This is a genomic window from Stenotrophomonas sp. MMGLT7, assembly GCF_021168555.1.
Taxonomy (GTDB): Bacteria; Pseudomonadota; Gammaproteobacteria; order Xanthomonadales; family Xanthomonadaceae; genus MMGLT7.
Genome location: NZ_JAJOZS010000003.1, coordinates 343,240 through 400,910 on the forward strand (window position 1 = coordinate 343,240; position 57,671 = coordinate 400,910).

The following is a 57,671-nucleotide window of genomic DNA, read 5'->3' on the forward strand; positions in this document are numbered from 1 at the left end:
AACCAGCTGCGGCTGCGCGCGTCCCACACGCACAGGTGGTGGCGCGCATGGCCGGGCGTGTCGATGCACAGCAGCTCGCGTCCGGCCAGCGACACGACATGCTCGTCCTCGGCCACCACCACCAGCTCGGCCGGCACCGGCACGATCGGTCCGTAGCTGCGGGCGATCTCCTCTTCGCCGTACACCGCGGTGGCGCCGGCGATCAGCGCGGTGGGGTCGATCATGTGCCGCGCGCCGCGCGGATGCACCAGCAGCCGGGCATTGGGCAGCTCGCGCATCAGCATGCCGGCGCCGCCGGCATGGTCCAGGTGCACGTGGGTCAGGATCAGCCAGTCGACGTCGGCGGGCGCCAGCCCGGCTTCGGCCAGCGCCGCCAGCAATGCCGGCACCGACAGGCTGGTGCCGCAATCGACGAAGGCGCCGCGCCCGCGTTCGATCAGCAGATAGGCCGCGTCGAAACGCGCGCGCTGGAACCGGGTATCGATGGTGCGGATGTCGTCGCGAATGGTCACAGCTCCTCCCTATATGCCCGGCCCAGCCTAGGCGGCGATGCCACTGCAGGCGATGCGGCTTTGGTCGAGGCCGCGCAGTCCCACTCACGCCAGCCCCCAGGATGAACAAAGCGAAGCCCCATTCATCTTCGGGCAATGCGTTGGTGGCCAGCATGGCTCCGCCTTTCTACGCAGGAGATCCCGCATGCGCAATGACCGCAATCACCGTGTCGCCACCGCCGTGCTGGCGGCGGCCCTGGCCTCGGCCTTCTGCCTGCCCGCCCTGGCCCAGCAGGCCGCCGGATCCGCCGCCGGCGGCGCGTCCCAGGGCCAGCCGCTGACCCAGGCGCAGGTGAAGCAGCTGCTGGAATCCAGGGGCTACACCGACCTGGACGACATCGACTTCAAGAAGGGCCTGTGGCGCACCGAGGCCACCAGCGCGGACGGCAGGCACGTCGGCGTGCAGGTCAATCCCGCCAACGGCGAGATCATCACCGACAGGGCCGTGTCCGAGGTCGGCAAGAACGACATCCGTGCGCGGCTCGCCACCGCCGGCTACAGCAAGGTCAACGACGTGGACCTCGACGACGGCGTCTGGAAGGCCGAGGCCAGGAACCCGCAGGGCCGCAAGGTGAAGGTCCGCCTGAGCCCGAAGGACGGCAGCATCATCGCGGTCGAAGACGACTGACGCACGAGAGCCCGGGCCATCCGGCCGCGGGCGATTGACGGCGGCGGCATGCCCGTGCCGCCGCCTGCACGTCAGCCCGGACCTGCCGCCGCCTCGCGCAGGGTGCGCAGCGCAGCCAGCACGTCCTCGGCCGGCGCCTGCAGGGCGACGTCCGGCAGCCGCAGCGCATCGCCCGTATCGGCCAGCTTCAGCGTGCGGACGCGGCGTCCGGCGTCCTTCGGCGAATCGAAGCCAACGCTCTGCAGCAGTACCGCACCCTCGGCGTCCACCAGCTTGAAGTAGAAGCGATCGTCCTGCCGGTACTGCTTGAAGCTGGGCAACGCCGCCTTGGCCGCGCCCCTGCTCGCGCCGGCCGGCGCCGACGCGCCCAGATCGCGCAGTCCCACCGCATGGCGCAGTTCGGCCAGCAGCGGCGTGGCGTACTTCTCGCGCAGCCGGCGGCCGCCCTCGCGCAGGATCTGCTCGATGTCGTCGGGCCGCGCGATCAGCGCCTGGTAGCGCTCGCGCAGCGGCGCGATCTCGCTGTCGATGCGCTCGAACAGCTTCTGCTTGGCCTCGCCCCAGCCGATGCCGTCGGCGAAGGCCTGGGCGAACTCGGCCGTCTCCTGCCCGCTGGCGAAGGCCTGGTACAGCTGGAACAGCGCCGAACCCTCGGTGTCCTTCGGCTCGCCGGGGGCGCGCGAATCGGTGAGGATCGAGAACACCAGCTTCTTCAGCTCCTCGCGCGGCACGAACAGCGGGATCGTGTTGCCGTAGCTCTTGCTCATCTTGCGCCCGTCCAGCCCCGGCAGCGTGGCGACGTTCTCGTCCACCAGCGCCTCGGGCAGGGTGAAGAACTCGCGGCCGTAGACATGGTTGAAGCGCTGGCCGAAATCGCGCGCCATCTCGATGTGCTGGATCTGGTCGCGCCCCACCGGCACCTTGTGGGCGTTGAAGATGAGGATGTCGGCCGCCATCAGCACCGGGTACATGAACAGCCCGGCAGTGACGCCGGCATCGTCGTCCTCGCCCTCGGCGCGGTTCCTGTCCACCGCCGCCTTGTAGGCGTGCGCGCGGTTGAGGATGCCCTTGCCGGCCACGCAGGTCAGCAGCCACATCAGCTCGGTGGTCTCGGGCACGTCGCTCTGGCGGTAGAACCACACCTTGTCCGGGTCCAGGCCGGCGGCCAGCCAGGTCGCGGCGATCTCCAGGGTGGAACGCTGGGTCTTCTCCGGGTCCTGCGCCTTGATCAGGCTGTGCAGGTTGGCGAGGAAATAGAAGCTCTCCACGTCCGCGGCGCGACTGGCGGCGATGGCCGGGCGGATCGCGCCGACATAGTTGCCCAGGTGGGGGGTTCCGGAGGTGGTGATGCCGGTGAGGACGCGGGTGGTCATGCTGGAGTGCTTGGAGTGGGGCCGATCCGCAAGTTTAACTGTTGCCTGCGCACTGCATCCGGCATCCGGCCGGCGCCGGATCGAGGGGATGACCGTCTTCCCGCTTTCCACGGCCCAAGTGGCAACGCTCTGGCCGGGGAGGCCTGTACTCGTCGCCACCGCGACGACGGGAAGCCAGCGGCTTCCCTCTCCTGCAATCAGCTACGAAAGCTACCGGCGATACCATTCTTGACGGGCGAGGACAGGGGTTTCATCTTCGCGCATTCCCCGTCCCAGGAAGTCACGTCATGCGCCGTCCAAGGCCTGCAACGCCGGTTCCCGGCGCGCCCGAACGCCTCCGGAAATCGGATCGGGGTTTGGGCGCAGGCACGCGCGTTGGATGGCGGACTTGCTCGTCAAACCTTCAAGGTGGCCGAAGGCAACGCCGAACTTTCCTCGCCATCCTCGCGAGCGGAAGGCGTACTTCTCAGCCTCCGAAGCCCTGGCTGCCTCTCGCCCCAGCCGAATCAGCCGAACGGCTGGTCCATTCAGGCACGCCTGGGCGAATCACAACAACGTCCACGTCATCCCGCTTGCGCGGGAGCGACGATCGGCCCCTCCCGCGCCCCGCAGCCGCCACACGTCCTCCGGAGTACGGCGGACGTGCGGCACCACGCCCTACGTAGCGGCTCGCCGGATACAACCCGACGCGGTACGCCGACGCGGTACGACCTGTACCTTACTCGTTCGCCTCGCGCCGCAGCGCGTCCTCGAAGTCGCGCACCTCGCGCTCGGCACGGTCGCGACCCCAGCCGTAGCGTTCCTGCAGCTTGCCGGACAGGTACTCGGCGTTGCCTTCGGCCACCTTGAAGTCGTCGTCGGTCAGGTCGCCCCACTTGGCCTGGATCTGTCCCTTCAGCTGCGACCACTTGCCGGAAATGATGTCTTTGTTCATGGGTTTCCTCCTCGTTGGGCGGCTTGCTTGCCGCGCGCCACAAGGATCGGCCAGGCGCCATTCGCAGGCGGTCAAACCATGTGCAGGCCTGCATCACGCCGATGAACGCTTGTGGCCGCCGCACATCGCGAAGGCCGCGTTCGCTGCGGATGAAATACGTCCGCCCCCCCTGGAAAACCGCAGCCCGGGTAAGCGCAGCGCACCCGGGGCGTTGACCCTCCCGGGTGCGCTCCGCCTACCCGGGCTACCCGGCCAAAGCCTCCCCTGTCCGGACCGGAGCATCTCCCCCAGGCAGACATGGCAGCCAGGCGCGCCCACAAAAGACGAACGGACCGTCACCGGTCCGTTCGCCTGCATATCGAATCGCCGCGCCGCGGCGATCAGATCAATTGCGGCGGTCGGCCGCGCCTTCCACCTTCTCGCCCGCCTTCTGCACATCCTTGCCGGCGCCGGCCACGGTGTTGCATGCCGAAAGCATGCCGGCCGAGAACATCGCCAACACCATCAGAACAATTACACGCTTCATAGTCTTCTCCTCTTCTTTGCATGCGGCTTGGCCGCGATCATTACATCCAGCGCCGCGGCTCAGCAGCGGCCGTCGCTGCAGTCATGGGCCTTGTCTTCGACCTTCTCGCCGGCCTTCTGCATGTCCTTGCCGGCACCGGATACCGTATTGCATCCTGCCAGCAGGCCCGCGGAAAACAGTGCCAGCATGGCCAGGGGAATCGCTCGCTTCATTGACTACCTCGTCGGGCTGGGGAGCCGGGCGAACGGACCTTCCGTCCACCCAGGCTCGTGGGTGGAGTGAATCTGACGGTCGCCCCGTCGATTTCACGTGAACGGATCGCGCTGCGATTCAGCAAGCCTCAGTCGCGCATCAGCGTGGACTTGCCGAACAGGCTCTCGACCAGGTCCACCGCCAGCTCCGCCGTGGCATTGCGCTCGTCCAGCACCGGGTTGAGTTCGACGATGTCCAGCGAGCCCATGCGGCCGCTGTCGGCGATCATCTCCATCACCAGCTGCGCCTCGCGGTAGTTCACGCCGCCGGGCACGGTGGTGCCCACGCCCGGCGCGATGCCGGGGTCGAGGAAATCGACGTCGAAGCTGACATGCAGGTGCGTGTCCTGGTCCACGCCGTCGAGCGCCTGCTCCATCGTGCGCTTCATGCCCATCTCGTCGGTGAAGCGCATGTCGTACACGTCCACGCGGTGCTGCTTGATGAGCCGCTTCTCTTCGGGATCGACCGAGCGGATGCCGATCTGCCGCACCTGCGACGGCACGATCGCCGGCGCGTCGCCTCCCAGGTGGGTGAGCGCATGCGGACCCAGTCCGCACAGGCAGGCCACCGGCATGCCATGCACGTTGCCCGAGGGCGTGACCTGGCTGGTGTTGAAGTCCGAATGCGCATCCAGCCACAGGACCCGCAGCTTGCGGCCGTTCTCGCGGCAATGCCGCGCCACCGCGGTGATCGAGCCGATGCCCAGGCAATGGTCGCCGCCCAGCATCACCGGCATGCGGCCCTCGCGCAGCTCGGCCAGGCTGGCGTGCATCAACGCGCGGTTCCACGCCACCACCTCGTCCAGGTGGCGGTAGCCCCCGACCGGCGGCTGCCATGGATTGCGCGGGCCTTCGAGGTTGCCGACATCGCGCACCTGCACGCCATGCGACTGCAGCGCTTCGCCCAGGCCGGCGATGCGCAGGGCCTCCGGCCCCATCCGCGCGCCGCGATGGCCGGCACCGACATCGGTGGGCACGCCGATCAACGACACCGGGGAAAAGATGCGGCTCACCGGAAACTCCTCGCAAATCGGACCAGTGTAGTCACGCATGCGCGGCCGCTCCCGCGGCAACGCAACAGCCCCGTGGGCGTCGCCGCCACCGGCAGGCCAGCACGGTACCGCCCGCGAGCGATGCCGGCGTCGCTCGCACGGCATGCCGCAGTACCCGAAGATGTCCCCCGCGGACGCCGCACCCTCGGCGTCCTCCGTCACATTGCCGGGTTCAGGCCGGCGCCACCGGCGTCAACGGCAGGACCGGGCCGCCTTCACCCCAGAACGCGACCAGCCGGCGCACGCCCTCGGACTCGGCAAACCGCGCCTGCATCCCGGACTTCACCTGCAACCAGCGCGCGGTGCCCAGTTCGAGCAGCGTCTCGGAACCGGCCTTCTTGCTGGCCATGTGCCACTGCGAGAAGTAGCGGCGCGGTACCGGCCCGTTGAACACCTCGGACACGATCGCATGCTTGGACGAATGCTTGATCCGCTCGTAGATGCGCTCCACGCCCGCGGCCGGACCTTCGAAGTACTGGAAGAACTGCTGCCCGTCGTACAACAGCGCGCCGGTGACGCCCTGCATGGCGTTGTGCGCGTTGGCCTCGATCACCAGCCGGTCGACCTCGGCCACCGTCATCGGCCGGCGTACTCGGCTCAGATAGGCGACCGCAAAAAGCTCCTCATGCGCGTCATCGCGCGAATCCGCATCCGTCAATGCCGCATCCTCTGGCCAGGGGCAACGAGCCTACCACCGTCGCGGCTGACCGGCAGCCACCAGCCGACTGCGGTTTTGCCCGTACGCTGGTACCGGCGCGGTTGCCTGCAGGGCCCGCGAAGTTTAAGTCGGCGGGGCAAGGCGACTTCCCGACTCAAATCGGCAATGCAACCTATGATCCAAGAAGTTTCGCTCAAGGAAACCCTCCTGCCCAATGAGCGGTCACGCCAGACCAGAACGAAATAGAGGGTTGCTACATGCGCTGCATACTGCCCCTCATCCGTGATTATCGTGACGGCGTTAAAAACGGATCATGGTCATCCTCATGGCCGGCTCATGAGGCAAATCTGCGGACGGCCTCGACCGTCCGGACGTGCGTATGCGAAGCCGGCCCGGACAGGTTCCCTTGTAGGAAAATTTCCAATGAAGCGAAGTTGTGATGCCGTTCGCGTCATGACGAAGAGTCATCTACATAGTCTCCGATAGCCTGGCTCGCAGGCTACGAGGAGAGAGACAATGAGGCAGATGATCAAGAGGATGGTGGCTGGCGCCATTTTGGCAGCATCGGTACTAGGAGGCGTAGCGTCGGCGGCGCCAACATGCAAGGCTGCCTGTTACCAGGCATACCTGAGATGTATTGCAGCCGGGGACGAAGCTGCGTTTTGCGAGCAGGAGCGCCAGAGTTGCCTTGAGTTAATGTGCGGCGGCACACCCAATTGATTTTCAGATTCAAGAAGCCCTGCGCGCGGGGCTTCTCACTATACATTCTACCATCTGTAATTCCGGCTACTCCATTTTGTGCCCGGCAGAGTGGATTCAAGGGAATGGGATAGAGCAACCAGAAAAGCCAAAGTGCCTTATGCCGGACAATTTCAGTAAACCCTGGAGCGCTCTTGGATGCCTGGGAACGAGTTGATGTTGCGCCCATCCTATCCAAATAGACAATACGACTATTTGCCTTCAAAGGCAGATAACGAATGTGGGCAAGAATAGTTTCTCCGAATATTTCCCCATAAGAGGCACGCCTGCGCTGGAACTAAACAATTCGTAGAGTTTCCATGTATTCCGCAGACCTACCCCAGACCAAAATTACTGCGGCGGACATTGAGACCGGCCCACGACGAGCCTTGCGGGCGTCTCGCGCGCATGGGAGCGCGCGGCCGGCCATAGCGGATTAGAAGTTCATTCGATAGAGTCATACTGCTCCGGCCATGGAGCAAGGAAGGTCTCCTGAACCCATTGGCCCAACGTCGTGTCGAAATACTTCCGCGTGCATAGCTGCCATTGCGAGTTGTATCCGACGCATGAAGTGGAGCCCCCCACCTGCGCTTTTGCCTGTGGCGAAGAAATAGCAGTGCCAGCAACAGCGACTAATCCGATGAGAAACCCAAGGGCAACCTGGCTCATCCTCATTTCACTCTCCTTGACTGGGGAATGCCGGCGCGGCTTGCTCAAGGCCCGTGGGTTGAGCGGCTGATAGCCCGCGTCGGCAAAGTCAGAATGCCTTGATAGATGGCCCTGGCTATAGGTAATCCGGCCGCTGCACCGTCAGAATTGTCCGAATATGGGATCTCGCCTCTGTGTCCTCCCAGCGACTAGCTTATATGGTCGGCAAGATCGGTAAGGAACTTGGGGGCACCAGCCATTGGGGGCATCTCCTTGGCACAGCCCAGCAACCTGGGGGCATGCCCCCTAATGTGCCCCCATGCCCTCGGATTCAAGCGGACGCTACGGGACGCAATCGGACAAGCGAAAGCATAAAAGCACTTGCTTTTCGGAGAGTTCCGGACGTTCCAGGACGCATCCGGACCGGAAGATGGTGCCGCTTATCCGAATCGAACGGATGACCTACTGTTTACAAGACAGTTGCTCTACCGACTGAGCTAAAGCGGCGTTGTGTGGGCCCCGTACCGTGGGTCCGGCACGGACGGGCATTCTAGCGTAGCGAGGCGCAGTCCAGCGATTGCTGGCGGCTGGCGCCGCTTTGGCGGCGGATCGCGGCCGGCTGTGCATCGGTGGCCAGGCGTACGTCCAGCCACCATTGCGCGCCGCCGGACGATGCCACCAGTTGCGCCGGGAACCCCGCCGCGACCAGCTCGGCCTGGCGGCGCTCGGCACCTTCGCGGTTGCGGTACTGGCCCAGGGCGACGGCGTTGGCTTCCTCGCCCTGGCCGAGGACGTAGTAGTCGCTGAAGCCGGCGGCGGCCACCCGCGCGGCCAGGGCGCGGGCAGTGTCGCGATCGCGGCTCGGAGGCAGCAACACGCGGTAGCTGCTGCCGCCGGCACCGGCGATCTCGCGCACGCGGGCCTGGACGATGTCCGCGCCGGCGCGCTGGCGCGCGGCGTCGGCGTCGGCGCGGTCGGGGAACGCGCCCAGGCTCAGGCAGCGAGGCGCGGATGCGGCGGGCTCGGGCGCCGGCGTTGCCGAGGGCGGCGTCGGCGCGGCCGCGGCCACCCGCGGCGGTTGCGCCGGCACCGGCGCGGGAGCCGGCGGCGCGTCGTCGATGCCGGCCGAACCGGGCACCAGCTCGAGCCCGGCCACGCCGCCGGGCATCGCCAACGGCGGCGGTGCGGGCTCGTCCTTGCGCGCCGCCCACCACAGCGCGATGCCGAGGTTGAGGACGACCAGGATGACGATGAGTGCGCGCACGGCCATGGCCGATTCTAGAACACGCGAACTAGGACGGCCGCAACGGGTCGCCGCCCGCGGCGCGTGTCGCCGCGCTCATCGGCGAGGCTGCGGGTGCGCCTGCGCGGCGAAGACGGCCAGGCCGTCGAGCACCAGCGACGGCCGGTGCCTGGCCATCGGCAGTTCCGGCAACAGTGCCGGCGCGCCACCGCCATGCAGCAGCAGTGCGGGCGGCCTGTGCATCCGCTCCCCGGCCAGGCGCAGGCTGCGTTCGATCAGCGCGATCGCCGCGCCATCGCAGCCGGAAGCCAGCGCGTCGGCGGTGTCGCAGGCGAACTCCGCGTAGCGACCGCCGTCGGCCGGCAGCTGCGAGGCACGCGCGTGCAGCGCCTCGCGCATGGTGGTCGGCGAGGCGGCGATGCGCCCGCCCAGATGGTTGCCTGCGGCATCGAGGAGATCGATGGTCAACGCCGTGCCCACGCCCGCCACCAGCACGTCGCCGCCCTGCACGCGGGCGGCCAGCAGCGCGAGGAAACGGTCCACGCCGAAGCGCGCCGGTTGCGCGTAGGCGATGCGCACGCCGGCGAACTCGGCCTGGGTGGCGACGAGCCGCAGCATGGCGAAGCGCGTTCGCAACGCCGCCATCACCGCATCGGTCAGCGCCGGCGAGGCGACGCTGGCCACGTAGGCGACGTCGCCGCGCGGCAGCGCATCCAACGCCACCGCGTCCATCGCCTCGGCGCCGTGCGGCATCGCCTGCACGTCGCCGGCCAGGCCGTCGCGCAAGGGCGCGAACTTGAAACGGGAGTTCCCCAGGTCGAACAACCAATCGCTCATGCCGCCCTCACGCTGACCTCGCCGGCATGGAACAGCCGCACGTCATCTTCCATCCGCACACGCAGGGCGCCGTCCTCCGCCAGCCCGGCGGCGATGCCGTCGTGCACCAGGTCGCCCTGCAGGACCCGCACCGGCCTGCCGGCCAGCGCGTCCAGCCCGGCGTAGCGCGCCAGGAACGGCGCCAGCCCCTGCGCATCGAACAGCTCCAGCGCCGGCAGCAGGCCGGCAAGGATGGCGGCGGCGACGGCATTGCGCGAGACCGCCCCAGCCGACAGGCTGTCCAGGTCGGTCCACGGCTGGTCGATGTGCGCGGCGAAGGCCGCCGGCATATGCACGTTGACGCCGATGCCGATGACCGCACGCGCGCTGCCGGCGAACTCGCCGCCGCCTTCCACCAGCAGTCCGCCCAGCTTGCGGCCGCCGACCACCAGGTCGTTGGGCCACTTCAGTCCCACCTGGTCGAAACCCTCGGCCCGCAGCGCCTCGGCCACCGCAACGCCGGCCACCAGGCTGAGCCCGCCCAGCCGCGCCAGCCCGCCGGAGAACTGCCGCGACAGCGACAGGTACAGGTGCGCGGCCAACGGCGAACTCCAGTGCCGCCCGCGCCGGCCGCGGCCGGCGGTCTGGCGCTCGGCCAGCAGCACCGCGGCGCCGTGCGCGGGCGCGGGACGGCGCAGCAGCTCGGAGTTGGTCGACTCCAGGCTCCAGGCCACCTCCAGCCCGGCCAGCAGCGGCGCGGCGCGGGCCGGCAGCGCGGCGAGGATGCGGTCGGCCTCCAGCAGTTCCAGCGCGCGCTCCAGGCTGTAGCCGTCGCCGGCACGGCCGTCTATCGCCACGCCCGCCGCGCGCAGGCCCTGGATCCGCTTCCACACCGCGGCACGGGTGAGCCCGAACTCGCGCGCCAGCGCGTCACCGGACAGGCGGCCGGTGCTCAGTTTCGCCAGCAGGGCGCGCTCGTCCAAGGTGGTTTCCAGATCGACAAGCCGGCAATTATGGCCGACCCCGCCGGCGGCGCCCAGCGCGGCGGCTGCCTGCGGCGAAACCCGAGGCAGGAAACTCGGGTTAGAATCGGGCCGATACCGTCCTTGCACCGAGTGATGCCGACGATGCGCCGTTACGCTCATTGCATGATCCTGTTGCTGCTTCCCGCTGCCGCGTGGGCGTCCAACGACCCGGTCGCGGGCCGCGGTGCCTGCGTCTACAGCGACACGGGCGACGCGCACGACGGCGCCGCCGGCAGCCAGGCGGCCCCGGCACGGACGCCACCGGCGGCGAAGAGCCCGGCGGTCACCTCCGGCGGCGGCGGCGATGGCGACCCGCTGGTCCAACGCATGCGCATGCCCAGATGGCACAGCTTCCTGCCGGGCATGTTCCGCTGATCCAGCGCCTGCTCGGCTGGCTGCACCGGCCGGTCGCACCGATCGAGGAAGGCACCTGGCAGCAGCTGCGCGGCCGCTGCGCCTGGATCGCCGCGCTGGAGCCCGGGCGCGAGCGGCGCCTGCGCGAACTGGCCGCGCTGTTCCTGCACCAGAAGACCATCTCCCCGGTAGCCGGCCTGCAGCTGACGGATGACGACTGCGCCCTGCTGGCCGCGCTGTGCTGCCTGCCGCTGCTGGAATTCGGGGCCGGCGGGCTGCGCGGCTGGTCGCAGCTGATCGTGTACCCGGACGCGTTCCGGGTGCGCCGCAGCCATGTGGACGCGGCCGGCGTGCTGCACGAGTTCGACGACGAACTGATCGGCGAGTCGTGGGACAGCGGCCCGCTGATCCTGTCCTGGGCCGACGTGCAGGCCGACCTGGACGAGCCCGACGCCGGCTACTGCGTGCCGGTGCACGAGATGGCGCACAAGCTGGACGCGCTCGATGGCGTCCTGGACGGCACCCCGCCGCTGCCGCGTGCCTGGCAGCAGCAATGGGCGGCCGATTTCCAGCGCGCCTACGACGCGCTGTGCCGCAAGGTGGATACCGGCCGCTACCGCGGCCAGCTCGATCCATATGCCGCCGAGGCGCCGGAGGAATTCTTCGCGGTCGCCAGCGAGTACCACTTCTCCGCGCCGCAGCTGCTGCGGCAGGAACTGCCCGAGGTCGCCGCGCACCTGCAGCGTCTCTACGGCCCGCCGCCACTCGCCGGGTGAGACCAAACGGGCGGCGGCCGGCCGCGCCCCCGGCAGGCCTGCCCGGGCAACCATCTTTTCAGGCACCGGCGACTTTCCATCGAGGGTCATAGGATGGGCCTTCCCACCGCGGCGAAGCCTAACGGGTCACGGCAGCACCCAAGCACATCAGGACCGGGTCGCGTATCGCCGGTCGCGCGCGTGCCGTGTGGCGGGCCAAGGCCCGCCCTACGCCATCTCCAGGATCAGAAAATGGGGCCTCGGCCGAGCGCGGCGGAGTCTGCCGTGAGCGCCAACGCGACAGGGTCATGGACCAGCGGCATGCAAGCACGATGATCGGGCCCGCGTTGCGTATCGCCGGCTGTGCGAGCGGCGGGCCAGAGCCCGTCCCATGCCGTCCCCCGGCCACTGCGGCTGCCCTCGGGGCCGATCGGCAAGTCCCTTCAGTCCAGCATCCGCTCGCCGTCCTCGTCGTCGGCGTCGATGGCGGCGTAGCTGCGGCTGCCGTCCAGCGCGGCCGACATCGGCATGCCGTCGGGCGCCTCGGGGCCGCGCAGGGTCGCCGGCAGGGCGACGTTCGACGGCACCGGCCGGGCGCTGGCGGCGGCGACCGCGGGGTCGGTGGTGCCGACGTGGGTGGTCACCTCGCGCAGCCAGGGCACGTCCTGCACGCTCCATTGGCTCTGGCTGGCGGCGCCGGCCAGCACGGTGATGCCCACCAGCAGCGCGATCAGCGCGGTACGCAGCAGCGCCTCGGACAGACGCCGCCAGCCGGCATGGCGGGCGGTACGCGCGGGCGGGTTGTGGGCCGGGTCGTGCATGGCGTCGTCTTCGCTGCTGGTCGCATCGTGTGCGTGGACAGAGTATCCGCATCCATCATGGCAATTGCTTGAACGCCGGCCAAGCGCCGCGAGCGAGCGACGCGTGCGTTCATTGCCGGTACGGGCTGCAGACCCGTGCAGCCCTACAGTCCAGGCGGCAGGGTCGCCTCGAACCGCGCCCCGCCCAGCTCCTGCGAGCGCCCCACCTGCAGCTCGCCGCGATAGCCCTTCACCAGGTCCTGCACGATCGACAGGCCGATGCCGTGGCCCTGCACGCGCTCGTCGCCGCGCACGCCGCGCTGCAGCACCTTGGCCACGTCCTCGGGCGCGATGCCGGGGCCGTCGTCCTCGACCACCAGCTCCAGGCCGTCGCGGCGGTTGCCGCCGGCCGCGCGGATCCGCGCGGTCAGCAGCACGCGATGGCGCGCCCACTTGAAGGCGTTCTCCAGCAGGTTGCCGAGCAGTTCCTGCAGGTCGCCCGGCTCGCCGTGGAAGCGCGCGGCCGGATCGATGTCGAACTCGCACAGCACGCCCTTGGCCGAGTACACCTTCTCCAGCCCGCGCACGATCTCCTCGGCGCTGGGCTCGATCGGCACCGGCGCGGAGAACAGCTTGTGGCCGCTGGAGGCCGCGCGCGCGAGCTGGTAGGACACCAGGTCGTTCATCCGCCGCAGCTGCAGGTCCATGTCCTTGCGCAGTTCGTCGCCGCTGGCGCCGCTGTCCAGCTGGGTGCGCAGCACCGCCAGCGGCGTCTTCAGGCTGTGCGCCAGGTCGGCCAGGGTGTTGCGCTGGCGCTCGAGGTTCTCGCGCTCGCTCTCGATGAAGGCGTTGATGCTGTCGGTCAGCGGCTCCAGCTCGCGCGGATGGCGCTCGCTCATGCGCACCGCCTCGCCGCGCTGCACGCGGGTCAGCTCGTTGATCACCCGCCGCAGCGGCCGCAGGCTCCATTGCAGGATGAACGCCTGCAGCACCAGCAGCAGCACGCCCGCGCTGCCCAGGTAGAACCACACCGCGCCGCGGAACACGCGCAGCTGCGCACCGAGCGAACGCGCGTCCTCCATCACGTAGATGGTGTACGGCAGCTCGTCGTCGCCGCTGCCGCTCCAGATCAGGCCCAGCCCGTAGCGGTATACCGCGCCGCGGCTGCCGTCGATCTGGGTGATCTCCAGCGGACCGCTGAACGACTCCTGCCGCGGCTGCAGTATGCCGCCGGGCGGCGGCAGCACCGGGCCCTCGGCCGACATCGACGTCCAATGCTCCTGCGGCCACACCACCTCGGCATAGAGGCCGCCACCGGGCACGTCGAAGCGCGGATCAGGCGGCAGCTCGCGGATGTACAGCGAGCCATCGCGAACGAACTCGATGCTGTTGGCGTAGGCGGTGGCGTAGTTCTTCAGGCGTTCGCGCAGGTTCTGCTGCGCGGTGTCGGCGAAGGCGACGTCCAGCGCGTAGCCGGCCAGCGCCAGGAAGGCGACCAGGCTGAGGCTGGCCGCAAGCAGTTGCCGCGCCTTGAGAGAACGCGGCCGCCAGGGCTTGAAGAACCAGAACCGGCCGGCAGCCACCCGCTATCGTCCCCGCCGCCCGCTCAGCCCTCGGTCCGCGGGATCGCGAAACGGTAGCCGCGGCCGCGCACGGTCTCGATCGGCTTGAGCTCGCCGTCCGGGTCCAGCTTCTTGCGCAGGCGGCCGATGAAGACCTCCAGCACGTTGGAGTCGCGGTCGAAATCCTGCTGGTAGATGTGCTCGGTCAGGTCGGCCTTGGACACAAGTTCGCCGGCATGCATCATCAGGTACTCGAGCACCTTGTACTCGTAGCTGGTCAGGTCCACGTTCTGGCCGTTGACGCTGACGGTCTGCGCCGCCAGGTCCAGCGAGACCGGGCCGCACTCCAGGGTGGGCTTGCTCCAGCCGGCGGCGCGGCGCAGCAGCGCGTTGACGCGCGCCAGCAGTTCCTCGACGTGGAACGGCTTGACCAGGTAGTCGTCGGCGCCCTGCTTGAGGCCCTCGACCTTGTCCTGCCAGCTCGAACGCGCGGTCAGGATCAGCACCGGGAACTTCTTGCCCTCGTCGCGCAGCGCCTTGATCAGCTCCATGCCCGACATCTTCGGCAGGCCCAGATCGATGATGCCGACGTCGAACGGCACCTCGCGGCCCATGTACAGGCCTTCCTCGCCATCCTGCGCGGCATCGACCGCAAAGCCTTCGCGCTTGAGGCGGGCGGCCAGGGTTTCCCGCAACGGGGCTTCGTCTTCGACCAAGAGGATACGCATGAACTCTCCCTAGTTACTGTGGTTGGCCGGTGGGCCGGACAACGGATCGGATGGCCCGACTATCCCTGTTCAGGGGTTATCGCCGCGTGGTGGCGGCAAGGGCCGTGACTCGGCCCGCGGCTGCACGCGCGCGGGTGCAGGATCGTCCATGTAGCGGACCCGGCCGTGATCGTCCATGTACTTGACCCGGTTGATGCTGCGGCCGTCGAAGGGAATCTGCTCGGCGCCGAGGATCTGCCCGCCGGTGCTGCGCTGGACGCGGCGCACCGCATCGGACAGCGAGCGGCCCCCGTCCATCTGCGCCGTCTGCATCGGCGCACGCGGCATGACGTCGCGCGGAGGCGGCGCCCCCGCCCCTCGCTCCATGCCGCCGCCCTGCTGGGCGAAGGCCGGCACGGCGGCGGCCAGCAGGGCCAGCGGCAGGCATCGGCGATGGAGGGAAAAGAGCTTCACTGCGTCGAATCCTAGCGGACTGCTCCGAATCGTTCAAAATTCGTGAAGACGGCTGGAATCGGAGACGACTCGAACCATCGGCGTTGAGGGCGAATTCTTGGTTTCGGGCAGTGAATCCGGTCTGAACTTTTCTGAATCAGGATAGTTTTATTAACTTACCTGAACAAACCCGATGGTGAAGCCTTTCCGGTCGGGACGCAATCACCAGGCGTCCGCTCGTGGGCCAGGGCCGCTTCCCGCTCTCGCGACTCCGTGCCTTCGCCCTTATCCAAATCCATCCATCGTCGAAAAATTTCGCCCATCGTCGGCCATTTGCGCCGATGACGGGTGTCATCCGGCCCCGAATGCCGTTCAAGCCGCCAGGCGGCCGCTCGCGGTGGCCCGCAGCGCCTGTTCGATCAGGGTCCAGTCCGCCCCGGGGCGATGCGCGCCCTCGCTGAGGACCTGGCGGAACAGCCGCCCGCCGGGCTGCCCGTGGAACAGCCCCAGCAGATGGCGGGTGATGTGCTTGAGTGCCAGCCCCTGCTGCAGCTGCGCCTGCACGTAGGGTTGCAGCGCGCGCAGCAGATCCTCGCGCCGACGCGGGGCGGCGCCGGTCAGCGCCGCGTCCAGCAGGTGCAGCACGTAGGGATCGTGATAGGCAGCACGCCCCAGCATCACCCCGTCGACCTGCTGCAGGTGCGCCAGGGCCGACTCGACGCTGGCGATGCCGCCGTTGAGCACGACCTGCAGCTGCGGCCGCTCGCGCCGCAGCCGGTACGCCCAGTCATGGCGCAGCGGCGGCACCTCGCGGTTCTCCTTGGGCGAGAGCCCCTGCAGCCAGGCATTGCGCGCATGCACCACGAACACCCCGCAGCCGGCCGCGGCCACCCGGTCGATGAAGGCGAGGAAGCGGTCGTAGTCGTGCTCGTCGTCCACCCCGAGCCGGCATTTCACCGTGACCGGGATGTCGACCACGGCGACCATCGCCGCGACGCACTCGGCCACCAGCGCGGGCTCGCGCATCAGGCAGGCACCGAAGCGCCCGGCCTGCACCCGATCCGAGGGGCAGCCGCAGTTGAGGTTGATCTCGTCGTAGCCCCAGTCCTGGCCGATGCGCGCGGCCTGCGCCAGCAGCGCCGGTTCGCTGCCGCCCAGCTGCAGTGCCAGCGGCCGCTCGACCGTGTCGAAACCCAGCAGGCGCTCGCGATCGCCATGGATCACCGCGTTGGCATGCACCATCTCGGTATACAGCCGCGCCGACGGCGCCAGCAGCCGGTGGAACACCCGGCAATGGCGGTCGGTCCAGTCCATCATCGGCGCGACGGAGATCATTTTTTCTTTGCAGTTCAAGGATAGGGCTCGACAGGATCGATACATAGGGGCGGGCATCGGACTCGCGCGTTCACCGCGATCTGCCCGGCCGCCGCGCTCCACGGTGGTTCGACGCACACGGAGATCTGATGCAGGGGCGGCGATGGCCCGGCCCGCCAGCGGGCTCGGGGCCGGTGCCGGCCATCGTATGCCAGCCTGGCCTTCGAGCGCCACGAGGAAGCGGCAACACCAGGCCCCCGATCGCCGGGATGCGCCTGCCGGCCGTGCAGGACGGGACATGGCGGTGGCAGCCCGGCGGGAAGGCGCCTCACATGGTGCGCACGCTCCGTGTGCGCTCGCTTGACCCGGCCGGCGCCACACTGGTTGCTCACTTTTCTCGAGGATCCTTGCCATGGCCGTCCCCCACTATCCGACGCCTCCGTTCAAGCGCCAGCAGCAGTCCTTTCCCGGCAAGACCGAGCAGATGGAGCCGCGGCCCGACCACGGCGAGCAGAGCTATGTCGGCAGCGGCCAGCTCCAGGGCAAGAAGACCCTGATCACCGGAGGCGACAGCGGCATCGGCGCCGCGGTGGCGATCGCCTTCGCCCGCGAGGGCGCCGATGTCGCCATCGCCTTCCTGCCGGACGAACGCGACGACGCCGAAAGCATCGGCGCACTGATCGAGGCCGCCGGGCGCAAGGCGGTGCTGGTCGCCTGCGACATCAGCGACCCGGCCCAGGCCAGCGCGCTGGTCGACCAGGTGAAGCAGGAGCTCGGCGGCCTGGACGTGCTGGTCAACAACGCCGCCTACCAGCGCTACTTCGAGAGCTTCGACGAGATCACCCTGGACGAGTGGCGCAAGACCTTCGACACCAACGTCCACGCTGCCTTCAACCTGGTGCGGCTGAGCGTGCCGCTGCTGGAGAACGGCGGCTCGATCATCAATACCGCCTCGGTGAATTCCAAGAAGCCCACGCCCAACATCCTGCCGTACTCCACCACCAAGGGCGCGCTCGCCAACCTCACCATCGGCCTGGCCGGACTGCTGGCAGAGCGCGGGATCCGCGTCAACGCGGTGCTGCCGGGCCCGATCTGGACGCCGTTCATCCCCGCCGGCATGGCTGCCGAGGAAGTGGAAACCTTTGGATCGCAGACGCCGTTCGGCCGCCCTGGCCAGCCGGCCGAGCTGGCCTCGGCCTACGTGATGCTGGCCAGCGATCGCGCCAGCTACACCTCCGGCGCACTGCTGACCATCTCCGGCGGCGCCGTGGTGCTTTGAGCCACCGCTCGGCCGCCTCGGCAAAGCTGCGGATGCCTGCGCGCCGCCGGCCCGGGTGCGCGGCATCCCGGCCGGCACGACCACGCCGCCGGCCGCCGAGCGCGTCTCGCATCGGGCCCGCCGCAAACGCGAGGTGAAACCCACGCACCACGGTTTCACCTTCGTTGAACCGGCCGCTGGGCTAGCGTCGGAGGCGAGGTGAAGACGATGACCCGAAAAACCAGCAACCCGCTCGGCCAGGTCAGCGACCGCGAGAAGGCGTTCACCCCGGACAAGCTGAGGAACGACAAGGCGCAACGGAAGGCACCGGACATGCCCGACAGCGATCCGGACAGCAACCACGCCGAACCGGACGACTACGAGCGGCTGCCCAGCGACCCCACGCGACGCGGCAGCCCGCGTTGACCCCCACCCGGCAGACACCGGCGGCAACACGCGGCCGCCCGGCTCGCCGCGACATCGACGAGGAGACACCATGACCGACATTTCCCCGCCACTGGAGAAGGCGCTGCAGCGCCTGGAGCACGACATCCCGGACCTGCGACGGCAGCATCCGAACGATTTCTGGGACGTGTTCGACGCACGCGCCGCGGAAATCACCGACCAGGTCGACAAGAGCGACGCACCGCTGGTGGCCAAGCGGATCGACGCGATGCTGATCAAGCACCAGCTGGGTCCGGCCGACCCCGGTGCATGAGCGCCGCTGCCATGCATCGATCCCCGACGATGCCGCGCCCCCATCGGCCGCGCATCGCCCCCCCGGACGTGAACCCATCGGCGAGGACTGCACCATGACCATGAACCTTCATCCATCCCGTACCGGCGTGCTGGCCGCGTCGCTGGCGCTGGCCGTCGTGCTCGGCGCCTGCGGCCGTGCCGGCGACGATACTTCGCGCACGGCACCGCAGGTCGCGCAGCAGCCGCAGGCGGTGGACCCCGGCGCCACGCCGGCGCACGGCGACGGCGAGATCCTCGGCGCGCTGGCCGCGATCGATCGCAACATGATCGCGCTGGCGCAACAGGCGGTCGACCGCCACGTGGGGGCGTCGACCGAGGAGTTCGCCCGGCAGCTGCTGCACCAGCACGGCGACCACCTCGAACGGGCGCTGGCGCTGGGCGCCAAGGAAACCGGCAAGACGGTCGAAGCGCTGCAGGCCGCAGGCAAGAGCAGCGTCGATGCGCTGGCCGCGCAGGACGACGAGAATTCCTACCGCAACGCCTTCATCCGCACCATGGTCCTGCAGCATGCCGAGGCGCTGGACCGGCTCGACCGCGAGCTGATCCCCGCGGCCGGCGACGAACCGGTGCGCCAGCACCTGCAGCAGACCCGGCTGATGCTGGCCGAGCATTTCGAGCGCGCCCAGGCCGTGGCGTCCTCGCGCTGAGTCCCGGCCGCCGCGACGGCTGCCTGGCGGCTGTCGCGGCCGGCCGTCAGGCGACCAGGCTCAGTAGCGCCAGCGAGCGCGGCATCGCGGTCCACTGGTGAAGGTTGTGGCCCGGGCCGTGGCCGAGGCCGGTATCCAGTTCCAGGTGCCATCCGCCGCCGTTGCCGGGCAGCTCGAACGCGACCTCGGCGATGGACGCGTTGACCAGCAGCAGCAGGGTGACGTTGCGCCCGGCGCGACGCAGGCCGCTGGTCGGCGCGCGCCCGTCCAGCCGCATCATCAGCGCCCGCGCGTGCGGGTCGTGCCAGTGCGATTCGTCCATCTCGTGCCCGTCCGGGGTCAGCCAGGTGACGTCCTTCAGGTCGAATTCCTCGTCGTAGGTCCCTTCCAGGAAGCGGTTCTGGTGCAGCATCGGGTAGCGCCGGCGCAGCGCCGTCAGCCGCCGCACGAAGGCGGCCAGGTCGCGCGCAGGCGCATGCTCGGCCGTGTCCCAGTCCAGCCACGTCAGCTCGTTGTCCTGGCAGTAGGTGTTGTTGTTGCCCTGCTGGCTGTGGCCGAACTCGTCGCCGGCCAGCAGCATCGGCGTGCCCTGGGCCAGCAGCAGCGTGGCCAGCAGGTTGCGCTGCTGGCGCTGCCGCACTTCCTCGATCTCGGCGTCGTCGGTAGGGCCCTCCACGCCGTAGTTGGCCGACAGGTTGTGGTCGCTGCCGTCGCGCCCGTCCTCGCCGTTGGCGTGGTTGTGCTTTTCCGCATAGCTGACCAGGTCGCGCAGGGTGAAGCCGTCGTGCGCGGTGACGAAGTTGACCGAGGACGAGGGCCGGCGGCCGCGGTGCGCGAACAGGTCGGCCGAGGCGGTGATGCGGGTGGCCAGGTCCGGCAGGATGCCATCGTCGCCGCGCCAGAACGCGCGCACGGTATCGCGGAAGCGGTCGTTCCACTCGGCCCATCCCGGCGGGAAGTTGCCGACCTGGTAGCCGCCGGGGCCGACGTCCCAAGGCTCGGCGATGAGCTTGCAGCCGCCGAGCATCGGGTCCTGGCGCACCGCGTCGAGGAAGCTGCAGCTGGGATCGAAGCCATGCAGCTCGCGGCCGAGGATGGTGGCCAGGTCGAAGCGGAACCCGTCCACGTGCATGTGCTGCACCCAGTAGCGCAGCGAATCGTTGACCATGCGCAGGGCGCCGGCGTTGGTCAGGTCGAAGGTGTTGCCGGTGCCAGTGTCGTTGATGTAGAAGCGGCGGTCGTCGGCCAGGCGGTAGTAGCTGGCGTTGTCGATGCCCTTGAACGAGAGCGTGGGACCGAGTTCGTTGCCCTCGGCAGTGTGGTTGTAGACCACGTCCAGGATCACTTCCAGCCCGGCGTGGTGCAGGCACGCGACCATCTGCTTGAACTCGTCCACGGTGCCGGTGGCCATGTAGCGCGGCTGCGGCGCGAAAAAGCCGATGGTGTTGTAGCCCCAGTAGTTGCGCAGCCCCTTCTCCAGCAGGTGCTGGTCGTCCAGGTAGGCGTGCACCGGCAGCAGCTCGACCGCGGTGACGCCCAGGCCGCGGATGTGCTCGACCACCTCGTCCACGCGCAGCGCGGAGAACGTGCCGCGCAGTTCCTCCGGCACCGCGGGATGGCGCATGGTCAGCCCGCGCACGTGCGCCTCGTAGATGACGGTGTCGCTCCAGGGCACCTCGGGGCTGCGGTCGCGGCCCCAGGTGAACGCGGGATCGACCACGGCGCACTTGGGCATGTAGGCGGCGCTGTCGCGGCGGTCGAAGCTGAGGTCGCGGTCCTTGTGGCCCAGGACGTAGCCGAACAGCTGCGGTCCCCAGCGCAGCTGGCCGGCGATCTGCTTGGCATACGGGTCGAGCAGCAGCTTGTTGGGATTGAAGCGGTGGCCCGCGTCGGGGGCGTACGGGCCGTGGACGCGGTAGCCGTACAGCTGGCCGGGGCGGGCGTCGGGCAGGTAGCCGTGCCAGATCTCGTCGGTGTACTCGGGCAGCGCGATGCGTTCCTGCTCGCGGCCGCGCGCATCGAACAGGCACAGTTCCACCCGGGTGGCATTGGCCGAGTACAGCGAGAAGTTGACCCCGAGCCCATCCCAGGTGGCGCCCAGCGGATAGGGGCTTCCCTCGCGGATGCGCGAGCGTCTGAGCGGTGTGCGTTGCGCCATGGGCGGGCTCTTGGTGTGGGAGGGAAAGGAAGGCCGGCGCGGCTACCGGCCGCGGTCGGGCGCCTGCGGCGCGGGGGCGTCGCCGCCTTCGCGCGCCGCCCGGATCTCGGCATCGACCAGGCGCTCGGCCATGGCCCAGTGGCGCGCGGCCTGACCATCGGGCCGGCCCTCGGCCTGCCAGATGTCGTGGGCGAGCTGTTCGATGCGTCGTCGTCTGCGTTCAGCGTCCATCGTCGTCGCCGTCCAGGCCCGGTGGAAAGTCGGTCAGGATCGCCAGCGGCCCGTGTGCAAACAGTGCAGGCAGGGTGACGGAGGCGGCAGCGGGAAGCGCGGCATCGGCCAGCACGTGGAACAGCGCGGCCTCGCGCCGCAGCGGCAGCGTCGCGCCGGCCTGCGCTGGGTGCGGATACGCGTCCGCCGCATCCGGCCCCGGCCACTGCCGCAGGGCGACGTAGAGGGTGCGTTCGCCATGCTCGCGGACGAAGCCGAGCAGCCACGGATTGCCATCGTCCAGCGCCGGCATCCACGGCCGGTAGCTGCCGTGCACGAACAGCTGCGGCACCCGCGCGCGCAGCTGCAGCAGCCGCGCGACCAGCCGCGCCTTGACCGCGCCGTCGCGCCAGCCGTGCAGCAGCGACGGCCACGGCCGCGCGTCGTCGAGCCAGCGATGGCGCTGCGGATAGTCCACCGCCTGGCGGTTGTCCGGGTCCACCAGCGAGAAGTCCCAGCCCTCGCGGCCCTGGTACAGGTCCGGCACGCCCGGCGCGGTCATCCGCAATGCGGCCTGCAGCAGCGAGTTGACCGCGCCGGCCGGTGCGATCGCCTCAGCCGCCGCGTGCAGCGTGCGGCGCAGGCCCAGCCCCTCGGCCGACAGCAGCAGCGCCTCCAGGAACGCCTGCACGCACGCCTCGTAGCCGCCGTCCGGATCGGTCCAGCTGCTGCGCAGGCGCGCCTCGCGCAGCGCCTTGAGCTGCCATTGCGCCACCCTCTCGCAGTAGCGGGCCAGCGCGGGCGCGTCGTCCGGCTGCAGCTCCAGCGGCCAGGTGCCGACCAGGGTCTGCCACAGCATCGACAGCTCGCCCGGCGCCGGCAGCGGCCGGCCCAGCGCGGCCGCGGCGGCGCATAGACGGTCCACCTCGGCGCACCACCAGCCTGCGCGCGCGGACAGCACCGCCAGCCGCGCGCGCACGTCCTCGCCGCGCTTGTGGTCGTGGGTCGCCGTGGCCAGCAGCGCGCGCGGGTGCGCCTGCAGGCGCCGCTGGCAGGCGTCATGGAAGTGCGCGGCCGGCCAGGCGAAACGGGCGGGATCGCTGCCGACCTCGTTGCGCGAGAGCAGCACCCCGTGCCGGTAGAACGCGGTGTCCTCCACCGCCTTGGCGTTGAGCGGCGCCGACAGCTGTTCCACGCGCGCGGCCGCGCGGCGCTGCAGGCGGCGGCGGTCCGCGTCCGCCACGGCATCGCGCAGCCACGATTCGAGCAGGTCGATCGCCCTGCCGATCCGGCTGCCGGCGCCGCGGCGGGCACGGGCGCAGGCGCCGGCCAGGCGCGCGGCATCGCCGGCGTCGAGCCCGTCGCGGCCGGCGTAGGTGCGATAGACCGGGAACTGCTTGAGCACCGCGTCCAGTGCCTGGCCGAGCATGTGCTCGCTGACGTCCTCGGCCGCCGGATCGCCCGCGGCGAAGGCGGCCAGGGCGCGCAGCGTGCGGGCGCGGTCGCAGTACAGCGGCCCGGCGAGCATCTGCGTGCGCGCCAGCCGCTGCTCGCGCTCGAAGTCGCCGCTGCGGCCGCTGCGCGCGCGCCACGACTCGGCCAGCGGCCCCTCGCCGGCCGGGTCGTGCAGCAGGCCGCCGACCTGGTCCATGAAGTCGTAGCCGGTGCTGCCGTCGCAGCGCCAGTCCGCGCGCAGTACCTCGTCGGCGGCGAGGATCTTCTCCACGTACAGGCCGATGCTGCCCGGCGCCAGGCCGCGTTCGCGGCCGGCCTGGTCCAGGCCTTGGCGCAGCTGGCGCAGGTAGCCGGCGGGATCGGCCAGGCCGTCGACGTGGTCCACCCGCAGCGCATCGACGTGGCCCTCGGCAACCAGCCGCAGCGGCAGCGCGTGCACTGCCGCGAACGCATCGGCATCGTCCATGCGCAGCGCCGCCAGCGCGGCGATGTCGAAGAAGCGGCGGTAGTTGAGCAGGTCGCTGCCGGCCTGCCACCACAGCGGACGGTAGTGCTGGCGAGCGACGAGCGCGCGCAGTTCGCCGCCGCCGCGCGCGGCGTCGCGATTGAGGCGCTCGGCATCGGCGCGGCGCGCGGCCGGGTCGGACGCGGGCAGCGTGTGCGCACGCAGCGGCAGCGCCAGGTCGTGGTGCAGCAGCGTCGCCGCGCCATCCGCGTCGACCCGCAGCGTCAGCACGCCGTCGGCCAATGCGCTGGCCAGCGGCCGGTCGAGCACCGGCAGCCACAGCCTGCCGTCGCAGCCGGGCGCGTCCCAGTCGATGTCGAACCAGGCCGCATGGCGGCTGTCGCGGCCGTGTTCGAGCACGTCCTTCCACCAGCGGTTGTGCGGGTGGGCGGCCATGTGGTTGGGGACGATGTCCAGGATCAGTCCCATGGCGTGGGCGCGGGCGCAGGCGGACAGCCGCAGCAGCGCCGGCTCGCCGCCCAGCTCGGGATTGACCCGGCCCGGGTCGGTGACGTCGTAGCCGTGGCTGGAGCCGGGCATGGCGCAGGCGATCGGCGACAGGTACAGGTGGCTGATGCCCAGCCGGGCGAAGTAGGACACCTGCGCGGCGGCATCGTCCAGGGTGAAGCCCGGATGCAGTTGCAGGCGAACGCTGGCGCGCAACGGGATCATGCGTCGACCTGCGCCTGGCGCGCCTGCGCGAACGCCTGCAGCGATTGCCGCAGCGTCGCCTCCGGCAGCGGCTCGGGCAGCCGCCGCCGCCAGTTGGGATGGCCGCCGACGGTGCCCGGCAGGTTGGGCTGCTCGTCCAGCGCCAGCGCGTCCTCGGCCGGCAGCAGCGCCAGCGGCGACGGCCCGCTGGCGACGAAGCGCAGCGCCTGCAGGCGGGCGTCGGCCGCGCCGGCGTCCGCGGCCAGCGCGGCCGTCGCGGCGGCATCCAGCGCCGCGCTGTCGCGCTGCCGCTGCCGCCAGGCGCTGCGCTGCTGCGCGTCGTCGCACAGTTCCAGCCGGCGCCGCCATTGCAGGTCGCGGCCCTGGCGCCAGCCCTGCAGCGTGGGCAGGTCGTGGGTGGTGGTGGTGGCCACCGCCTGGCGGCGCCATTGCGCGGGGGCGAGGAAGGCGCCGGAGCGGTCGCGGGTGAACATCAGCACGTCGATGCCGAGCACGCCGCGCCGCGCCAGCTCGGCGCGGATCCGCGGCGGCACCACGCCCAGGTCCTCGCCGATCACGATCGCGCGCTGGCGCCACGACTCCAGCGCCAGCAGGTCGAGCAGCTCGTGCAGCGGATAGTCCAGGTAGGCGCCCTCGGCGGCGCTGGCGCCCTCCGGCAGCACCCACAACCGCTGCAGGCCGAGGATGTGGTCGATGCGCACGCCGCCGCGCCCGTGCATCACCGCGCGCAGCAGCGCCAGGAATGGCGCGTAGCCGCCGGCGCGCAGGCCGTGCGGCGAGTAGCCGGCGATGCCCCAGCCCTGGCCGTCGGCGTTGAAGGCGTCGGCCGGCGCGCCCAGGGTCAGCCCGTGCATCACCGCCTGCGGCCAGGCGGCCGCCTCGCTGCCGGCCGGGTCGAAGCCCACCGCCAGGTCGGCGACCAGGCCGATGCCCAGGCCGGCCCGGCGCGCCTGCGCCTGCAGCCCCGACCAGCTGTCCGCCGCCAGCCACTGGGCGAACACGTGCAGGTCCGGATCGTGGTCGCCGAAGGCCGCCGCCGCCCAGTGCGCGTGCCGCGCCAGCGCGGCCCCGCCCTGCCGCGCGAACGCGTCGAGCGCCGGCGGCCGCTGGCCGTCGCGGACGCCGGCATGCAGCTGGCGCAGCCAGCGCCACTTGGCCTCGGCCGCGACGGGCCAGTCGATCAGCGCCTGGCCATGCAGTCCGGCCAAGCCGTCCTCCAGTCCGGCGCGGCGCAGCGCGGCCTGCGCGGCCTCCGCTCCCAGGACCTGCGCCGGCGCGGCGTGCAGCGGATCGAGGAAGCGCCGGTCGGCCGGCGAATACGGGCTGTAGCCGGCACCCGCCGGCAGCGCGGCGTGCACCGGGCTCAGCGCCAGGGCATCGCCTCCGGCGGCGGCGACCCGGCGCACCCAGTCGGCCGCGCCGGCGGCATCGCCGATGCCCGCGTCCAGCTCGCTGCGCGCCGAGTACACCTGCAGCGCCACGCCCCAGGCACGCGGATGCGGGTGCGCGATGGCGTCGGCGACGCCGAAGCAGCGCACCGGCGCCACCGCCAGGGTCCGCATGCGGCCGCCCTGTTCCAGCGCGAAGTAGCCATGCGCGGCGGGCGCGGCCAGGCGGCCCTGGTCGTCGAGCACGCCGTGCGTCGCGGCACCGTGTTCGTCCAGCAGCCGGTAGCGCTCGCCGGGGCGGCCGAGCGCACGCTTGGCACCGGTGCGCACGGTCAGCAGCGGCGGCGGCTCGCGTCCCTCGCGCAGCTGGCGCAGGCTGTCGCGGCAGGCGCCGGCGTGCGTCGCAGGCAGCCCCAGCGCCGCCAGCACCGCGCGCAGCGAGGGCGGTTGCACGCGCCGGCGGCGGCCGCCGGCATCCACCCAGTCCACCTGCACGCCGGCGGCGGCGGCCAGTTCATGCAGCGCGGCCTCGCTCATCCGCGGTCCCCGCGGGCCTGCGGCCGCTGGCGCGGCGACATCCGCGATCGGTACCGCGCCAACAGCGCCGGCCGACGGCGCGGCGCGGCACGTCCGCCGCGTGGCAACGCCCCGCCGGTCATGCCGGTCCGGCCTCGGCCAGCCGCGCCAGCAGGCCATCCGGGGGCAGTTCCAGGCCATCGGACGGCGTGCCGTCGAAGGCGATGTTCTCGCTGTACACGATCCGTCCCGGGAACGCCGGCAGCGCCACCGGCGCCGCGCCGAAGTTGACCGCCAGCTGCCAGCGGCGGCCGTCGTCCAGCCGCCAGGTGGCGACGACGGCGGCCGGCGCGAGCACCTGCGCGCCGCACGATCGCGCCCGTTCCAGCGTCGGCACCAGCACCTCGCGGCGCATCGCCAGCAGCGTGCCGAACCACTCGCGCCAGCGCGCGCCGTCGCCGGCCGCGGCATCGGCGATGTCGCAGCGGGAGGCGCGGAACGTGGCCTCGTCGTTGGGATCGGGAATGGCCGCGCGCCGCGCCGGGTCGGCGAAGGCGGAGAAATGGGCGAACTCGCGGCGGCGGCCTTCGCGCACGGCCTCGTCCAGCGGCGGCGCCAGGTCGGTGAAGAACAGGAACGGCGCGCGCGCGCCCCACGGCTCGCCCATGAAGAACAGCGGGATCATCGGCACCAGCGCGGTCAGCGCCAGCGCCGCGCGCAGCCGCGCGGGCGACACCAGCACCGCCAGCCGCTCGCCCAGGGCACGGTTGCCGACCTGGTCGTGGTTCTGCGCGAACACCACGAAGCGGTCCGGCGGCAGCGCCGCGCTGGGTTCGCCGCGGCGGCGGCCGGCGTGGTCGGCCTGGCCCTGGAAGGCGAAGCCTTCGGCCAGCACCCGCGCCAGGTGCCCGGCGGGGTCGTCGGCGAAGGCGGCGTAGTAGCCCTCGCGCTCGCCGGTCAGCAGCACGTGCAGCGCGTTGTGGTAGTCGTCGTTCCACTGCGCGGTGTAGCCGCGCTGCAGCAGCGAGGCCTGGTTGTGCTCGTTCTCCAGCACCAGGTGCACGTGCCGCCGCGGCGGCAGGGCGGAACGGATGTCCTCGCGCAGCACGTCCAGGAACGAGGCCGGCACGATCGCGTGCACCGCGTCCAGGCGCAGGCCGTCGAAGCGGTACTCGTGCAGCCACATGCGGGCGTTGGCGAGGAAGAACTCGCGCACCTGCGGCCGGCGGAAGTCGATCGCCGCCCCCCACGGCGTGGGTACGTCGTGGCGGAAGAACTGCGGTGCGCAGCGGCCGAGGTAGTTCCCGTCCGGGCCGAAATGGTTGTAGACCACGTCCAGCAGCACCATCAGCCCCAGTCCGTGCGCCTGGTCGACGAGCGCCTTGAGCTGGTCCGGATGCCCGTACGCCGACTCCGGCGCATACGGCATCACGCCGTCGTAGCCCCAGTTGCGCCGGCCCGGGAACTCGGCCAGCGGCATCAGCTCGATGGCGGTGATGCCCATCGCCGCCAGTTGCGGCAGCTGCGCGCTCACGCCGGCGTAGCCGCCGCAGGCGCCGACGTGCAGCTCGTAGATCACCGCCTCGGCCCAGGGCCGGCCCTGCCAACCGGCGTTGCGCCAGCGATGGCCGTCCGCCGGCAGCACCGCGCTGGCGCCGTGCACGTCGTCGGGCTGCCAGCGCGAGGCCGGATCGGGCATGGGCTCGCCGCCGTCGATGCGGTAGCGATAGCGGGTGCCGGCGGAGCAGTCCAGCGCCAGCGCGTGGTAGCCGTCGCCCGTCGGGCGCATGGCATGCGCGCTGCCGTCGCCGAGCAGCAGCTCCACCCGCTGCGCATCCGGCGCCCACAGTCCGAAGTCGACGCGCCCGCGCGCATCGGCCCATGCGCCCCAGCGCGGCGGTGCGGCGGCGTGCGCATCCATCAGCCGGCCGCCACCAGGTAGATCGTGGCCAGCGGCGGCAGGGTCAGCCGCAGCGACTGTGCGTGCCCGTGCATCGCCACCGGCTCGCTGGCGACGACGCCGCCGTTGCCGCTGTTGCCGCCGCCGTACAGCGCGCTGTCGGTATTGAGGATCTCGTCCCAGCGTCCGGCCCGCGGCACGCCGACGCGGTAGTCGTGGTGCGGCATCGGGGTGAGGTTGCTCACCGCCAGCAGCGGCGGCGCCTCGCCGTCGGGATCGTGGCGCACGAAGGCGAACACGCTGTTGTGGTGGTCGTCGCCGATGCTCCAGTCGAAGCTCTCGCAGCGATGCTCGGCGCGGTGCAGCGCCGGCTGCGCGCGCAAGGTGCGGTTGAGGTCGCCGACCAGCTGCGCCAGGCCCGCGTGCAGCGGCTTTTCCAGCAGCGGCCAGTCCAGCTCGGCGTCGTGGTTCCATTCGCGCCACTGCCCGAACTCGCCGCCCATGAACAGCAGCTTGGCGCCGGGGTGGGCCCACATGAAGGCCAGGTAGGCACGCAGGTTGGCGAAGCGCTGCCAGTCGCTGCCGGGCATCTTCGACAGCAGCGAGCCCTTGCCGTGCACCACCTCGTCGTGCGACAGCGGCAGCACGAAGCGCTCGGAGAACGCGTACACCAGGCCGAAGGTCATCTCGCTGTGGTGGTACTGGCGATGCACCGGGTCGCGGCCCATGTAGCTGAGGGTGTCGTGCATCCAGCCCATGTTCCACTTGTGGCTGAAGCCGAGCCCGCCGTGCATCGTGCCGGTGGTGACGCCGGGCCAGGCGGTCGATTCCTCGGCGATCACCATCACCCCGGGGAAGCGCCTGGCGACCTCGTCGTTGAGCCGGCGCACGAACGCCACCGCCTGCAGGTTCTCGCGGCCGCCATGTTCGTTGGGCAGCCACTCGCCCTCGCCTCGGCTGTAGTCGCGGTACAGCATCGAGGCCACCGCATCCACGCGCAGGCCGTCGACGTGGAAGCGTTCGAGCCACTCCAGCGCGCTGCCGACCAGGTAGGCCAGCACCTCGTGGCGGCCGTAGTTGTAGATCAGCGTGTGCCAGTCGCGGTGGAAGCCCTCGCGCGGGTCGGCATGCTCGTACAGCGCGGTGCCGTCGAAGCGCTGCAGGCCGTGCTCGTCGCCGGGAAAGTGCGCGCTCACCCAGTCCACGATCACGCCGATGCCGGCGCGGTGGCAGCTGTCGACGAAGCGCGCGAAGGCCTCCGGCGCGCCGTGGCGGGCGGTCGGCGCGTACATGCCCAGCGGCTGGTAGCCCCAGGAGCCGCCGAACGGGTACTCGCTCACCGGCAGCAGCTCGATATGGGTGAATCCCATCGACTGCACGTAGGGCACCAGCTGCGCCGCCAGCCGGTCCCAGTCCAGCGGCTGGCCGTGCTCGTCGTGGCGCCAGCTGCCGGCGTGCACCTCGTAGATCGACAGCGGCGCCTGGCCGTGCCCGGCGCGCGCGGCCATCCAGGCATCGTCGTGCCAGGGCAGCGGCGCCTGGTCGGCCACGATCGAGGCGGTGGCCGGCGGCAGCTCGCAGCGGCGCGCCAGCGGGTCGGCCTTGTGCGGCAGCCGGGTGCCATCGGCGGCGACGATCTCGTACTTGTAGCGGCTGCCGGCGGCCACCTGCGGCAGGAAGATCTCCCACACCCCGGCGGCATGGCGCAGCCGCATCGGATGGCGGCGCCCGTCCCAGCCGTTGAAGTCGCCGACCACCGACACCCGCTGCGCGTTCGGCGCCCACACCGCGAAGCGCACCCCTTCCACGCCCTCGTGCGTCTGCCGCTGCGCACCCAGCACCTGGCGCAGCACCCAGCCGTCGCCGGCCATGATCGCGTGCAGCCGTTCCTCGGCGATCAGGGTGCCGAAGGCGTAGGGATCGGCCGTCTCGACGAGCTGCCGCGGCCACTGGATCCGCAGCCGGTAGCGCGCCTCGCGCTCCAGCGTTCCCTGGAACAGGCCCTGGCCGAGATCGCGCATGGCCGCCAGCGGGCGCCCGGCGGCGTCCACCATCTCCACCGACAGCGCGCCCGGGAGCAGGGCGCGCACCGTCACCCCGCCATCGGCGTGGCGATGCGGGCCCAGCCAGGCGAAGGCATCGGCCGGCTCGCCGCGCAGCAGCGCCTGCAAGGGCTCCGGCAGTGCCGCCGGCGCGGCCGCGGCGGTGGGATCGGGCGCGGGCCGGGAGGAGGTCGCCGTGGCCTCGTTCATGCGCCGACCATGTCGGCCGGCGCCGTGCTTTCGTACAGCGCCAGGTACTTGCTGCCGGCCGCGTCCCAGCCGCTGGGACACAGCATGGCCGCGCGCCGCATCGCCCCCAGCAGTCCCGGCAGGCGGAAGGTGCGGAAGGCGCGCAGCACGCAGCGGCGCAGCGCGTCGGCATTGGCGCCCTGGAACAGGAAGCCGGTGACGCCGTCGTCCACCGTGTCGATCAGCCCGCCGGTGGCATGGGCGATCGGCAGGCAGCCGAAGCGCTGGGCATACATCTGGCTCAGGCCGCACGGTTCGAAGCGCGAGGGCATCAGCAGGAAGTCGGCGCCGGCGAACATGCGCCGCGCCAGCGCCTCGTCGAAGCCGATATGGGCGCCGACGTGGCCCGGATAGCGGCGCGCGAGCGCCTCGACCTGGCGTTCGATCTGCGGCTCGCCGCCGCCGATCACCACGATCTGGCCGCCGGCGGCCACGATCTGCGGCGCCACCTCGCAGGTCAGGTCCACGCCCTTCTGGTGCACCAGCCGCGACACCACCGCGAACAGCGGCCCGCGCGTGTCCGGCAGGCCGAACTCGCGCCGCACCTGGCGCGCGTTGTCACCGCGCCCCTGCCACTGGTTGACGTCGAAGTGCGCCTGCAGGTGCAGGTCGGTGCGCGGGTCCCAGCTGTCGTCGATGCCGTTGACGATGCCGCTGAGGCGGCCGCTGGCCGCGCGCAGGGCGAGCAGGTCGTCGAGCCCGCAGCCGTGGCCGGCCGCGGTGATCTGGTGCGCATAGCTGATGCTCACCGTGTTGACGTGGTCGGCATGGACGATGCCGGCGCGCAGGAACGACATCTGGCCGTAGAACTCAAGATCGTCCAGCCCCGCCCCGGGGATGCCCAGCGCCGGCGCCAGCGCGTGCGGGAACAATCCCTGGTAGGCCAGGTTGTGGATGGTCAGCAGGCACGGCGTATGCCCGCCGGACCAGCGCACGTAGGCGGCCGCCAGCGCGCACGGCCAGTCGTTGAGGTGCAGCAGCTGCGGCTGCCAGTCCAGGCCGGCCTGGCCGGCGGCGATCTGCGCCGCGGCATGCGACAGCGTGGCGAAGCGGATGGCGTTGTCCTGCCACTCCTGGCCGCTGGCATCGACGTACGGCGTGCCCTCGCGCTGGTACAGCGCCGGGCACAGCAGCACGTACACCGGCAGCCCGTCGCCCTGCTCCATCTGCGCGATGTCGCACGCCGGCAGCGACGCATGGGCCAGCACCCGGCCGACCACCTGCAGCCGCCCGCCGCGAGCGAGCACCGCCGGATAGCCGGGGATCAGCACGCGCACGTCGTAGCGGCGGCGCAGCGCGCGCGGCAGCGCGGCGGCCACGTCGCCCAGGCCTCCGGCCTTGATGAAGTCGCTCATCTCCGGCACCACGAACAGCGAACTGCGGCGCCGGGCATCGACCCGGATCGGCTGGGCATGGCGCACGAAACGGCCGCGCGCGTCCCGCCGCGGCGTGCGTGGGTCGGAATCCGCGGTCGCCGCGGCGACGGGCGCAGCGGATGCCGGGGAAGTGGAGACAAGCTGGACTGACATTCCCGTCACCCTGTTCGAAGAGTCGGCAAACCGCGTGTGGGCAGACCAGCGTGGCAGCGGATACCGTCCCGATCCCGAATCTAGCGGGGCGACCATAAAAGGGATTTGAAAAAAGCATATCGCCGTGCACGCGGCGATGAATCATTCAGCGGTGGCCGGCAGGCGCCCCGCAGGTCCAATCTGACAGGTCGCTGCTGTGCGTCCCCTGGAGCGGTGCACGGTGACCGGGAACGCATTGGCCGGCGCCTCCACGTCGCCAATGCGAAAACGCCCGCCCGCGCCCAGGTCGTGGGAGCCGGCATCGGCCACCAACAGCCGTGTGCCGGTACAGCGGCCGGGTTCGGCGTTGGCCCGCACCAGCCATTCGCCGTCGCAGACGATTGCGACCCGGCGCCAGCCACAGGGGATTGTGGACGGCCGCCGGTGCTGTCGCGGCCAACGGCGATGCGTCGGCGGCGTCGAGGCGCTGCCCGGCCACCCTTTCGCTGGCGGCGGGCCTGGGTGAGGCAGCGGCTGCCATCGGCACCGGCGTTCGTGCCTGCAGCCTCACCTCCGCCTTGCCTTCGGTAAGGACGACTTCCGCGTCGAGGCTGCCGCGCAGGTGCACGTTGAACATTGGTGCCGACTGCGAGTGGCGCCGTGCCTCCACAATGGTGTTGATGTTGAGCTGCACCATCGAGCCGTCGGCCAGCGTGCCGCTGCACTGCTGCCCCACGGCTGGAAGATGTATCCACGTCCAGGCCTTCGAAGGCTGGCCGCACTGCCATGAGTCGTGCGGGCGAGTGTGGCGGCGGCGTCAGGCATCCTTATAGAATCCTGGCAACGCAAGGCGCCATATCGGGGAAATACATGGGATTCCCGCTTCCGCACCAGCTCATCCTGTTCGGCCCGCCGGGCACCAGCAAAAGTCATCTGGCTCGCACTGAAAAGGCCGATCGACTGCGGGCCGCTGGAGCAAACATGGTGCCGGTCACTTTCCACCCTGATTACAACTATGGGGAATTCGTTGCCCGACTGCTTCCGCTGACACGTGATGGCCGCATCAGCTACGACGTTCACGCTGGCCCATTCATTCGCGCGCTGGCCCTCGCTTATATCCACCTCTCGCAGCAAGAATCGGAGCAGGACGTCGGCAACGTGCTGCTTCTGATCGATGAAATCAATCGTGGCAACTGCGCGGAGATCTTCGGCGATATCTTCCAGCTTCTGGACCGAACGGATGAGGGATGGTCGAGCTACGACATCAGCGCATCGGAATTGACTCTGGTGGCACTGCGCGCGGAAATCGAAAGGTCATCAGGCCAACCGCCGCCGCGGGTAAGGACGATGCTCGACGACCGACGGCTGAAGCTTCCGCCCAACCTGTTCCTCATCGGCACGATGAACACCAGCGACGAGTCCGTCTTCTTCATGGACTCGGCATTCAAGCGGCGCTGGAATTTCGAGTTCCGCTCGGTGGGATTCGATGACGTTCCGGCATCGCAACGCCTGGCAGCGGTCACGCAGGAGCCATACCGCAGCTGGTCCACCCTTGTCGATGCGTTGAACGCCTTCATCCTGGCGGAATGCCCTTCGCCGAACCTGGACGACAAGCTGATCGGCCCCTGGTTCATCAAGGCCAGAGCCATCGACGGGCAAACGCTGTCCGCCAAGTTCGAAAAGGAACTGGAGAAACTGAAGCAGCTCGCAGCCGGGGCTTCCAAGTTGTTCCAGGGTGCCGAGAACAGCGAAGCCTTCGAGCGGGCACTGCTCGACTTTGCCGACAACTCGGCGACTGCGTTCCGGAAGCGAATCCTCGAATATGCCCGCTACGACCCCGATGGCGAGCGAAAGCTAAAAGCCATCGCGTACAACAAGCCCTCCCTGTACTACTTGTCTCGCCATGCGAAAAAACATGAGCCGCCCAAAGATGGGACCATGCTCATCGAGGACTTCGTCGACGGGCTAGGCAAGCTCTATGCGGAAAAGTCCACACATACGATCGATCACGGCGATATCGTGGGGAAGCTCTTCCTTTACCTCTGGGACAATGTTTTCGAACGGGACAAATCCCCCCTGGCAAGGAAGCTGGATCTGCCTGGCGAAGACCTGAGAACCTTTAGCCAGTTCGTGGAAAGAGCCGAGACATTCATCGAGCGGCTGTGCCCTACCGCGCAATCCAGTGAGGCAGACAGGCCGGCATCCGTTAGACCCGCGTAGGAAGCCCTCATGCTGGTGCACGACGTGGTGGTGGAAGAAGACGGCGAGCACGCAGTCGGCCTGTTCGTGCGAAGCGATGGCCGCTGCGTACTGAATGTACCGATCGGCATGAGCGACATGGACCCTTCTCATGCATTGGCACTGCTCTACAAGAGCTTCGCGGTGTTTCGGCGAACGCGACGCTCGAACGAGAGACTGGCAGCACTCGACGGAATCGAACGCTGGCCCCGTGGAGGGCTTGACCGCGGCGAGGGCGGCACCTCGTTCTGCGACGCCATGGGCCTGGACGAGTTGTTCGACCGGGGCGATCCTCTGCATCTGCTCTCGCTGTGCAAGCGACGGGTCCTGCAATCACGCAACGTGCATCGGCAACTCGAACGGCATCTGCATCTGGCGCTCTTCGACGACGACGCGGTGCCCTATCTCGACCGCGTGCATGGGCCACACCGGGAGATTCGCCATGGCACGTCCGATATCGTGGACCTGTACTGCTTCGTAGCCGAGGATTTCTACCGGAACTTCCTCGATGTCGATCCCGCGAATGTGTGGGGGAGCTTTTCGCGCGAAGCGGTGGCGCTATCTGCGAACTTCAGGCGCCGTTACCTGACCTCCGGCGATTCGCTGTTCGTTGCGGACAGGCAGGAAAGCGAACGTACGCGCCGGCAGCTGCAGCATCTTCTTCACAGGATCGACCGTAACACCCCCATGCGCAGCCTCCACTACCGGATGCTGTACGACGCCCTGGATCGGTACTTGCACGCAGGCCACGCCAGCGCGCGTCGCGAAGGGCAGATATGGGGCGTACGCGACTTCTGGGCGGTATGGGAATCGATTTGCCTGTATCACGCCGCCGTGGGCGCAGATGGCGAGGACTTGGACAGCTTTCTGACCTGCGATTTCGAGCATCTTCCACCGGGCCTGGCGGAACCTGCGCTGGAGAAACGCTGGCGGGAAAGGCGCCAAGCCCTGTTCGCCCGCAATGGAATCCAGCGCCGTCCCGACCTGGTGCAGGCCAGCGAAACACGCGTGAGGGTAGTCGATTTCAAGTACTACCGCGATCCTCCGATGCGGCGCCCCAGGTGGACCGACGATGCATTGCTGCAAAAGCGCGAGCGCGACTTCCTGAACATGGAGGTCTACGGCCTGTTGATGCACAATCACCTGCTGCGCGAGCCAGGCCAGGACAGCCGGGAGATTGCGCTGGAGTTCTGGGTGCCTGGGACTTGCGCAAGCCACACCCCACTTGTGGACGAACCGGGCTGGGAGCCGTCGCTATCGATCATCACTCTTTCAACAGCCCAGGTGATCGAGAGATATAGCCGGCTATATGTGCACGTGGCGAGCGACACCGTAGAACAGAGTGCGTATCGGCCCAGGCCCGAAACGCCATGAAGCGATCACACCGTCCCGGATAGGGAGAGCGGCAAGCCGGCGCCGCGGATGCGGCCTCCCCCCGGCAGTCGTCGTATCGGCGCACCACAATGGGCGGTCAGGTGCTGCTCCGGATCGAGACGATCCGTGATATCGGGCGTCATGCACATGCAGGTCCCGCCCTTGTCCCAGGGCGCGGCGCCGTTGCGGGCTATCCTCCCTGGACGCATCCGAGGACGAACTCGCCAAGGTCGAGCACATGGACCGGTTCCGTGTGTCTCCTGCACTGATTCCGGCTTTGCATGAGCCGCTAGACTTGCCGACATCTCCAGACCGGTCCATCGCCATGAACCCGTACCCCGACGACACCGCGCTGATCGTGGTCGACCTGCAGCCGGATTTCATGCCCGGCGGCGCCCTGCCCTGCGCCGATGGCGATGCCATCGTGGCCGACATCGATGCGCTGCTGCGCGCGCGCCGCTACCGCACCGTGGTCGCCACCCAGGACTGGCACCCGCCCACGCATGCCTCCTTCGCCAGCCAGCATCCGGGGCAGGCGCCGTTCTCCCAGGTGCTGCTGCACGGGCAGCCGCAGACGCTGTGGCCGGACCACTGCGTGCAGGGAACCGCGGGCGCGGCGCTGGACCCGCGGGTTGACTGGACGCCGGCCGACCTGGTGCTGCGCAAGGGCACCGACGCGCAGGTCGACTCCTACAGCGCGTTCCGCGGCAACCACGGCCCCGGCGGCAACCGGCCGCCGACCGGGCTGGCCGGCTGGCTGCGCGAGCGCGGCATCGTCGAGGTCCACGTCTGCGGGCTGGCGCGCGACTACTGCGTGCTGTGGACGGCGCAGGACGCGGCCGCGGCCGGCCTGCGCGTGCGCTTCCTGTGGCAGCTGACGCGGCCGGTGTCGGCCGAAGGCGACGCGCCCACGCGCGCGGCGCTGGCCGAGGCCGGGATCGCCATCGGCTGAGGGGAGGTTCTTCGCCGCGTCCCCGGGCGTCCCCGGGTGCAGGCGGTCCCGCGCGGCCGACGTGCGCGGTGTCCGGCCGCGCGTACCGCGGGGCGTGCCCCCGACCTGCGTCTTACCGGGATCGGTGAAGAGCCGGCTGCTCACGCTGCCGCGGCGCACCGCGGCAAGTGATCGCGGTCACGCAACTCGGCATTGCCGCGCGCGCCGGTGCGCGCTGCGTCACAGCCGCGGCAGCGTGTCACGGCACTGCCGCGGCGGCACGCTATAACCACCGGTGCCGCGACAGGGGGGTCATCGTCGCCGGGCCGGTCGGCCGCGCGCGAGCGCGCCATGCCGGTCCGCATCCGCCATGCAATGGAGAATGCCGCCATGCCGAAGCCGTCGCTGTTGCTTCTCGCCGTATGCCTGTCCGTCCCCGCCGTCCACGCCGCCGAGCTGGTGCCCAAGCAGCTGGCCGGCCCGCCCGGGGAGTTCGCGCAGATGCGCGCACCGGACCCGGCCCAGGCCGCGGTGATGTCCAAGAGCGCGCTGCTGCCGGTGGAACTGGCGCCGCAGGCCGGCGGTGCCGGCTGGCAGGGCACGCTGCCGGCGGAGAACGGCCGGCTGCGCTTCCTGGTGCTGCCCGGCGAGGGCGCCTGGGATGCCGCGGTCGCCGCCCCCGGCCTGGCCGCGACCGCCGCCACCGCGCCGGTGCGGCTGCAGCCGCAGGCCGCCAGCCTGGGCAGCGGCCAGGCGCTCGCGCAGGGACAGCGCTACGAGATCGATGCCGCCCCCGGCGAATGGACGCTGACGCTGCGCTCGGCCACGCCGCAGGCGCAACGCGGCTACGTGCTGCTGGAGGGCGATGCCGCCACGCGGCTGGCCGCCTACCCGCGCCAGCGCCGGCAGCAGCTCGGCCAGCCGCAGGTGCTCAATGCAATGCTCGCCGGCACCGATGCGGCCGGCGCCTCGGCCCTGGGCCGCGCCGCCGGCCGCATCGAACGCGCGCAGCTGCGGGTGATCGCCCCGGACGGCCGCATCACCACCGCGGCAATGGCCGACGACGGCCGCCATGACGACGGCAGCGACGGCGACGGCGTGTTCGGCGGCAGCTTCGTGCCCGACGCGTCCGGCACCTGGATCGCGCAGGTGGTCGTGCATGGGCGCGACCCGGCCGGCGCGGCCTTCGTGCGTACCAGCGAGCATGTGCTGCCGGTGCTCGACGCCACGCTGGAACTGGCCAGCGGCACCGTCGGCGCCGAGGCGGCCGACGGCACCCGGCTGTCGCTGCCGCTGCGGATCGCCGCCCGCGGTGCGGACGCGCCGTCGCACTACCGCGTCATCGCCGAGCTGTGGGGGACCGCTGCCGACGGCGCCGAGGTGCCGGTGGCCTGGGTCGGCGGCATGGTGGCGCCGGTGCAGGGGCGCCTGCCGCTGGGCCTGGACGAGCGCTGGATCGCCCGCGCCGGTGCGCGTGCACCGTTCACCCTGCGCCGCCTGCGCATCGAGGACCCGGACCACTTCATCCCGCTGGCGGAGGCCGCGACGGTGCCGCTGGCGCTGCCGGCGCTGCGCCGCAGCACCCTGGCACGCACCGACCTGGCGCGGATCGACGACGAGATGCGCATGGGTCCGCGGCCGGCCGCGCTGATGCGGGCGGCCACCGACGCGCAGGCGCAGGCCACCGGTTCGCAGCTGCTGCTGGTGCACGGCTACTGCTCCGGCGGGGTGTGGCCGCAGGCGCAGTTCAGCAATGCCTCCAGTTTCCTGGACACCAACCAGAACCGCAGCAACGACCAGTTCGCGCAGCGGCTGGCGCAGTTCGGCAGCCAGTGGAACTCGTTCGGCACCGTCGCCCACAGCCAGGGCGGCATGGCCGCACTGCACCTGTACAGCTACTACTGGAGCGGGCTGGACAATGCCAGCGGCAGCCGCCTGCTGCAATCGGTGGGAACGCCCTACCAGGGCACCAACCTGGCCGGCATCCTGGCCACGGTGGGATCGTGGTTCGGCATCGCCTGCGGCAGCAACAGCGACATGACCTACAGCGGCGCCCAGGCGTGGCTGGCGGGCATCCCGGCCTCGGCGCGGGCCAAGGTCAACTACTACACGACCTCCTTCGCCAAGACCAACTGGTACACCAACGACTACTGCAACGCCGCTTCCGACCTGGTGCTGGACGACCCCGAGGACGGCACCGTGGAGCAGGTGGAGGCGCAGCTGCCCGGCGGGATCAACCGCGGCCACACCACCGGGCAATGCCACACCACCGGCATGCGCGATCCGGCGCAGTACCTGGACAGCAGCCGCAACGCGACGATGAACGCCAACGCCGCGCGCTGAGCGCGTGCCGCGGCGGCTTTCCCAGACGCCGAGCAATCGGCGACCTGATGCGGAAGCGGCTCAAGCCGCGATGCTTTCCGGAACGGTATGTCCAAGAGCATCGCGGCTCCTGATTCCCCGGAAGTCGCATCCAGACCAGAACAGCAACGGCATCCCTCCCCGACTGACCGGCCCACCGGCATAGCCAATGGTCGCTGCCCCGAGCGCGAGCCAATGGTGCGCAATCGCGAGTACTCGCTCCCTGCTTCGCAGTGGAGAGGGCAAAAACACTGCTGTTGCTGTTGCCGCCAAGTGTGAGCAACCGGGATCTGTCCAGACCCGCAGGGCGCCGCCCATGGATGGGCGGCCTGCCGTGATCGAGCATGTTCCGACCGAGCCACGGAGGGCGAGTCGGAAAATCCCGATAGCCCCTCAGGCGCAGGCTCTTGACCTTGCAGGAAAAGCGCTTTTCTTTGGTTCCGTTTCTTTTGGCGCTTTCCAAAAGAAATGAACCCGGCCGCGACAGCGGACGGAAGCCTCTGCCTCCGCAAATGGAGAACTCAAAAGACGCCAGATGCGACCACCGAGGAACCAGGAGCTTCGATGCTCCTGCAGTGCACATCGCCCCCGAAAGCATCGCGACGGATGCGACTACCCGCCGCTCACTCGCACGCGGCCGACCCAGCCCAGCACCGCCGCCAGCGCCGCGCACACCAGCATCATCGCCGCCATCGGCGTGGCGCTGCCGTCGTGCAGCGCACCGACCCCCGCGCTGGCGAGCGTGGCCAGGCCGAACTGCAGCGCGCCGAGCAGCGAGGAGGCACTGCCGGCCCATTCGCGGCCGGCCGCCATCGCCAGCGCGGTGGCATTGGCCGCCACCACCGGCACCCAGCCCACGGCCACGAACAGCGGCGCCAGCAGCCAGCCCAGCCCGGCCTGGCCGCGCGCCAGGAACAGCGCCGACACCGCCAGCAGCAGCACCGCCAAGGCGATTCGCAGCGCGCGCGCCGGCGACATCCGCCGCAGCAGCCACAGGTTGATCCGGGCGAACAGCAGCATGCCGCCGGCATTGAGCGCGGACAGCCAGCCGTAGTGCTGCTGGCTGACGCCGTGCAGCTCCATGAACACGAACGGCGAGCCGGCGATATAGGCGAACAGCGCCGCCAGCGCCATCGCCGCCGCCATCGCCGGCACCACGAAGGCAGGCAGGCGCAGCAGCGCGGCGAAGGTGGTCACGATCGCCGCCAGGCGCAGCGGCCGGCGTCGCGTCCGCGGCAGGGTCTCCTGCAGTCCGCGCCAGGTCGCCAGCAGGCAGGCCGCGCCGAACGCCGCCAGGAACGCGAAGATCACCCGCCAGCCGCCCGCCAGCAGCAGGTAGCCGCCGAGCACCGGCGCCAGCACCGGGCCGATCCCCTGCACCATCATCATCGCCGACAGCGCACGCGCCGCCTCGTCGGGCGCCATCACGTCCTGGATCACCGCGCGCGCCACGATCATGCCTGCGCAGCCGCCGATCGCCTGCAGCAGGCGCAGCGCCACGAACGCATCGATGCCCGGCGCCAGCATCAGCGCGAGCGAGGCCGCGGTGTACAGCGCGATCCCGGCCAGCAGCGGAGCGCGCCGGCCGAATGCGTCGGTGAGCGGCCCGTACAGCAGCTGGCCCAGGCACAGGCCGAGGAAGAAGCTCGACAGGCTCAGCTGCACCCTGCCGACATCGGTGCCGAAGTCGGCGGCGATCGCCGGAAAGCCGGCCAGGTACATGTCGGTGGCGAACGGCGCGAACGCGCTCAGCGCGCCGAGCAGCAGCACCAGCCGCCGGCGCCCCGCCGCAGGTGCGGCGCCGGCCCCGCTCACGGCGCCGTGTCGGCGGCGGCCGTGGCGCCCGATTGCGCGTCGGCGCCGCCGCCGAGCACCTTGTACAGCGTCACCCGGTTGCTGGCCTCGCTCAGGCGCAGGGTGATCAGGTCCTGCTGCGCGGTATACAGCGAGCGCTGCGAATCCAGCGCGTCCAGGTAGCTGTCCACGCCGTTGCGCCAGCGCGCCTCGGCCAGGGTGTAGCTGCGCTGCGTCACCTCGACCAGGGCGCGCTGCGCATCGAGCTGCTCGTCGATGTTGGCGCGCGCGGCCAGCGCGTCGGCGACCTCGCTGAAGGCGGTCTGGATCGCCTGCTCGTACTGCGCCACGGTGATGTCCTTCTCGATCCTGGCCGCATCCAGCGAGGCCTTGAGCGCGCCGGCATGGAAGATCGGCAGGGTGATGCTGGGCACGAACGACCAGGTCCGGGTGCCGGCGTCGAACAGGCTGGACAACTCGTCGCTGCCGCGCCCGGTCGAGGCGGTCAGCGCGATGGTCGGGAAGAACGCCGCGCGCGCCGCGCCGATGTCGGCATTGGCGGCCTTGAGCGTGTGCTCGGCGTACAGCACGTCCGGCCGCTGCAGCAGCACGGTCGAGGACAGGTCCGCCGGCAGCGGCGCCAGCGCGACCGCGTCGCCGGCCGCATCGCTGCCGGGCAGCAGGGCGTCGGCCACCGGCGCGCCGACCACCAGCTGCAGCGCGTTGCGCGCCTGCGCCAGCGCGGTGGTGTAGCTGGCCACGTCCGCGCGCGCGCTTTCCACGCTGCTCTGCACCTGCGCCAGGTCGACGCCGGAGACCACGCCCTGCGCGTGCCGGGCCTCGGTCAGCTTGAGCGTCTCGCGCTGGCTGCCCAGGGTCTGCTGCGCCAGCGCCAGCCGCTGCCGGTAGGCGCCGACGCTCAACCAGTCGCCGGCCACTTCCGCGACCAGGCTCATGCGCGTGTCGCGCTGGGTCTGCGCGGTGGCCAGCCAGGTCTCCAGCGCCTCGTTCTTGAGGCTGCGGATGCGCCCGAACAGGTCCAGCTCCCAGCTGCTGATGCCGACCTCGGCCGAGACGCTGCGGCTGACCTGCGAGGTGCCGCTGCTGCTGGTGGCGGCGCTGCTGCGCGCGGCGCTGTGGCTGGCGCTGGCGTCCACGCTGGGCAGCAGGTCGGCGCGTTGGATGCGGTAGCTGGCGCGAGCCTTCTCGATGTTGAGCATGGCCACGCGCAGGTCGCGGTTGTTGTCCAGCGCCAGCGCGATCACCTGCTGCAGCTGCGGGTCCAGGAACACCTGGCGCCAGTCCAGCTCGGCCACCGGCACTGCGGCCGCGTCGGCCGCCGGCAGCGCACCGAAGTCCTGCGGTACCGGCGCGTCGGGCCGCGCGTAGCGCGGCGCCATGCTGGCGCAGCCGGACAGCACGGCCAGGCAGGCCGCGGCCAGCAGGGCATGCGCGGCGGGCGTACGACGGCTCATGGGGTCACCTCGGGTGCGGGCGCCGGCTCGCGGCGGCGGCCGGGGAACAGGCTGCGCACGATCACGTAGAACAGCGGGACGAAGAAAATGCCCAGCAGGGTCGAGACCAGGGTGCCGCCGAACACGCCGGTGCCCAGCGAGTGGCGCCCGCCCGAGCCGGCGCCGCTGCTGATCACCAGCGGCAGCACGCCGAGCAGGAACGCCATCGAGGTCATCAGGATCGGCCGCAGGCGCATGCGTGCGGCGTGCAGCACCGCCTCGACCAGCGGCTGGCCCTTCTCCTCCAGTTCCTTGGCGAACTCGACGATCAGGATGCCGTTCTTGGCCGCCAGGCCGACCGTGGCCAGCAGCCCGACCTGGAAGTAGACGTCGTTGTTGAGCCCGCGCAGGGTGGTCAGCAGCAATGCGCCGACGATGCCGATCGGCACGGCCAGCATCACCGAGAACGGGATCGACCAGCTCTCGTACAGCGCCGCCAGGCACAGGAACACGAACAGCAGCGAGATCGCGTACAGGAACGGCGCCTGGTTGCCCGACAGCCGCTCCTGGTAGGACAGGCCGGCCCACGAATAGCCCATGCCGCCGGGCAGGCCGGCCACCAGCTTCTCCATCTCGGCCATCGCCGTGCCGGAACTGGTGCCGCTGGCCGCCTCGCCGCTGATCTCCATCGAGGCGCTGCCGTTGAAGCGGGTCAGCGTGGCCGGCGCATAGCTCCACTTGCTGCTGGAGAAGGCCGAGAACGGCACCATCTCGCCGTCGCTGTTGCGCACCGACCAGCGGCCGACGTCGTCGGGCAGCATGCGCGCGGTCGGCTCGCCCTGCACGTAGACCTTCTTGACCCGGCCGCGGTTGATGAAGTCGTTGACGTAGGTGCCGCCCATGGCGGTGGACAGGGTGGCGTTGATGTCGCTGGTGGCCAGGTCCAGCGCGCCGGCCTTGGCGTCGTCGATCTGCACCTCGAAGCTGGGCGCGTCCTCGACGGCGGAATAGCGCACCTTGGACAGCTTCGGGTTCTGGTTGGCGGTGCTCAGCAGTTGCTGGCGCGCGGCGACCAGCGCATCGTGGCCGGCGCCGGCCAGGTCCTGCAGCTCGAAGGTGAAGCCGCCGGTCTGGCCCATGCCGGGAATGCCCGAGGGCGTCACCGCGAAGATCTGCGCATCGGGGATGCCGGCCATGGCGCGGGTGATGCGGGTGCCGACCTCCTGCGCGCTGGCCTTGCGCTCGGACCAGTCCTTGAGCCGGATGAAGGCCTGGCCGGAACTCTGCGAGCTGTTGCCGCCACCGCCGCCGGACCCGGCGTTGGCCATGATCGTGGACACCTCCGGCTGCTTCATCGCGTAGCGGGTGAGCTCGTCCATCGCCGCCTGCGTGCGCTGCATCGTCGTGCCCGCGGGCAGCTTGATCTGCACGATCAGCGTGCCCTGGTCCTCCTCGGGCAGGAACGAGGTCGGCAGGCGCCAGAACAGCAGGCCCATCAGCGCCACCAGCACCAGGTAGAAGGCCACGCCCAGGCGCCGCCGCCCCAGCAGGCGCTGCACGCCGCCGTGGTAGCGCTCGGCGCTGCGGTCGAACAGGCGGTTGAAGCCGGTGAAGAACCGCCCCAGCATGCCGCGGTGCGCGGCATGGCCATCCTCGCCCGGCGGCCGCAGCAGGCTGGCGCACAGCGCCGGGGTCAGGGTCATGGCCACCAGCACCGACAGCATCATCGAGGCGGCGATGGTCACCGAGAACTGGCGGTAGATCATGCCGGTGGAGCCGCCGAAGAACGCCATCGGCACGAACACCGCGGTCAGCACCAGCACGATGCCCACCAGCGCACCTGTGATCTGCTGCATCGACTTGCGCGTGGCCTCGCGCGGCGGCAGGCGTTCCTCGCTCATCACCCGCTCGACGTTCTCCACCACCACGATGGCGTCGTCCACCAGCAGACCGATGGCCAGCACCATGCCGAACATGGTCAGGGTGTTGATCGAGTAGCCCATCGCGGCGAGCACGCCGAAGGTGCCCATCAGCACCACCGGCACCGCGATGGCCGGGATCAGCGTGGCGCGCCAGCTCTGCAGGAACAGGTACATGATCAGCACGACCAGCACGATCGCCTCGATCAGGGTCTTGACCACTTCCTCGATGGAGATCTTCACGAACGGGGTGGTGTCCATCGCCACCTGGTACTGCAGGCCGGCCGGGAAGAACGGCTTGAGCTGCTGCAGCCGGGCCTCGACCGCCTCGGCCACCTGCAGCGCGTTGGCGCCGCTGGCCAGCTCGATGCCCATGCCGGCGGCCGGGTTGCCGTTGAAGGTCGAGTTGACGTTGTAGCTCTCCGCGCCCAGTTCCACCGTGGCCACGTCGGACAGGCGCACCACCGCGCCGTTGGGATCGGACTTGACCACGATCGCCCTGAACTCGTCCGGCGACTGCAGCCGGCTGCGCGCGGTCACGGTGACGTTCAGCGCCTGGCCGTCCACCGCCGGCAGCGCGCCGAGCTGGCCGGAGGACACGTCGTTGTTCTGCGCGGTGATCGCGGTGGTGACGTCCGAGGGCATCAGCGCATAGGTGCGCAGCTTCTCCGGGTCCAGCCAGATCCGCATCGAGTACTGCGCGCCCATCACCTGCACGTTGCCCACGCCGTCCACGCGGCTGATCGGGTCCTGGACCGAGGACACCATGTAGTCGGCGATGTCGGTCTTGGCCATCGAGCCGTCGCTGGAATTGAAGGCCAGCACCATGAAGATGTTGCCGGAGGACTTGGTCACGGTGACGCCGGTGCTCTGCACCGCCTCGGGCAGCTTCGACTGGGCCTGCTGCAGCTTGTTCTCCACCTGCATCTGCGCGGTGTCCGGATTGGTGCCGGACTCGAAGGTCAGGGTGATCGAGGCATTGCCCGAGGAGGTGCTGTTGGACGCCATGTACATCAGGTTGTCCAGGCCGGTCATCTGCTGCTCGATGACCTGGGTGACCGAGTTCTCCACGGTCTGCGCCGAGGCGCCGGTGTAGGTGGCGCGGATCGACACCGAGGGCGGGGCGATGTCCGGGTACTGCTCCAGCGGCAGCGTGCTGATCGACAGCAGGCCGGCCAGGGTGATGACGATGGCGATGACCCAGGCGAAGATGGGCCGGTCGATGAAGAAGCGGGCCATGGCGGTTCCTTACTCGGCCTGGCCGTCGGCGGCGGCGGGCGTCCTGCCGCCCGCCACTTCCTGGGCCTTGACCGTGTCGCCGACGGATACCTTGCTGCCGCCCTGGACGATCAGCTTCTCGCCGGCCTTCAGCCCGGCGCTCACCACCCATTGGTCCTTGAGTGCGGTGGCGGCCTGGACCACGCGCTGCGCGACCTTGCCGTCGTCGCCGACCAGCAGCACCGTGGCCTCGCCCTTGGTGTTGCGGGTGACCGCGGTCTGCGGCACCAGGATGGCGTTGTCGTCGATGGCCATCGGCAACACCGCGCGCACGTAGGTCCCCGGCAGCAGCAGCTCCTCCGGGTTGGGCACCACCGCGCGCAGGGTGACGTTGCCGGTGCCGGTGTCCACCGAGGTGCCGACGAACTCCAGCGTGCCCGGATGGGCGTAGGTGCCGCCGTCCTCGAGCACGATCTGCACCTGCGCCTTGCCGTCGATCGCCTTGAGCGCGCCGCTGGCCAGCTGCTTGCGCAGCGCCAGCAGCTGGCCGCTGGTCTGGGTGACGTCGACGTAGATCGGATCGAGCTGCTGGATGGTGCTCAGCGCGGTGTCCTGGCTGGCGGTCACCAGCGCGCCGGGGGTGTAGGCGGAGGTGCCGATGCGGCCGGAGATCGGCGCGGTGATGCGGGTGTAGTCCAGGTTGATCTTCGCGCTCTGCAGCGCCGCCCGCGCCGCCAGCACCGCCGCCTCGTTCTGCCGCAGCGTGGCCACCGCGTCGTCGGCGTCCTGCTTGCTCACCGCGTCCAGCTTGACCAGGTTGTCGTAGCGCTGCGCCTGCGGCCGCGAGGACAGCACCGCCGCCTCGGCCTCGGCCAGCTGGCCCTTGGCGCTGTCGTAGGCGGCCTGGTAGGTGGCCGGGTCGATCTGGTACAGCACCTGCCCGGCCTTGACCTCCTGGCCCTCGGTGAACAGGCGCTTCTGGATGATGCCGCCGACCTGCGGGCGCACGTCCGAGACCATGTAGGCCACGGTGCGCCCGGCCAGCGTCTGCTGCTTCTCCAGGCGCTGGGTGGTGACGGTCTGCACCCCGACCACGGGCGTGTCCGCGGCCTGCTCGCTCTGGCGGGAACAGGCGGCCAGCGCCGCCAGCAGGGCCAGTGCAAAGACGCGGGCGGGCAGGGAACGAGTACGGGAAGAAGGCATGGGGTGGCCGCTTCGGTTTTCCGGAGGCCGCCATGCTCGGCGGCGAATGTGCAGCAAATTTGAAGATTACACCCGAGGGCCGGTTTTCCCTTGCTTTGCGCCCCCGGCAGGACCGCTAATAGTCTTCCCCCGCGCAATGCCTTTTCGCAGATGAAACCCGGTCTGACCGCCAAACTGTTCCTGGCCGTGCTCGCCGCCTGCGCGCTGGTGCTGCTGGTCAACGGCGTGGCCGCGCGCATCACCTTCCAGCGCGCGTTCTTCGGCTATCTCAACGACCAGGGCGTGGAGCGCATGCAGGAGGTGCTGCCGCGGCTGGGCGCGGAGTACACCACGCACGGCAACTGGGACTTCATCCGCGACAACCCCTCGGTCTGGTTCGCGCTGATGCGCCCGGAGCGGCGCGCCAGCGAACGCCGGCAGGCACCGCCGATCTCCGACCAGACCGGCGCGGTGCCGCGCTTCGCCGTGCTCGACCGCGACTACTGCGTGCTGGTGGGCAATCCCGATGCCGGACGCGATTCGATCCTGCGCCCGATCCAGGCCGATGGCCGCGTCGTCGGCTGGATGGCGATGGTGCCGTTCCAGCGCGCGCTCGCCGCCGGCGACGCGCGCTTCTTCGAGGCGCAGGTGCATGCCTGGTGGCTGATCGGCATCGCCTCGGTGCTGGTCGCCGCGCTGCTGGCCTGGCTGGTGTCGCGCACCCTGCTGCGGCAGATGCGCGGGCTGGCCGCCGCCACCCACCGCCTGGCCGCCGGCGACTACGCAACCCGCATCGACGCCAGCGCCCGCGACGAGCTCGGCCAGCTCGCGCGCGACTTCAACCGGCTCGCGCAGGCCCTGGAGCACAACGAGCGCGCGCGCCGCGACTTCATGGCCGACATCTCGCACGAGCTGCGCACGCCGCTGGCGGTGCTGCGGGCCGAGCTGGAAGCGCTGCAGGACGGCATCCGGCCGCTCACGAGCGCGTCGCTGGCCGCGCTGCACCAGCAGGTCGGCCAGCTCGGCAAGCTGGTCGAGGACCTGTACGACCTGTCGCTGACCGACGTCGGCGCGCTGGCCTACCGCCACGCCGCCATCGACCTGACGATGGTGCTGGCGACCACGCTGGACAGCATGCGCATGCGCTTTGCCGCCGCGCACCTGGCCCTGCACGAGCACATCGCGCCCGGCCCGCTGATGGTCAACGCCGACGAGCGCCGGCTGCAGCAGCTGTTCGCCAACCTGCTGGAGAACGCGCTGCGCTACACCGATGCCGGGGGCAGCGTGCAGGTGGGCTGCGAGCGCAGGGGCGCTCAGGTGCAGATGGTGATCGAGGACAGCGCGCCCGGCGTGGCCGCGGACAAGATCGACCGCCTGTTCGAGCGCTTCTACCGGACCGACGCCTCGCGCAACCGCGGCAGCGGCGGCAGCGGCCTGGGCCTGGCGATCTGCCGCAACATCGTCGAGGCGCACCACGGCACCATCGTCGCCGAGCACGCCCCGCTGGGCGGGCTGCGCATCGTCCTGCACCTGCCGGCCCTGGAGGACCGATGAGCACCGACCCGATCGGACACGTGTTGATCGTCGAGGACGAGCCGCGCCTGGCCGCGGTGATCGGCGAATACCTGCACGCCGCCGGCTACTCGCACGACTGGATCGCCGACGGCGCGCAGGCGCTGGGCGCGATCCGCGCCCAGCATCCGGACCTGGTGCTGCTGGACCTGATGCTGCCCCACCGCGACGGCATGGACATCTGCCGCGAGCTGCGCGGCTTCAGCGCGGTGCCGGTGATCATGGTCACCGCGCGCGCCGACGAGATCGACCGCCTGCTCGGGCTGGAGATCGGCGCCGACGACTACATCTGCAAGCCGTTCAGCCCGCGCGAGGTGGTCGCGCGCGTGCATGCGGTGCTGCGCCGGTACCGGCACGGGCTCGATGCCGCCGCCACGCCGGGCCTGTCGATCGACCCGCAGAGCTGCCGCGCCAGCGTGCACGGCCGCGACCTGGACCTGACCCAGGTCGAGTTCCGCCTGCTGCGCACTCTCGCCGCCGCGCCGGGCCGGGTGTACTCGCGCGAGCAGCTCATGGACCGGCTCTACGCCGACCACCGCATCGTCACCGACCGCACCGTGGACAGCCACGTCAAGAACCTGCGCCGCAAGCTCGCCGAGGCCGGCGGCGAGGACTGGGTGCGTTCGGTGTACGGGGTGGGGTACAGGTTTGAGGCGACGTGATTGGAGATTGGGGATTGGGGATTCGTAAGAGCCAGTACCCCGCTTTTACGAATCCCCAATCCCGAATCCCCAATCCCCGCCCCTCAACGAAACACCACCGTGCGGTGCCCGTTCAACAGGATGCGATGCTCCACGTGCCGGCGCACCGCGCGCGCCAGCACCAGCGACTCGATGTCGCTGCCCAGCCGCACCAGGTCGCGCGGCGTCATGGCGTGGTCCACCCGCGCCACGTCCTGCTCGATGATCGGGCCCTCGTCCAGGTCGGAGGTGACGTAGTGCGCGGTGGCGCCGATGATCTTGACCCCGCGCGCGTACGCCTGGTGGTAGGGCTGGGCGCCCTTGAAGCTGGGCAGGAAGCTGTGGTGGATGTTGATCGCGCGCCCGGCCAGCGCATCGCACAGCGCCGGCGACAGGATCTGCATGTAGCGCGCCAGCACCACCAGGTCGATGCGCTCGCGCTCGACCAGCGCCACGATCGCCGCCTCCTGTTCTGCGCGGTTGTCCGCGCCCACCGGCAGGTGATGGAACGGGATGCCGTAGGAGGCGCTCAGGCCGGCGAAGTCGGTGTGGTTGGACACCACCGCGGCGATGTCCACGTTCAGCTGCCCGCTGTGGGCGCGGAACAGCAGGTCGTTGAGGCAATGGCCCTGCCTGCTGACCAGCACCAGCAGGCGCGCGCGGCGGCGCGCGTCGTGCAGCTGCCAGTCCATCGCGTAGTCGGCCGCCAGTGCCTGCAGGCGTTCGCGCACGGCGGCGATGACCGCATCGTCGCGGCTGTCGAAATTGACCCGCAGGAAGAAACGGCCGCTGTCCTCGTCGCCGTACTGCTGCGAGTCGAGGATGTTGCAGCCGGCCTCGAACAGCAGGCCGGAGACGCGGTAGACGATGCCGGTACGGTCCGGGCAGGACAGGGTGAGGATGTGATTGGCGCGCATAGCCGGCCGATGATAGGGGAAAGCCGGCTCGGCGCCACATTCGATGCAGATGCAACCGATGCGGCGCCGGCCGCGCGCCCCCGGAACCCGTTCGCGATCTCCCCGCGGGAACGGCGTCGGCCGCGATGCCGTTGGCGCGCAAGCTTCGCTCGGCAAGCATCGCGGCCGACGCCGCTCCCACGAGAATGCTCCCGGCCGATGTGCCGCCTTCAGGCCGGGATCGCCAGCAGGTCCTCAGCCCTGCCCGGCATGGCGCGCGGCGACCGTGGCCAGCGCCGCCCAGTCCAGCTCGCCGTCGCCGTGGGCGATGGCCTCGATCAGCTGGTCGCGCAGTACGTTGGCCAGCGGCATCGGCACGTTGCGCGCCTCGCCGGCGGACAGCGCCAGGCGCACGTCCTTCAACCCCAGCGGCAGCCGGAAGCCGGCCGGGCTGTAGCGCCCGGCCGCGATCATGCCGCCATAGCCCTGGTAGGCCGGCGCGGCGAACAGCGTGCCGGTGAGCATGGCCAGGAAATCGGCCGCGGGCACGTCGTGGCCGCGCACCAGCGCCGCCGCCTCGCCCATCGTGCCGATGGCGCTGGCCAGGCAGAAATTGGCGGCCAGCTTGACCGCGTTGGCCTGCTCCGGCGCGGCACCGAAGCGCCAGGTCTTCTGGCCGACGACGTCCAGCAGCGGCTGCACCCGCCCGATCGCGTCGGCATCGCCGGCGACGAGCAGGTTGAGCTTGCCCGCGGCCGCCACGTCCGGGCGGCCGAGCACCGGCGCGGCGACATAGCCGATGCCGCGCTCGGTGTGCAGCGCCGCCAGCTCGCGCGCCAGCGCCACCGAGATCGTCGCCAGGTTGACGTGCACGCTGCCGGCGGGCAGCGCATCGAGCACGCCGCGCTCGAACAGCACCTCGCGCAGCGCCTCGTCGCTGGCCAGCATCGAAAACAGCACCTGGCCGTGCGCGGCGCGGTCGGCCGATCCGGCCGCCTGCGCGCCTTCGGCGGCCAGCGCCTGCGCCGGTCCCGGGCTGCGGTTCCACACCGTCAGCGCGTGCCCGGCCTGCAGCAGGTTGCGGGCGATGGCCTGGCCCATGTTGCCCAGGCCGATGAATCCGATCGTGGTCATGTCGTCGCGTTCTCCTTCCGTGCCTGCGTGGCCGCGCGCATCAGCTGCGGAACAGCCCGCGTGCCGAATGCGGCTCGCAGCGCAGGTACTGCGGCGCCGGCGCCAGGCTGTCGCCCAGCTCGGCGGCGGCGTGCCACGGCCAGCGCGGGTCGTAGAGGATGCCGCGCGCCAATGCCACCGCGTCGGCCTGGCCTTCGGCGAGGATGGCCTCGGCCTGCTGCGGCTCGGTGATCAGCCCGACCGCGATCACCGGCATCTTCACCTGCGCCTTGATCGCCTCGGCGAACGGCACCTGGTAGCCGGGTTCGACCGGGATCTGCTGGCGTGGGTCCAGCCCGCCGCTGGAGACATGGATGAAGTCGGCCCCGCGCGCGTCCAGCGCCTTGGCCAGCTCGATGCTCTGCGCCAGGTCCCAGCCACCCTCGACCCAGTCGCTGGCGGAGATGCGCATGCCCACGGCGACCTTGTCCGAGACCGCATCGCGCACCGCGTCGAACACCCGCAGCGGCAACCGCAGGCGATTTTCCAGCGAGCCGCCGTACTCGTCCTCGCGGCGGTTGCTCAGCGGCGACATGAACTGGTGCAGCAGGTAGCCGTGCGCGCCGTGCAGCTCGATCAACTGCAGGCCGAGGCGCTCGGCACGGCGGGCGGCGGCGGCGAAGGCCTCGACGACGGCGTCGATGCCGGCCGCGTCCAATGCCTGCGGCGCCGGACCGGCCGGGTCGAACGGCCGCGCCGAGGCGGACACGGTCTGCCAGCCGTGCGGGTCGTCGGCCGCGATCGCGCCGCCGCCCAGCCACGGCTTGTCGGTGGAGGCCTTGCGCCCGGCATGCGCCAGCTGCACGCCGATCGGCATCGGCGACCAGCGCCGCAGCGAGTCGAGCACGCCGGCCAGCGCCGCCTCGGTGGTGTCGTCCCACAGCCCCAGGTCGGCGTAGGTGATGCGCCCGCGCGGCTCGACCGCGGTGGCCTCGATGATCAGCAGGCCGGCGCCGGACAGCGCCAGGTTGCCCAGGTGGATGTGGTGCCAGTCGCTGGCGCTGCCCTCGTTGGCCGAGTACTGGCACATCGGCGCGATGACGATGCGGTTGGGCAATTGCAGCGGGCCGAGCGAGAGGGGAGAGAACAGGTGGCGCATCGGAATTCCTTTGGGGAAAAGATGTACGGCAACGCCCGCCATTGCAGCGCGCGGCGGCGGCGCGATCAATCCGGGCGGATGGATCGCAGCGTCCGTTCCGGTTGCAGGCCAGGGACGGGCGCGCAAGGGAGGGGGGTCCAGGCTCCTCCCCTTGCGCAGCAGGGGAGGTTGGGAGGGGGTCGGCTCCATTCGCGGCAAAGCCCGAAAGCAACCCCTCCCCAACCCTCCCCTGCGCGCTGCGCGCGCAAGGGAGGGGGCCCAGGCTCCTCCCCTTGCGCAGCAGGGGGAGTTTGGGAGGGGTCGGCTCCGTCCGCGGCAAAGCCCGAAAGCAACCCCTCCCCAACCCTCCCCTGCGCGCCGTGCGCGCAAGGGAGGGGGCCCAGGCTCCTCCCCTTGCGCAGCAGGGGGAGGCTGGGAGGGGGTCGGCTCCATTCGCGGCAAAGCCCGAAAGCAACCCCTCCCCAACCCTCCCCTGCGCGCTGCGCGCGCAAGGGAGGGGGCCCAGGCTCCTCCCCTTGCGCAGCAGGGGGAGGTTGGGAGGGGGTCGGCTCCAGTCGCGGCAAAGCCCGAAAGCAACCCCTCCCCACCCCTCCCCTGCGCGCTGCGCGCGCAAGGGAGGGGCCCAAGCTCCTCCCCTTGCGCAGCAGGGGGAGGCTGGGAGGGGGTTGGCTCCATTCGCGGCAAAGCCTAAAAGCAACCCCTCCCCAACCCTCCCCTGCGCGCTGCGCGCGCAAGGGAGGGGGCCGAAGCCCCTCCCCCTGCTCGGTGGGCAGGAAACTATCGGCTCCCGCTCCCGAGCAGGAAAGCCAGCGCGCGACCGCAGTCGTCCTCCACCTTCAGCGACAGCAGCGCATCGGCACGGGTATGGCCGCGGTTGATCGCCGCCACCGGCAGCCCCGCCAGCGCCGCCGCCTGCACGAAGCGATAGCCCGAGTACACCATCAGCGACGAGCCCACCACCAGCACCGCGTCGCTGCGCTGCAGGTGCTCCATCGCCCGCGCCACGCGCTCGCGCGGCACGCTCTCGCCGAAGAACACCACGTCGGGCTTGAGCACGCCGCCGCAGGCGCTGCAGGCGGGCACCCGGAAGCCGGAGAAGTCCACCCCGTCCAGGTCGGCGTCGCCGTCGGGCGCCTGCCCGGCATCGAGGTCGCGCCACTGCGGGTTGCATGCCTCGAGCCGCTGCTGGAAGCCGTCGCGGTCATGGCGCTTCTCGCAGGCCATGCAGCGCACCCGGTCCAGGCGCCCGTGCAGGTCGATCACCGCGCCGCTGCCTGCGGCCTGGTGCAGGCGATCGACGTTCTGGGTCAGCAGCAGTTCCACCCGCCCGTGCGCCTCCAGCGCGGCCAGCGCCGCGTGCACCGCGTTGGGCCGTGCTTGGCCAAAGCGGCGCCAGCCGATCAGGCTGCGCGCCCAGTAGCGCCGGCGCACCGCGGCATCGCCCATGAAGGCCTGGAAGTTCACCGGCTGCGGCCGCTTCCACTGCCCGGCCTCGTCGCGGTAGTCGGGGATGCCCGAGCCGGTGCTGCAACCGGCGCCGGTGACGACGAACAGGCGGCGATGGCGGTCGATGAACTCGCGCAGGCTGGCGCTGGCGGCGGGCAGGTCGAGGACGGCGGACATGCCGGCACTTTAGCGCGCCCGGGCAACGCGCGCGGCGGCCGCGGCCGACCTGCGGCAGGCCGGGGAGATTCCCCGAGGCGCGATGCGTCATCCAGGCAATCGACCTGCGGGCCGAAGCCCGCCCCATGCGGCTGCGCATCGGCAGCGCGCAAACAGCCGGACAGCCGATCATCCAGGGACGATCGGGCCGACCTCGGCAACGCTCATGGCCGCCCGCTTGCGCGGGAGCGACGATCGACACGCCCCCGGACCGGCGCTTGCACAGGCCGCAGGGAGCCGACCCATGCCATCGCGCCGAGGCCGCGTTTCCGCCCCGCTCACTCAACGCTTGACCCGCCCCGCCATCCCGCCTACGCTGCGCCCGCCGAAGGTATTCATCGCTTCATTCGGATGAAGGGATGGATTTAAACGGGAATCCGGTGAAGGCCGCATGCCGCAGGGCATCGGCCCATTCCGGAGCTGCCCCGCAGCGGTGAATGGAAACGACCTCCGCCATACGCACTGGACCGGTTCGCCGGCCTGGGAAGCGGCGGACACTAGGCCCCCGTGCCACGGCACGGCCCGTCCATCAGCCCGAATACCGGCCCCGGCCGGAGGACACGACCGTCCTCCGTCTCGACCTGGCTGCCTCGCGGGAGGCCTGGCCGGAGCCTGCGTCCGCGGTCCGCCGCGCGCGATCTCCGTCCCTGCCCGCATGTCGGCCGGTTCGCCCGCGGGGGCGAAGGTCGCTGGCGTGGCGGGTCCCGTGCGAACGGGCGCGGCGCGCGGTCCCTTCGTTCCTCAATGCCATCGAAGCAATGAGGACACACAACATGACGATCGTGACCAACCTGGGCTTCCCGCGCATCGGCGCGCGGCGCGAGCTCAAGCGCGCACTGGAAAGCCACTGGCGTGGCGAGACCGGCGCCACGCAGCTGCAGGGCACCGCACGCGAACTGCGCGCGCGCCACTGGCGCCTGCAGCGCGAGGCCGGCGCCGACCTGCCGCCGAGCAACGACTTCAGCCTGTACGACCAGGTGCTCGATGCCGCGTTCCTGTTCGACGCCATCCCCGGGCGCTACCGCGCGCTGGCCGATGCCGATCCGCTGGCCGGCTACTTCGCCATGGCCCGCGGCCACCAGGCCGACGGCGTGGACCTGCACGCGCTGGAGATGACCAAGTGGTTCGACACCAACTACCACTACATCGTCCCCGAGCTGCATGCCGGCCAGCAGTTCGCGCTGCGCGGCGACAAGCCGCTGGCCGAGTTCCTCGAAGCGCGGGCGCTGGGCATCGCCACCCGGCCGGTGCTGATCGGCCCGGTCAGCTTCCTGCTGCTGTCCAAGACCAGCGACGGCAGCGACCGCCTGGCCTTGCTCGAGCGCCTGCTGCCGGTCTACGCCGAACTGCTCGGCAAGCTGCACGCGGCCGGCGCCGAATGGGTGCAGATCGACGAGCCGGCGCTGGTGCTGGACCTGGACGAGGCCGCGCGCGCGGCCTTCCGCCGTGCCTATGAGTTCCTGGCGCAGGCGGCGCGGCCGAAGCTGCTGCTGGCCACCTACTTCGGCGCGCTCGGCGACAACCTGGAACTGGCCACGGCGCTGCCGGTGGAGGGCCTGCACGTGGACCTGGTGCGCGGGCTGGAACAGCTCGACGCCGTGCTCAAGGCGCTGCCGGCCGGGCGCGTGCTGTCCGCCGGCCTGGTCAACGGCCGCAACATCTGGCGCGCACCGCTGGACAACGCGCTGACCCTGGCGCGCTACGCGCAGGGCCACGTCGGCGCGGACAACCTGTGGCTGGCGCCGTCGTGCTCGCTGCTGCACGTGCCGGTGGACCTGGCGCAGGAGAAGTCGCTGGACCCCGAGCTGCACGGCTGGCTGGCGTTCGCCCGGCAGAAGCTCGGCGAGCTGCGCACCCTGGCCGACGCGCTGGACGGCAGGCCCGAGGCGGAGGCGGCGCTGCAGCAGGCGCGCGCGGCGATCGAGTCGCGCCGGCTGTCGCCGCGCGTGCACCGGCCCGAGGTCGACCGCCGCCTGGCCGCGCTCGGGCCGGACGCGGCCCGGCGCGCCTCGCCGTACCCGCAGCGGCGTGCCGCCCAGCACGCCGCGCTGGACCTGCCGCCGTACCCGACCACCACGATCGGTTCGTTCCCGCAGACCCACGCCGTGCGCGAGGCGCGGGCCAGGAACAAGTCCGGCAAGCTCTCCGACGCCGACTACGCCGCCTTCCTCGAGGCCGAGACCGAGCGCTGCGTGCGCTTCCAGGAGCAGGTCGGGCTGGACGTGCTGGTGCATGGCGAGTTCGAGCGCAACGACATGGTCGAGTACTTCGGCGAGCAGCTCGACGGCTTCGCCTTCACCAGGCTGGGCTGGGTGCAGAGCTACGGCAGCCGTTGCGTCAAGCCGCCGATCATCTACGGCGACGTGGCGCGGCCGGCGCCGATGACGGTGCGCTGGTCGCAGTACGCGCAGTCGCTGACGCCGCGCCCGATGAAGGGCATGCTGACCGGCCCGGTGACGGTGCTGCAGTGGTCGTTCGTGCGCGACGACCAGGAGCGCGCGCAGACCTGCCGGCAGATCGCGCTGGCGCTGCGCGACGAGGTGCGCGACCTGGAGGCGGCCGGCATCGGCGTGATCCAGATCGACGAGCCGGCGATCCGCGAGGGCCTGCCGCTGCGCCGCGGCGAATGGGCCGGCTACCTGGCCTGGGCGGTGGAGAGCTTCCGCATCGCCTCGTGCGGCGTGCGCGACGCCACCCAGATCCACACCCACATGTGCTACTCAGAGTTCAACGACATCATCGAGGCGGTGGCGGCGATGGACGCGGACGTGATCTCGATCGAGACCTCGCGCTCGCGCATGGAACTGCTCGATGCGTTCGTCAGGTTCCGCTATCCCAACGAGATCGGCCCGGGCGTGTACGACATCCATTCCCCGCGCGTACCCGGCGTCGCCGAGATGGTGGAGCTGCTGCAGAAGGCGCGCGACGTGCTCGCGCCCGAGCAGCTGTGGGTCAACCCCGACTGCGGCCTGAAGACCCGCGGCTGGGACGAGACCCGCGTCGCGCTGACGGCGATGGTGGAGGCGGCGCGGATCCTGCGCGCGCAGCAGGCACAAGCGGCCTGAACGGAAGCGGCCCCTCTTCTTCCCTTCTCCCGCGAGCGGGAGAAGGTGGCGCGCAGCGCCGGATGAGGGTGCTCTTGCAACGGCATGGCGGCGATGGCCGAGGCTGATAGGCCGGCCGCCCCGCCGATCGGGTTCATCCCTGCTCGGCGGTCGGCAAGGTCGAGCGCGGGCCGGGACGGGCGTCGTCGGGCGCCTGCAACTGCAGGCGACGCGCGGCGATCATCGCCAGCATCAGCAGCGCCAGCGCGAACGCCACCAGCGCGCCCCAGCCACCGTGCTGCCAGAACCAGCCGCTGGCCGAGCCGACCACGCTGGAACCGACGTAGTACGACAGCAGGTACAGCGAGGCGGCATGGCCGCGATTCTGCCCGCCCATGCGCCCGACCCAGGCGCTGGCCGCCGAGTGGGCGACGAAGAAGCCGATGGTCAGCAGCACGATGCCGGCGACCACCACCGCCAGCACGTGCGCCAGCGTCAGCACCATGCCCAGCACGCAGCACGCCACCCCGGCGCTGACCACCGGGCCGCGGCCGAAGCGGTCGGAGGAGGCGCCGGCCACCGACGAGCTGACGATGCCGAACACGTAGGCGCAGAAGATCAGGCCGATCTGGCTCTGGCTCAGGCCGAACTCCGGCCCGCCCAGGCGGAACCCGGTGTAGTTGTAGACGCTGACGAACACGCCCATCACCAGGAACGGGATGGCGAACAGCCACGGCAGGAACGGATGCCGCAGGTGCCCGTACCACGCGCGCAGGTGGAACTGCAGGTTGATGCCGGGACGGCGCACGAAGTGCCGCGAGGGCGGCAGCAGCAGCACGAAGCCGATCGCCAGCAGCAGGTCGAACACGCTCAGCGCCGCCAGCGCGTGGCGCCAGCCGAAATGGTCGGTGAGGATGCCCATCGAGATGCGCCCGACCATGCCGCCGAAGGCGTTGCCGCCCACGTACAGCCCCACCGCCGCGCCCAGCCGTGCGGCCGGCACTTCCTCGGCCAGGTACACCATCGCCACCGCCGGCACCCCGCCCAGGGCGATGCCCGACAGCGCCCGCGCGGTGACCATCGCGCCCCAGTGCGGCAGCAGCGCGGCGGCCAGGTTGAGCAGCGCCGCCAGCACCATCGACACGCACATCAGCCCGCGCCGGCCCAGGTTCTCCGACACCGCGCCGGCGCAGAAGATCGCCACCGCCAGGCAGGCCGTGGCCAGCGACAGCGGCAGCGAGCTGGCGGCCGCGCTCACGCCGTACTCGCGGGCGAACTCCGGCAGCAGCGGCTGCACGCTGTACAGCAGGGAGAAGGTGGCAAAGCCGGCCAGGAACAGCGCGATGCGGATGCGTCCGAGGGCGGGCGCGTCCTCCGCGGCGGACACCGCGGTGGGACGGACGGAAGTGTTCACGGGAT

Annotated in this window: 44 protein-coding genes, 1 tRNA gene, 1 pseudogene and 1 riboswitch (1 of these 47 running past the window's edge); of the genes and pseudogenes, 14 read left to right on the plus strand and 32 right to left on the minus strand. The window is 70.7% G+C overall.

Annotation, left to right across the window (positions count from 1 at the left end):
- On the minus strand, positions 1 to 512 hold the 5' portion of the coding sequence (locus LRX76_RS06230) for an MBL fold metallo-hydrolase (RefSeq protein ID WP_231803168.1). It extends 418 nt beyond the left edge of the window; only the first 512 of its 930 coding nucleotides appear in the window; its start codon is at positions 510 to 512; its stop codon lies beyond the left edge, outside the window.
- 184 nt (positions 513 to 696) lie between these two features.
- Between LRX76_RS06230 and LRX76_RS06235 the strand changes: the two genes are divergently transcribed.
- Positions 697 to 1,179 (plus strand): PepSY domain-containing protein, encoded by a 483-nt coding sequence (locus LRX76_RS06235; protein ID WP_231803170.1) that lies wholly within the window; start codon positions 697 to 699, stop codon positions 1,177 to 1,179.
- A 71-nt stretch (positions 1,180 to 1,250) separates the two neighbouring features.
- On the opposite strand, the gene LRX76_RS06240 is transcribed toward LRX76_RS06235, so the two are convergent.
- The 10 genes from LRX76_RS06240 to birA form a co-directional block, all read right to left on the minus strand.
- Positions 1,251 to 2,552 (minus strand): tryptophan--tRNA ligase, encoded by a 1,302-nt coding sequence (locus LRX76_RS06240; protein WP_231803172.1) that lies wholly within the window; start codon positions 2,550 to 2,552, stop codon positions 1,251 to 1,253.
- Between the two features lie 718 nt (positions 2,553 to 3,270).
- Complete coding sequence (locus LRX76_RS06245) at positions 3,271 to 3,486, minus strand: CsbD family protein (protein ID WP_231803174.1); 216 nt, start codon at positions 3,484 to 3,486, stop codon at positions 3,271 to 3,273.
- Between the two features lie 385 nt (positions 3,487 to 3,871).
- On the minus strand, positions 3,872 to 4,012 hold the full coding sequence (locus LRX76_RS06250) for an entericidin A/B family lipoprotein (protein WP_231803176.1): 141 nt from the start codon (positions 4,010 to 4,012) through the stop codon (positions 3,872 to 3,874).
- A 59-nt stretch (positions 4,013 to 4,071) separates the two neighbouring features.
- On the minus strand, positions 4,072 to 4,224 hold the full coding sequence (locus LRX76_RS06255) for an entericidin A/B family lipoprotein (RefSeq protein WP_231803178.1): 153 nt from the start codon (positions 4,222 to 4,224) through the stop codon (positions 4,072 to 4,074).
- A gap of 128 nt (positions 4,225 to 4,352) precedes the next feature.
- The gene (gene rocF / locus LRX76_RS06260; RefSeq protein WP_231803180.1) at positions 4,353 to 5,276 is read right to left on the minus strand and encodes an arginase; all 924 of its coding nucleotides are present in this window, start codon (positions 5,274 to 5,276) and stop codon (positions 4,353 to 4,355) included.
- Positions 5,277 to 5,487: 211 nt separating this feature from the next.
- On the minus strand, positions 5,488 to 5,973 hold the full coding sequence (locus tag LRX76_RS06265) for a BLUF domain-containing protein (RefSeq protein WP_269450737.1): 486 nt from the start codon (positions 5,971 to 5,973) through the stop codon (positions 5,488 to 5,490).
- Positions 5,974 to 7,790: 1,817 nt separating this feature from the next.
- Positions 7,791 to 7,866 (minus strand) — tRNA-Thr (locus LRX76_RS06270).
- A 43-nt stretch (positions 7,867 to 7,909) separates the two neighbouring features.
- Entirely contained in the window at positions 7,910 to 8,629 is a 720-nt protein-coding gene (locus LRX76_RS06275; RefSeq protein ID WP_231803184.1) for an SPOR domain-containing protein, read from the minus strand.
- Positions 8,630 to 8,698: 69 nt separating this feature from the next.
- Positions 8,699 to 9,439: a type III pantothenate kinase gene (locus LRX76_RS06280; RefSeq protein ID WP_231803186.1), complete on the minus strand. Its 741-nt coding sequence runs from the start codon at positions 9,437 to 9,439 to the stop codon at positions 8,699 to 8,701.
- Positions 9,436 to 10,401, minus strand: coding sequence for a bifunctional biotin--[acetyl-CoA-carboxylase] ligase/biotin operon repressor BirA (birA, locus tag LRX76_RS06285; RefSeq protein ID WP_231803188.1), 966 nt, complete (start codon positions 10,399 to 10,401; stop codon positions 9,436 to 9,438). The genes LRX76_RS06280 and birA overlap by 4 nt, the downstream gene beginning before the upstream one ends.
- A gap of 144 nt (positions 10,402 to 10,545) precedes the next feature.
- Here birA and LRX76_RS06290 point away from each other — a divergent pair, with 144 nt between their 5' ends.
- Both LRX76_RS06290 and LRX76_RS06295 read left to right on the plus strand, forming a co-directional pair.
- A complete protein-coding gene (locus tag LRX76_RS06290; RefSeq protein WP_231803190.1) occupies positions 10,546 to 10,818 on the plus strand; it encodes a hypothetical protein in 273 nt (90 codons plus the stop codon).
- Complete coding sequence (locus tag LRX76_RS06295) at positions 10,785 to 11,573, plus strand: M90 family metallopeptidase (protein ID WP_231803192.1); 789 nt, start codon at positions 10,785 to 10,787, stop codon at positions 11,571 to 11,573. Before LRX76_RS06290 ends, LRX76_RS06295 begins: the two co-directional genes overlap by 34 nt.
- A gap of 422 nt (positions 11,574 to 11,995) precedes the next feature.
- On the opposite strand, the gene LRX76_RS06300 is transcribed toward LRX76_RS06295, so the two are convergent.
- The 5 genes from LRX76_RS06300 to dusA all read right to left on the minus strand — a co-directional run bounded on the left by LRX76_RS06300 (position 11,996) and on the right by dusA (position 16,409).
- Positions 11,996 to 12,373, minus strand: a complete 378-nt coding sequence (locus tag LRX76_RS06300; RefSeq protein ID WP_231803194.1) for a hypothetical protein — start codon at positions 12,371 to 12,373, stop codon at positions 11,996 to 11,998.
- 143 nt (positions 12,374 to 12,516) lie between these two features.
- Positions 12,517 to 13,935 carry an ATP-binding protein gene (locus LRX76_RS06305; protein WP_231803196.1) on the minus strand — a complete coding sequence of 473 codons (1,419 nt, stop codon included), beginning with the start codon at positions 13,933 to 13,935 and terminating at the stop codon, positions 12,517 to 12,519.
- A 23-nt stretch (positions 13,936 to 13,958) separates the two neighbouring features.
- A complete protein-coding gene (locus LRX76_RS06310; protein ID WP_231803198.1) occupies positions 13,959 to 14,642 on the minus strand; it encodes a response regulator transcription factor in 684 nt (227 codons plus the stop codon).
- A 69-nt stretch (positions 14,643 to 14,711) separates the two neighbouring features.
- A complete protein-coding gene (locus tag LRX76_RS06315) occupies positions 14,712 to 15,008 on the minus strand; it encodes a hypothetical protein (protein ID WP_231803373.1) in 297 nt (98 codons plus the stop codon).
- A gap of 438 nt (positions 15,009 to 15,446) precedes the next feature.
- Positions 15,447 to 16,409, minus strand: coding sequence for a tRNA dihydrouridine(20/20a) synthase DusA (dusA, locus tag LRX76_RS06320; RefSeq protein WP_231803200.1), 963 nt, complete (start codon positions 16,407 to 16,409; stop codon positions 15,447 to 15,449).
- Positions 16,410 to 16,800: 391 nt separating this feature from the next.
- Between dusA and LRX76_RS06325 the strand changes: the two genes are divergently transcribed.
- The 4 genes from LRX76_RS06325 to LRX76_RS06340 all read left to right on the plus strand — a co-directional run bounded on the left by LRX76_RS06325 (position 16,801) and on the right by LRX76_RS06340 (position 19,052).
- Positions 16,801 to 17,667, plus strand: coding sequence for an SDR family oxidoreductase (locus tag LRX76_RS06325; RefSeq protein ID WP_231803202.1), 867 nt, complete (start codon positions 16,801 to 16,803; stop codon positions 17,665 to 17,667).
- 207 nt (positions 17,668 to 17,874) lie between these two features.
- Positions 17,875 to 18,072, plus strand: a complete 198-nt coding sequence (locus LRX76_RS06330; RefSeq protein ID WP_231803204.1) for a hypothetical protein — start codon at positions 17,875 to 17,877, stop codon at positions 18,070 to 18,072.
- 70 nt (positions 18,073 to 18,142) lie between these two features.
- On the plus strand, positions 18,143 to 18,364 hold the full coding sequence (locus LRX76_RS06335; RefSeq protein ID WP_231803206.1) for a hypothetical protein: 222 nt from the start codon (positions 18,143 to 18,145) through the stop codon (positions 18,362 to 18,364).
- A gap of 94 nt (positions 18,365 to 18,458) precedes the next feature.
- Positions 18,459 to 19,052, plus strand: a complete 594-nt coding sequence (locus LRX76_RS06340) for a DUF4142 domain-containing protein (RefSeq protein WP_231803208.1) — start codon at positions 18,459 to 18,461, stop codon at positions 19,050 to 19,052.
- Between the two features lie 46 nt (positions 19,053 to 19,098).
- Here LRX76_RS06340 and glgX read toward each other — a convergent pair whose 3' ends face one another.
- The 7 genes and pseudogenes from glgX to glgA all read right to left on the minus strand — a co-directional run.
- Entirely contained in the window at positions 19,099 to 21,210 is a 2,112-nt protein-coding gene (gene glgX / locus LRX76_RS06345; protein ID WP_231803210.1) for a glycogen debranching protein GlgX, read from the minus strand.
- 42 nt (positions 21,211 to 21,252) lie between these two features.
- Entirely contained in the window at positions 21,253 to 21,441 is a 189-nt protein-coding gene (locus LRX76_RS06350; protein ID WP_231803212.1) for a DUF2934 domain-containing protein, read from the minus strand.
- On the minus strand, positions 21,431 to 24,052 hold the full coding sequence (treY, locus tag LRX76_RS06355; protein ID WP_231803214.1) for a malto-oligosyltrehalose synthase: 2,622 nt from the start codon (positions 24,050 to 24,052) through the stop codon (positions 21,431 to 21,433). Before treY ends, LRX76_RS06350 begins: the two co-directional genes overlap by 11 nt.
- Entirely contained in the window at positions 24,049 to 25,977 is a 1,929-nt protein-coding gene (locus LRX76_RS06360) for a 4-alpha-glucanotransferase (RefSeq protein ID WP_231803216.1), read from the minus strand. Before LRX76_RS06360 ends, treY begins: the two co-directional genes overlap by 4 nt.
- A gap of 118 nt (positions 25,978 to 26,095) precedes the next feature.
- Positions 26,096 to 27,877: a malto-oligosyltrehalose trehalohydrolase gene (treZ, locus tag LRX76_RS06365; RefSeq protein ID WP_231803217.1), complete on the minus strand. Its 1,782-nt coding sequence runs from the start codon at positions 27,875 to 27,877 to the stop codon at positions 26,096 to 26,098.
- Positions 27,877 to 30,108, minus strand: a complete 2,232-nt coding sequence (locus LRX76_RS06370; protein ID WP_231803219.1) for a 1,4-alpha-glucan branching enzyme — start codon at positions 30,106 to 30,108, stop codon at positions 27,877 to 27,879. The genes treZ and LRX76_RS06370 overlap by 1 nt, the downstream gene beginning before the upstream one ends.
- A pseudogene (gene glgA, locus LRX76_RS06375) lies at positions 30,105 to 31,589 on the minus strand (glycogen synthase GlgA); the annotation flags it as partial. The pseudogene glgA and the gene LRX76_RS06370, both read right to left, overlap by 4 nt.
- A gap of 936 nt (positions 31,590 to 32,525) precedes the next feature.
- Here glgA and LRX76_RS06380 point away from each other — a divergent pair.
- The 4 genes from LRX76_RS06380 (at position 32,526) to LRX76_RS06395 (ending at position 38,541) form a co-directional block, all read left to right on the plus strand.
- Entirely contained in the window at positions 32,526 to 33,875 is a 1,350-nt protein-coding gene (locus LRX76_RS06380; RefSeq protein WP_231803223.1) for an AAA family ATPase, read from the plus strand.
- A 9-nt stretch (positions 33,876 to 33,884) separates the two neighbouring features.
- Positions 33,885 to 35,267, plus strand: a complete 1,383-nt coding sequence (locus LRX76_RS06385) for a hypothetical protein (RefSeq protein WP_231803225.1) — start codon at positions 33,885 to 33,887, stop codon at positions 35,265 to 35,267.
- A gap of 325 nt (positions 35,268 to 35,592) precedes the next feature.
- Positions 35,593 to 36,219 carry a nicotinamidase gene (locus LRX76_RS06390; RefSeq protein WP_231803227.1) on the plus strand — a complete coding sequence of 209 codons (627 nt, stop codon included), beginning with the start codon at positions 35,593 to 35,595 and terminating at the stop codon, positions 36,217 to 36,219.
- A gap of 369 nt (positions 36,220 to 36,588) precedes the next feature.
- Positions 36,589 to 38,541, plus strand: coding sequence for a choice-of-anchor X domain-containing protein (locus LRX76_RS06395; protein ID WP_231803229.1), 1,953 nt, complete (start codon positions 36,589 to 36,591; stop codon positions 38,539 to 38,541).
- Between the two features lie 630 nt (positions 38,542 to 39,171).
- Here the strand turns inward: LRX76_RS06395 and LRX76_RS06400 are convergent.
- Genes LRX76_RS06400 through LRX76_RS06415 form a run of 4 tightly spaced genes read right to left on the minus strand, consistent with a single transcriptional unit; the run spans position 39,172 to position 46,147 of the window.
- Complete coding sequence (locus LRX76_RS06400) at positions 39,172 to 40,374, minus strand: Bcr/CflA family efflux MFS transporter (RefSeq protein WP_231803231.1); 1,203 nt, start codon at positions 40,372 to 40,374, stop codon at positions 39,172 to 39,174.
- Entirely contained in the window at positions 40,371 to 41,828 is a 1,458-nt protein-coding gene (locus tag LRX76_RS06405; protein WP_231803233.1) for an efflux transporter outer membrane subunit, read from the minus strand. Before LRX76_RS06405 ends, LRX76_RS06400 begins: the two co-directional genes overlap by 4 nt.
- Positions 41,825 to 44,965: an efflux RND transporter permease subunit gene (locus LRX76_RS06410; RefSeq protein ID WP_231803235.1), complete on the minus strand. Its 3,141-nt coding sequence runs from the start codon at positions 44,963 to 44,965 to the stop codon at positions 41,825 to 41,827. The genes LRX76_RS06405 and LRX76_RS06410 overlap by 4 nt, the downstream gene beginning before the upstream one ends.
- Positions 44,966 to 44,974: 9 nt before the next feature.
- Positions 44,975 to 46,147 (minus strand): efflux RND transporter periplasmic adaptor subunit, encoded by a 1,173-nt coding sequence (locus LRX76_RS06415; protein WP_231803237.1) that lies wholly within the window; start codon positions 46,145 to 46,147, stop codon positions 44,975 to 44,977.
- A gap of 150 nt (positions 46,148 to 46,297) precedes the next feature.
- Between LRX76_RS06415 and baeS the strand changes: the two genes are divergently transcribed.
- Both baeS and LRX76_RS06425 read left to right on the plus strand, forming a co-directional pair.
- A complete protein-coding gene (gene baeS / locus LRX76_RS06420; RefSeq protein ID WP_231803239.1) occupies positions 46,298 to 47,680 on the plus strand; it encodes a sensor histidine kinase efflux regulator BaeS in 1,383 nt (460 codons plus the stop codon).
- Entirely contained in the window at positions 47,677 to 48,360 is a 684-nt protein-coding gene (locus LRX76_RS06425) for a response regulator (protein WP_231803241.1), read from the plus strand. The genes baeS and LRX76_RS06425 overlap by 4 nt, the downstream gene beginning before the upstream one ends.
- A gap of 83 nt (positions 48,361 to 48,443) precedes the next feature.
- On the opposite strand, the gene purU is transcribed toward LRX76_RS06425, so the two are convergent.
- From purU to LRX76_RS06445, 4 genes are all read right to left on the minus strand, one after another.
- The gene (gene purU, locus LRX76_RS06430) at positions 48,444 to 49,295 is read right to left on the minus strand and encodes a formyltetrahydrofolate deformylase (protein WP_231803243.1); all 852 of its coding nucleotides are present in this window, start codon (positions 49,293 to 49,295) and stop codon (positions 48,444 to 48,446) included.
- A 234-nt stretch (positions 49,296 to 49,529) separates the two neighbouring features.
- Complete coding sequence (locus LRX76_RS06435; RefSeq protein ID WP_331716759.1) at positions 49,530 to 50,477, minus strand: NAD(P)-dependent oxidoreductase; 948 nt, start codon at positions 50,475 to 50,477, stop codon at positions 49,530 to 49,532.
- Positions 50,449 to 51,546, minus strand: a complete 1,098-nt coding sequence (locus LRX76_RS06440) for an NADH:flavin oxidoreductase/NADH oxidase (protein ID WP_231803244.1) — start codon at positions 51,544 to 51,546, stop codon at positions 50,449 to 50,451. Before LRX76_RS06440 ends, LRX76_RS06435 begins: the two co-directional genes overlap by 29 nt.
- 777 nt (positions 51,547 to 52,323) lie before the next feature.
- The gene (locus LRX76_RS06445) at positions 52,324 to 53,169 is read right to left on the minus strand and encodes an NAD-dependent protein deacetylase (RefSeq protein ID WP_231803246.1); all 846 of its coding nucleotides are present in this window, start codon (positions 53,167 to 53,169) and stop codon (positions 52,324 to 52,326) included.
- Between the two features lie 351 nt (positions 53,170 to 53,520).
- Positions 53,521 to 53,773, plus strand: a riboswitch (cobalamin riboswitch).
- Between the two features lie 208 nt (positions 53,774 to 53,981).
- On the opposite strand from LRX76_RS06445, the gene metE reads away from it, so the two are divergent.
- Entirely contained in the window at positions 53,982 to 56,273 is a 2,292-nt protein-coding gene (metE, locus tag LRX76_RS06450) for a 5-methyltetrahydropteroyltriglutamate--homocysteine S-methyltransferase (protein ID WP_231803248.1), read from the plus strand.
- Positions 56,274 to 56,406: 133 nt separating this feature from the next.
- On the opposite strand, the gene LRX76_RS06455 is transcribed toward metE, so the two are convergent.
- Complete coding sequence (locus LRX76_RS06455) at positions 56,407 to 57,666, minus strand: MFS transporter (protein WP_231803250.1); 1,260 nt, start codon at positions 57,664 to 57,666, stop codon at positions 56,407 to 56,409.
- Positions 57,667 to 57,671: the final 5 nt, after the last annotated feature.

Bases quoted from the DNA above. Each gene is read 5' to 3' on its own strand.
- metE (WP_231803248.1), top strand. From the start codon at position 53,982: ATGACGATCGTGACCAACCTGGGCTTCCCGCGCATCGGCGCGCGGCGC.
- treY (WP_231803214.1), bottom strand. From the start codon at position 24,052: ATGATCCCGTTGCGCGCCAGCGTTCGCCTGCAACTGCATCCGGGCTTC.
- LRX76_RS06415 (WP_231803237.1), bottom strand. From the start codon at position 46,147: ATGCCTTCTTCCCGTACTCGTTCCCTGCCCGCCCGCGTCTTTGCACTG.
- LRX76_RS06410 (WP_231803235.1), bottom strand. From the start codon at position 44,965: ATGGCCCGCTTCTTCATCGACCGGCCCATCTTCGCCTGGGTCATCGCC.
- purU (WP_231803243.1), bottom strand. From the start codon at position 49,295: ATGCGCGCCAATCACATCCTCACCCTGTCCTGCCCGGACCGTACCGGC.
- LRX76_RS06300 (WP_231803194.1), bottom strand. From the start codon at position 12,373: ATGCACGACCCGGCCCACAACCCGCCCGCGCGTACCGCCCGCCATGCC.
- LRX76_RS06245 (WP_231803174.1), bottom strand. From the start codon at position 3,486: ATGAACAAAGACATCATTTCCGGCAAGTGGTCGCAGCTGAAGGGACAG.
- LRX76_RS06315 (WP_231803373.1), bottom strand. From the start codon at position 15,008: ATGGAGCGAGGGGCGGGGGCGCCGCCTCCGCGCGACGTCATGCCGCGT.
- LRX76_RS06310 (WP_231803198.1), bottom strand. From the start codon at position 14,642: ATGCGTATCCTCTTGGTCGAAGACGAAGCCCCGTTGCGGGAAACCCTG.
- LRX76_RS06290 (WP_231803190.1), top strand. From the start codon at position 10,546: ATGCGCCGTTACGCTCATTGCATGATCCTGTTGCTGCTTCCCGCTGCC.
- LRX76_RS06385 (WP_231803225.1), top strand. From the start codon at position 33,885: ATGCTGGTGCACGACGTGGTGGTGGAAGAAGACGGCGAGCACGCAGTC.
- LRX76_RS06390 (WP_231803227.1), top strand. From the start codon at position 35,593: ATGAACCCGTACCCCGACGACACCGCGCTGATCGTGGTCGACCTGCAG.
- treZ (WP_231803217.1), bottom strand. From the start codon at position 27,877: ATGGATGCGCACGCCGCCGCACCGCCGCGCTGGGGCGCATGGGCCGAT.
- baeS (WP_231803239.1), top strand. From the start codon at position 46,298: ATGAAACCCGGTCTGACCGCCAAACTGTTCCTGGCCGTGCTCGCCGCC.
- LRX76_RS06425 (WP_231803241.1), top strand. From the start codon at position 47,677: ATGAGCACCGACCCGATCGGACACGTGTTGATCGTCGAGGACGAGCCG.
- LRX76_RS06280 (WP_231803186.1), bottom strand. From the start codon at position 9,439: ATGAGCGATTGGTTGTTCGACCTGGGGAACTCCCGTTTCAAGTTCGCG.
- LRX76_RS06440 (WP_231803244.1), bottom strand. From the start codon at position 51,546: ATGCGCCACCTGTTCTCTCCCCTCTCGCTCGGCCCGCTGCAATTGCCC.
- LRX76_RS06360 (WP_231803216.1), bottom strand. From the start codon at position 25,977: ATGAGCGAGGCCGCGCTGCATGAACTGGCCGCCGCCGCCGGCGTGCAG.
- LRX76_RS06445 (WP_231803246.1), bottom strand. From the start codon at position 53,169: ATGTCCGCCGTCCTCGACCTGCCCGCCGCCAGCGCCAGCCTGCGCGAG.
- LRX76_RS06330 (WP_231803204.1), top strand. From the start codon at position 17,875: ATGACCCGAAAAACCAGCAACCCGCTCGGCCAGGTCAGCGACCGCGAG.
- LRX76_RS06325 (WP_231803202.1), top strand. From the start codon at position 16,801: ATGGCCGTCCCCCACTATCCGACGCCTCCGTTCAAGCGCCAGCAGCAG.
- LRX76_RS06335 (WP_231803206.1), top strand. From the start codon at position 18,143: ATGACCGACATTTCCCCGCCACTGGAGAAGGCGCTGCAGCGCCTGGAG.
- dusA (WP_231803200.1), bottom strand. From the start codon at position 16,409: ATGATCTCCGTCGCGCCGATGATGGACTGGACCGACCGCCATTGCCGG.
- LRX76_RS06275 (WP_231803184.1), bottom strand. From the start codon at position 8,629: ATGGCCGTGCGCGCACTCATCGTCATCCTGGTCGTCCTCAACCTCGGC.
- LRX76_RS06240 (WP_231803172.1), bottom strand. From the start codon at position 2,552: ATGACCACCCGCGTCCTCACCGGCATCACCACCTCCGGAACCCCCCAC.
- LRX76_RS06350 (WP_231803212.1), bottom strand. From the start codon at position 21,441: ATGGACGCTGAACGCAGACGACGACGCATCGAACAGCTCGCCCACGAC.
- LRX76_RS06340 (WP_231803208.1), top strand. From the start codon at position 18,459: ATGACCATGAACCTTCATCCATCCCGTACCGGCGTGCTGGCCGCGTCG.
- LRX76_RS06370 (WP_231803219.1), bottom strand. From the start codon at position 30,108: ATGAACGAGGCCACGGCGACCTCCTCCCGGCCCGCGCCCGATCCCACC.
- LRX76_RS06250 (WP_231803176.1), bottom strand. From the start codon at position 4,012: ATGAAGCGTGTAATTGTTCTGATGGTGTTGGCGATGTTCTCGGCCGGC.
- LRX76_RS06235 (WP_231803170.1), top strand. From the start codon at position 697: ATGCGCAATGACCGCAATCACCGTGTCGCCACCGCCGTGCTGGCGGCG.
- LRX76_RS06295 (WP_231803192.1), top strand. From the start codon at position 10,785: ATGGCACAGCTTCCTGCCGGGCATGTTCCGCTGATCCAGCGCCTGCTC.
- LRX76_RS06395 (WP_231803229.1), top strand. From the start codon at position 36,589: ATGCCGAAGCCGTCGCTGTTGCTTCTCGCCGTATGCCTGTCCGTCCCC.
- glgX (WP_231803210.1), bottom strand. From the start codon at position 21,210: ATGGCGCAACGCACACCGCTCAGACGCTCGCGCATCCGCGAGGGAAGC.
- LRX76_RS06405 (WP_231803233.1), bottom strand. From the start codon at position 41,828: ATGAGCCGTCGTACGCCCGCCGCGCATGCCCTGCTGGCCGCGGCCTGC.
- LRX76_RS06255 (WP_231803178.1), bottom strand. From the start codon at position 4,224: ATGAAGCGAGCGATTCCCCTGGCCATGCTGGCACTGTTTTCCGCGGGC.
- LRX76_RS06380 (WP_231803223.1), top strand. From the start codon at position 32,526: ATGGGATTCCCGCTTCCGCACCAGCTCATCCTGTTCGGCCCGCCGGGC.